Here is a 56491-nt window from a genome sequence, read left to right on the forward strand (position 1 = left end):
AACGACAAACCCGCTCCCCCTCCCCCTCCGCCCGGCGGCAATCACGGCAACGACTTTGCGCAGTTCGGCGATGGCTCCGGCGCAACGGGCAAGAACTCGATCGCGCTCGGACAGAACGCGAAGGCGTCCGGCGACGAAAGCGTCGCGCTCGGCACCAACTCGACGGCATCGGGCAAGAACTCGGTCGCACTCGGCAACAACTCCGTTGCCGACCGCGACGACACGGTCTCCGTCGGCGCGCCCGGTCAGGAGCGGCAGATCACCAACGTCAAGGCCGGCACCGCCCCGACCGATGCCGTAAACGTTCAGCAATTGCGCGACCAGATCGGCGGTGTGCGTAACGACATCGACCACTATCGCCGTGACGCCAGCGGCGGCATCGCGTCCGCCCTCGCAATCGCGAACCTGCCGCAAGCGTCGCTGGCGGGTGAAAGCATGGTCTCGATCGCCGGCGGCACGTATAGCGGGCAGTCGGCCGTCGCATTCGGCCTGTCCACCGCCACGCGCAACGGGCGCTGGGTGGTCAAGGCATCCGGCTCCACCAATACGCGCGGCACGGTCGCGATCGGCGCCGGCGCAGGTTATCGCTGGTAAGCCAGCGCGACACGGCCGTCGATATCACGCGATCAGGGGCCTGGCTTCGCTCGGTGCGAAGCCAGGCCCCTTTTCCGTTTGCTGCGCGGAGCGACTGACCTTCGCCACGCCCCGTTACGGCCCGCGACCTATCCTCGCCCCTTCCACGGCACAACCCGCCGCTCGACCCAGCGCATCGCGAGATCGAACAGCCACGCGATCGCGCCAATGATCAGGATCCCCATCACGACGATGTCGGTGCGCAGGAAGCTCGATGCATTGAGCACCATCTGCCCGAGCCCGGCCGTCGCGGCGACCATCTCGGCCGCGACGAGCGTCGTCCAGCCGAAGCCGATCGCGATCCGCAGCCCGGTGAGGATTTCCGGCAGCGCGGCCGGCAGCACGACGTGGCGCACGATCTGCGCGAAGCTGCCGCCGAGCGAATACGCGGCATTGATCTGCTCGACCGTCGCCGCGCGCACGCCGGCGCGCGCCGCCATCGCGATCGGCGCGAAGCACGCGAGGAAGATCACGACCAGCTTCGCCGTTTCGTCGATGCCGAACCAGATCACGACGAGCGGCAGGTACGCGAGCGGCGGCAGCGGGCGGTAGAACTCCAGCAGCGGATCGAGCACACCGCGCGCGATGCGGCTCACGCCCATCAAGATACCGGCCGGCACGCCGATCGCGGTCGCGAGCGCGAACGCGCCGAACACGCGCGCGGCGCTCCACAGCAGATGCTCCGACAACGGCAGGCCGCCCTGAATGCGGCCGTGCCACGCGTCGACGAACGCCGTCCACACCGCTTCCGGCGCGGGCAGGAACAGCGGCGGCAGCCACTGCCGATGCGTCGCGACCCACCACAGCACGGCCAGCGCCGCGACCGTCGCCGCGCTCAAGGCCGCCGTCTTCCCCTGCCCCGGCAACCGGTAGCGATGCGACGCACGCGCCGGGAGCGTTGCATCGCGCCGCTGCGTGCCGCGCTCGTTTTCTCCGAACCCGGTGGCCGCTCGATCGGCCGCCCAGGAATCCTGCGTGCTCATGTCGTCCTGCCTGTGCAAAGTACTGATCCGGCCGCGCCCGACGGACGTGCCCTGCCGCGCGAACTCGCGCATCACGCCGTCTCCCCGACCGGCTCGTCGCGATGCAGATACGCGATCAGCCGCTCGCGCCACGCGATGAAATCCGGCGACGACTTCACCGCGCGTGCATCGCGCGATTCGACGTAGCGCCGCGCGAACGGCAGCTCGAACGTCTCCGCGATACGCCCTGGCCCGGGCGTCATCACGACGAGACGCGTCGCGAGGAACAGCGCCTCCTCGACGTCGTGCGTGATGAAGAACACCGTCTTGCCGGTGCGCGCCCACACGTCGAGCACGAGCGCCTGCATCGTGCCGCGCGTCATCGCGTCGAGCGCGCCCATCGGCTCGTCCATCAGCAGCACGCGCGGATCGCTCGCGAGCGCCCGCGCGATGCCGACGCGCTGCTGCATCCCGCCGGACAGTTCGTACACGCGCGCATGCGCATGGCGCTCGAGCCCGACGAGCGCGAGCATCTCGCGCGCCCGTGCATCGCGTTCGGCCTTCGACACGCGCGCGAAGCGCAGCCCGAGCGCAACGTTCTCGAGCACGTCGAGCCACGGCAGCAGCGCGTATTTCTGGAACACGACACCGCGATCGGCACCGGGGCCCGTGACCGGCACGCCGTCGACGCGCACGTCGCCCGTCGTCGGCGCGACGAAACCGGCCATGCAGTTCAGCAGCGTCGTCTTCCCGCACCCGGACGCGCCGAGCGCGACGACGAATTCACCGGACTCGATGCGCAGGTCGACGCGCGCGAGCGCCTGCGTCGTCGGCCGGCCGCGCTCGCCCGGATAGGAGACCGATACCTGACGGACTTCCAGCGTGCTCATGATCGTGGGCTCCGCGATGAGTTTCCCGAGTTATCCGAATGGCCGTGCTTAGCGCGCGGCCTTCTGCACGAACTGCGGATCGACGCCGACCGAGTAATCGGCGAGCACCGTCTGGATCGTGCCCTGCGATTTCAGGAACGCCGCGGTGGCCGCGAGCGACTTCGCGGCGCCCGACTGCGCGCCGCCGCCGAGCCACGTCGGCGACGCCTGCTCGGCCAGCGTCGGGAATGCGTAAAGCGCGAGGCCCGCCGGCACGTCCTGCGCGTTCGCGCCAGACACCTTCGCGACCGCCGCGACCTGCGGCGAGCCGACCTTCCACGCAGCCGCGTGCGCACGGTAATCGGCGTCGGCCGATGCAAGCACCTTCACGAAGCGCGCGACGAACTCCGGGTTCTCGCGCGCGAACTTGCGGCTCACGACGAAGCCGTCGAAGGTCGCCTTGCCGCTTTCCTTCGCGACCTGGCCCGACGTCGTCAGCACCGTGCCCGACTGCTTGACCTTCGCGAGCACCGGATCCCAGATGTAGGTCGCGTCGATATCGCCGCGCGCCCATGCAGCCGCGACTTCGGGCGGACGCAGGTTGACGATCTTCACGTCGTTCGGATTGACGCCCGCGGCCTGCAGCGCGACGAGCGTATGGAAATGCGACGTCGACACGAACGGCACGCCGATCTTCTTGCCCTTCAGCGCGGCGACGCTGGTCACGCCCGAGCCGTTGCGCGCGACGAGCGCCTCGGCGTCGTTGATGTTGTCGAGCACCCAGAACAGCGAGATGTCGAGCCCCTGCGACAGGCCTGCCGCGATCGGGCTGGAGCCGGCTTCACCGAGCTGCACGGAGCCCGACGCGAGCGCGCGGATCACGTCGGCGCCGCTGTCGAGCTTGCGGAACGTGACCTTGTAGCCGGTCGCCTTTTCGACTTCACCGCTCGCCTGCGCGTAGCGCCACGGCACGACCATGTCCTGGTACGCGATCACGACCTCGCGCGATTCGGCGTGCGCCGCGCCGAGCGTGGCAAAGGTGGTCAGCGCGACGACGGCGCGGCGGATGAAGCTGAAACGGGACATGCGGCTCTCCTTCGAATGCTGGCATTGCTGCGGGAGAGCCGACTTTACGAGCTTTGCGCGCGACGGGAGCGAACTTATCCTGCGAAGCTATCGATGGCGTTACAGCTTTGCTTTTCATGCTTTATTGGATCGTGCGTTCGGTCGGATGGCGATTGTCGTGCGAAGACGCGGGCAGCGGCCGCGCCAACGAAAAAGCCCGCAAGCTGCGGGCTTTTTGACTGCGGGACATCTGCAGATGGAGGCGAATGCGGCGCTCAGACCACCCCGGCCCCATGCGCCTGCAGATCGGCGTGATAGCTCGAGCGCACCATCGCGCCCACGGCAGCGTGCGTGAAGCCCATCTTGTAAGCCTCTTCCTCGTACATCCTGAACGTATCCGGATGCACGTATGCACGCACCGGCAGGTGGTGCTCCGACGGCTGCAGGTACTGGCCGATCGTCAGCATGTCGACGTCGTGCGCGCGCAGGTCGCGCATCACCTGCAGGATTTCCTCTTCGGTCTCGCCGAGGCCGACCATCAGCCCCGACTTCGTCGCGACGTCCGGATGCTGCGCCTTGAAGTCCTTCAGCAGCTTCAGCGAGTGCGCGTAGTCCGAACCCGGGCGCGCTTCCTTGTACAGGCGCGGCACCGTTTCGAGGTTGTGGTTCATCACGTCGGGCGGCGCCGCGTTCAGGATCGAGATCGCGCGGTCGAGACGGCCGCGGAAGTCCGGCGTCAGGATTTCAATGCGCGTTTCCGGCGACTGCTCGCGCACTTCGCGGATGCACTCCACGAAGTGCGCCGCGCCACCGTCGCGCAGGTCGTCGCGATCGACGCTCGTGATCACCACATACTTCAGCTTCAGCGCCGCGATCGTGCGCGCGAGGTTCTTCGGTTCGTCGGCGTCGAGCGGATCGGGACGCCCGTGGCCCACGTCGCAGAACGGGCAGCGGCGCGTACACTTGTCGCCCATGATCATGAACGTCGCGGTGCCCTTGCCGAAGCATTCGCCGATGTTCGGGCAGCTCGCTTCCTCGCACACGGTATGCAGGTTGTGCTCGCGCAGGATCGTCTTGATCTCGTTGAAGCGCGAGCTGCCGGTGGCCGCCTTCACGCGGATCCACTCCGGCTTCTTCAGCTTCTCGATCGGAATCACCTTGATCGGGATGCGCGCCGTCTTCGCCTGCGCCTTCTGTTTGGCGGTCGGATCGTAGGCCGGGGTCGCGGCCGAGTCGGCCGGTGCGGGGGAAGCGGTAACGTCAGTCATTCGAATGTTCCAGTGCCTGCGGCTTGTCGGCGGCCGCGGATTCGCCATCGAGGTTGGCAATCAGACGACCCACCAGCGTGTGGGCGACGTCGTTCCAGTCGGCGGCAACCTCGAGGCTCGCCATGTCGACGGTTTCCAGTCCGGCATAGCCGCACGGGTTGATCGCGAGAAACGGGCGCAGGTCCATCTTCACGTTCAGGCTCAGCCCGTGATAGCTGCAACCGTTACGGATCTTCAGGCCCAGGGCCGCGATTTTCGCGCCTTCGTGCACGCCGGATGCCACGTAGATTCCCGGCGCGCCCGCCTTGCGGACCGAAGCGAGATTATACGCCGCAAGGGTTTCGATCACGGCCTCCTCGATCTTCGTCACGAGCGAGCGCACCATCAGCTTGCGCCGGCGCAGGTCCAGCAGCAGGTAGACGACGATCTGGCCGGGGCCGTGGTAGGTGATTTGTCCGCCGCGGTCGACCTTCACGAGCGGCACGCCGCTGTCGGCCACCAGCAGGTGGGCCGGGTCGCCGGCCTGGCCGAGCGTGTAGACGGGCGGATGCTCGACAACCCAGATCTCGTCGCCGGTATCGGCCGTGCGCGTGTCGGTGAACGCGCGCATCGCGTCGAAACTCGCCTCGTAGGCCTCGCTGCCCCGCCAGCGCACGGTGACCGGCGACCCGGGCTGAACCGGGGACCCGGCGGGCGATTCGGAAACGGCAACAGGCTTGGGCACAATGGAAACCGGCGAGACGGACATGGGCGGTAGTTTACCGAAAACCCATGGGTCTCGCCGGCCCTGGAAAGGGACGGATCGTGCGTATCCGTCGGACGAAAGGTCCGTCAGACGGTGCGCCAGCCGTCGTGAAGCAACGCGCGCACGCGATTGCGCAGTCGCGCGAGCCCGCCGAGCGCGACTTCCGCGGGCGGCCGCGACACCGAGAACGCGACGTGCGCGCCCTGCCCGCTTTCCGCGCTGAGCCACAAGCGCTCGCCGCGGCGCAGCTTGAGCGTCTCGCCGTCGACCAGGAAGTAGTCTTCGACGTCGTTGCTGCGCGTCGCCCAGACGGGTCCGCCTCGAACCGTCAGGCGCGTGCTGCGTTGCACCCGCATCGGTACGGTTTCGCCTGCCGGGATTTCGAACGTGATGCTTGAGGAAATTTCTTGCATGATCGACTCCGCCAATAAGTGCTTCGATGGCTACAATCGTAGTCATTTAAAGGCGCCCGACCAAACGACCAATTTTCACGTCGATGTGAGGAAAATTAGCAAATGGACCTCCGCCAGCTCCCTGCGCTGAATGCGATTCGCGCGTTTGAAGCCGCTGCCCGTCACGAGAATTTCTCCCGCGCCGCCGACGAACTGTTCGTCACGCACGGCGCGGTCAGCCACCAGGTGCGCGCGCTCGAGGAGGAGCTGGGCGTGCAGCTGTTCGCGCGCAACGGCAAGCGGCTATGCCTGACCGGCGCCGGCATGCGCTACGCGCAGCAGGTACGCACCGCGCTGATGATGCTGTCCGACGCAACACGCGAAGTGCGCGCGAGCGATCGCGACCGGCGGCTGGTGGTGTCGATGCTGTCGTCGTTCGCCGCGCGCTTCGTCACACCGCGCATCGGCACGTTCATCGAGCGGCATCCGGAAATCGACGTCGAACTGCAGTCGACCAACACGCTGACCGATTTCGCGCGCGACGACGTCGATCTCGCGATCCGCTTCGGCTTCGGTACCTATCCGGGGCTGCACGTCGAGCCGCTGTTCGACGAAGTGTTCTTTCCGGCATGCTCGCCGACGCTGAACGGCGGCAAGCTGCCGCAAACGCCGGCCGATCTCGTGCACTACAACCTGTTGCGCTCGGACGACGAGCTGTGGCGGCCGTGGTTCGACGCGGCGGGGCTCGACACGCTGACCGAGCCGAAACGCGGGATTCTGTACCAGGATTCGTCGAACCTGCTGCTGGCCGCGATCGACGGCCAGGGCATCGCGCTGGTGCGCCGCTCGCTCGCGGTGCACGACCTGCTCGACGGACGCCTCGTGCGCCTGTTCGACATCGACGGGCCGAGCCCGTGGCATTATTTTTTCGTGTGTCCGCCGCCGCTTCTGAACACGCCGCGCGTGCAGGCGTTCAGGACGTGGATTCTCGAGGAAGTCGCCAAGTTCAAGCTGCTGTGCGACGAGCTGGACGTGCGGCGCGCGGCGGGGAAGACCCCCGCCGAGTGCGCGCAGGAAGGAGGATGGAAGGGACTCAGAGCACGACTTTGACCATCGGATGGCCGGTCAGTGCGCGGTAGATGTTGTCGAGCTGTTCCTGGCTCGTCGCGCGCACGGTGATCGTGAGGCCGGTGTAGTTACCGCCGCTCGAGGCGCGCTCTTCGATCTTCTCGACGTCGATCTCGTTGTCGTGAACGGCCACGACCTTGAAGATCGTGTCCTTGAATTCCGGGTGCGCCTTGCCCATGATCTTGATCGGGAAATCGCACGGGAACTCCAGCAGCGACTCCTTCCGGGTATCGATCGCGCCGGTGACCTCGATGGTTTTGGTCGGTTCGCTCATCACTTTCTCCGGGTTAGGTCAAACTGTTCAAACTCGCGCGCTTTCGCGCGCTGGTACGCGTCGTACAACGCCGCGAATACGGGGCCCGGCTTGCCGCCCTTTACGGGCAGATCGTCGAGCGACGTAACGGGCAGAATTTCCTTCGTGGCCGACGTGATCATGATTTCGTCGGCCGAGCGCAGCTCGACCTCGCTGATCTCTCGCGCGACAAACGGAATCCCGCACTCGTCGGCCAACTGCTCGACCAGCGCATAGCGGATCCCTTCGAGGATCTTGTTGCTGCGCGGCGGTGCCATCAGCTCGCCGTTCTTCACGATCCACACGTTCGACGACGAACCTTCGGTCAGGTTGCCGTCGCGCAGTTGCAGCGTCTCGAACGCGTCGTGCTCTGCCGCATGCTGCGCCATCAGCACGTTGCCGAGCAACGAAATCGACTTGATGTCGCAATGCAGCCAGCGACGATCCTCGGCCGTCACGCAACGCACGCCCTGCGCGCGCTCTTCGTCCGGCGGCAGGCGCAGCGGGCTCGTCATCGCGAACACCGTCGGCACCGCATTCGGCGGGAACGCGTGGCCGCGCTTCGCGACACCGCGCGTCACCTGCAGGTAGACGAGCGCGTTGCTGTCGACGAGGCCTTCCGCGTTCGCGGCGAGCACGCGCTCGATCAACGCGCGCCAGCCGGCCGCGTCGTGCGGGTTGTCGATGCCGATTTTCTTCAGGCTGCGCGCGAGCCGGTCCAGATGCTGTTCGATCCGGAACGGCACGTGCGCGCCGTCATGCGCATAAACGGGCACGACTTCATACACGCCATCGCCGAAGATGAACCCGCGGTCGAGCACCGGGACACGGGCTTGCGACAGCGGCACCAGCTCCTCCTGCGACGACACGCTGAGGTAGACGATCGGTTCGAATTCGGCTTGGCTCATGGCTATACCAGATGGGGATGAAGTCGTAAAAACAAAGGCCCGTCGTGCTTACTTCTTCTTGCTGAACATCAGCAGGATCGAGTCCCAGATACGTCCGAAGATACCCGCTTCCGGCACGGCCTGCAGCGCGACGACCGGGAACTCCGACAGCGTCTTGCCGTCGGCGACGATCTTCACGGTGCCGACCTGCTGGCCTTGTGCGAGCGGCGCGATCAGCGGCGCGTTCACGTCGACTTCGGTCTTGACCTTGTCGCCGAGGCCGCGCGGCACGGTCGCCCACTGGTCGCTCTTCACGCCGACCTGCACGGTGTTTTCCTTGCCCTTGTAGATGCGCGGCGTCGACATCGCCTGGCCGCCCTTGAACAGGCGCACCGCATCGAACGCGCTATAGCCGTAGTTCAGCATCTTCATGCTGTCCTGCGTGCGCTCGCCTTCCTTCTGCTCGCCCATCATCACCGACACGAGGCGGCGCTGGCCGTCGACACCCGGGATCGCGCGCTTCGCCGACGCGATCAGGCAGTAGCCAGCCGCCTGCGTGTGGCCCGTCTTCAGACCGTCGACCGTCGGATCCAGCCACAGCAGCCGGTTGCGGTTGCCCTGGCGGATGTTGTTGTACTTGAACTCCTTCTCCGAGAAGATGCTGTAGTACTGCGGAAAATCACGGATCAGGTGCGCGGACAGCTTCGCGAGGTCGCCGGCCGTCGTGTAGTGGTTCGGGTCGGGCATGCCGTTCACGTCGGCGAAGTGCGTGCCCTTCATGCCGAGGCGCTGCGCCTCGTCGTTCATCATCGTGACGAACTGCCCTTCGCTGCCGCCGACCAGTTCGGCCAGCGCGATAGCGGCGTCGTTGCCCGACTGGATGATCATCCCGTACACCAGGTCGTGCACCGACACCGGCTTGTTCGCCTCGATGAACATGCGCGACTCGTCGCGGCCGACGCGGCGCACCGCATCGCTCGGCGTGACGATCTGCTCCATCGAGATCTTCTTCTTGTCGAGCGCCTCGAACACCAGGTAGGCCGTCATCAGCTTTGTCAGCGAAGCGGGTTCGACGCGTTCGTCGGCGTTGCCCGACGCGAGCACCGTGTTGCTCGTCGCATCGACGAGCACCCACGAGCGCGCGTTTACGCCCGGCGGCGGCACCGCGCCGGGCATGAAGGTCGCGGGCGCGCCGGTGAACTGCTCGGCGGCGGGCGCCGCATGCGCGGCCCGGGCCTTGGCGGCCGGCTTCGCCTCTGCGACGACGATCGTCGACGCGAGCGCGACGGGCAGCATCACGCCCAGCGCGACGTTACGCGCGGCGGTGCCGAAGGCGATGGAAGAAGCGAGGGACTTGAGGCCTTGGGGTGACAGACGCATGATCGATTCAGGCTGATGGCAGAAAGTGCGGCGCGAAACGCGCAGGGTTGAACGGCAAGGCGGCAGGCGTTTCGGCGATTCACCCGACTTCGTCGAGCGACACGAAACGCGCCGGTTGGACTCGTGCGGACGCGTTCGGTTCGCGGCCGTCGCGAGCGGGCGGACAGGCGGCGAAACGAGCGCCGCATGGGCCCAGCCGGGCCGCGGGCGACGCGAAATGCGGCCATTATACGTGGCCGCGAACAGCACTTTCGCGAACCGTGCGCCGGGTGGCCGCGCATCGGCTTCCAGAGGATAGCGCGGCTTCATGGCCGGCGATTGCGATCGAAGCCGCGCGAAAGGCGTGCGCAGGCAGTGCGCAAGTCGGGTTGCGCCGCGCGGCGGAGAACCGGTGCGACCGCCTAGAGCCCCGGTGCGCCCTGCTGCCTCGACGTGTTTCCGCCTGGCAACGCGCGGCACGACGGGCGGGCGACATCGGCACCGCACGCCCGGTCAGCGGATCAACGCCACGCGTCGACGATGATGCGCTTGAGCACGTGCAGCTTGCGATGGAAGAAATGCTCGGCGCCGGGAATCACGACGACCGGCAGCTCCTGCGGCCGCGCCCAGTCGTACACCGACGCGATCGGCACCGTGTCGTCGGTTTCGCCGTGGATCACGAGCGTGTTCTCGGGCACGTCGGCGACCTGCCAGCGGCTCGCGGCCGTGCCGACGAACACCATCCGCTCGATCGCCTCGCCCGCGTCGCGCACCCGCTTCGCGACGTGGGACAGCACGAAGGTGCCGAACGAGAAGCCCGCGAGCACGAGCGGCAGGTCCGCATAGGCCGGCTGCGCGCGCATGTGCGTGAGCACCGCGAGCAGGTCGTCCGCTTCGCCGATGCCGTTGTCGTGCACGCCTTCGGTCGCGCCGACGCCGCGGAAGTTCGACCGGTACACCACGTAGCCGAGCTGGACGAGCGTGCGCGCAAGCGTTTGTGCGACCTTGTTGTCCATCGTGCCGCCGAACAGCGGATGCGGATGCGCGACGAGCGCGATGCCGCGCGGCGCGGCGGTGCCTTCGCGCACGGCGTCCGGCACGTCGACCGCGATTTCGATCTGCCCGACCGGGCCGGCGATCAGCGACTTCTGCGTATGAACGTTCATTCGGCCGGCCCGCTCAGATCTTCAGGCGGTCGACGACCTTGCCGTCGCGCAGGTGCGATTCGACGATCTCGTCGATGTCGGCCTGATCGACATACGTGTACCACGTGCCTTCCGGATACACGACCATCACGGGCCCTTCCTCGCAACGGTCGAGGCAGCCGGCCTTGTTGATGCGGACCTTGCCGGGCCCCGCGAGGCCGAGTTCCTTCACGCGCTTTTTCGCGTATTCCTGCATGGTCTGCGCGTCGCATTGCGCGCAGCTCGGACGCTCGGCGCCCGGATCGCGCTGGTTCAGGCAGAAGAAAACGTGGTGCTGGTAGTAGGAATCCATGATGGTGACGTGCGGCCCGGCGCGGTGCCGGGCGAAGAGAGGGGCGATTGCCGCGGTGCCGTGCAATCGAGGATGCGGACGATTATAACGAGCGGCGCGCGCCGCTGCCCGCGATCGAGCCGCGGCCGCCCCGCCGGAATCGCCGCATCAGCGCCGCACCGCCGCGGGCATCCACGCGCGCTCGACGCGCAGGCCGAGCCAGATCAGCGCCGCATAGGGCCACATCCACGCGAGCCAGCGCGCGATGCTGTTGAAGTGCACGTAGCGGCCCTGCCGCCAGCCCGACAGCGTGAAATCGAAGAAAGGATTGACCGGCAGCAGGTTGACGAGCGTCACGCCGGCCAGCAGCGCGAGCGCCGCGAGCAGCGCGCGCCACGTGGCCGGCACGCGCAACGCGATCAGCGCCGCCGCGAAGCCGAGCTCGATGCCGAGTCGCGCGCCGGGCGTCGCCCACACGACGACGAGGCCGGTGGTCGACTGCATGAACGTCGCGGCCGCCTTCAGCACGAGCGTGGCGACGACGAACGCGATCAGCAGCCGCACGCGCGGCGCGGCGGCGCGCATCGCGAGCGACGCGATCGCCAGCACGGCGAACAACATCAGGCCGCCGAGCGCGGCCTCCCATGCGGAATCGGACAGCCAGCCGTCGACGCGCTCGGGCCACTGGCTCACCTGCCACGCGGCCGGCAGCCACGCGAGCAACGCGTCCTGCATCGACCCGTCGGCGCGCTCCCACAGCGCGGCCGGCCAGTCGCCGATGCCGAACAGGAACGGTGACGGAAAGAGGATCGCGAACGGCCACATCCCGGCAAGCAGCAGCGGCGTCGAGCCGTCGGTTTCGAACCACGCGAAACGCAGCCGGCGCAGTGCGCCACGATCGAGCAGCGCACCGGTGGCGGGTGCCGCGAGCGCCGCGCCGAGCAGCGCGCCGAGCGCGTTGGCCGCGAGATCGAGATTCGACGCGACGCGCGTCGGCAAGTAGGTCTGCAGCGCTTCCATCGATCCCGACAGCAGCACGCCCAGCACGCTGACGATCAGCGTCGCGGCCACCCCGCGCCAGCGCGGATGCAGCGCGAACACGCCGAGTGCGCCGAACGGCATGTAGCCGAGCACGTTGGTGACCACGTCGAACGCGGTCACGTAGCGTTGCATCGGTGCGAAAAGGTAGTCGAACGGCCCGATGCCGAGCGACACCCAGCCCTCGAACGGATACAGCGACGCATAGACGACGAGCGCCGCGTAGGCGGCGAACGCCTGGCGCGCCAGCGACGACGCGCGATGCGTGTCCGGCGCGTTCATCTCGAGCGCGCGTCACGGCGTGCCCGCGTACGCCTGCACGCCGACCCAGGCGGCGATCTGCGACACGAGCTCGTCGCTCGCAGCCGCGAGCGCACGCGCGCCGCCAGCCGCATCGGGCGTGCTCGACGGCGCGCGCGCGATGAACGTGCGCTGGCCGAGCACCTTGCCGTCCTGCATCAGCGTCGCGCGCGCGGTGACCGCGCCGTGACTCTGCGACTGCCCGTCGAACACCTGCTCGAATTCGTTCAGGTCGACCTTCAGCGTCGGCGCGCGTATGCCGTCGGAGCCTTCGAGCACCGCGCCGCGCGACGACAGCGCACCACGCAGCCGCTGCGTGAGCAACTGCGCGGGCGGCGCGGTCCAGCGGCTGTCGCGATAGACGGCCATGCGCTGCGCATCCGCATACGCGAGGCGGTAGACGAACTTGTCGGAGTCGAGCGCATCGGGCGCGGCGACGTCGAGCACCTTCAGCGCGGGGCCGGTGCCGGCCGTCACGACCGGCGCGGCCGGCCCGAGGTCGTAGCGAACGTTCGACAGCGCGACACTGTTGCCGGCACAGCCGGCGGCGAGCGCGAGCGTCAGCACCGCGAGCGCGGCTGCGGCCGGCCGCAGCGCGCGATCAAGAATTCGTGGCATGGCGTGATCCTGCATGATGTTTCCGGTTTCGATGGGCGTTACTGCCCGGCCGTCGCACTCGGCCAGACGAAGCCCGCTTCGCCGGGCCCGGGCGCGGAGCCGGGCGAACCGAACAACAGACTGCTCGGGTTGCGGCCAAGTTCACCGGCAACGTCCTTCAATTGCCGCGACGCGTCGCCGACGCTGCCCGCCAGCGCGTTGAAGCGCGGCAGCGTGTCGTACTGCACGCGCGCGTTCAGATCGTTCAGCGTGATGCCGACCTGCTCCGCGGCCGTGCCGGCCTTGTTCAGGTTAGACACGAGCGGCCCGTTCGGCTGCAGCAGCGTGTTGGCCGACGCCATCGTGCGATTCACTTCGTGCATCGTCTCCGGCAGCGCGGCCACCGCCGGCGCAAGCTGCTTCGACAGCGTCGCCGCGCCGTCCGCCGCATGCTGCAGGCTTTCGGCCGTCGCGCGCAGCTGTTCGCGCATCTCCGGCGACATCAGCGCATTCGCGCTTTTCGCGGCCTGCTCGAGCTGCCGCAGCAGCACGTCGCCGCGCTCCTGGATCTGGTCGAACAGGCTCGGCCGCATCGGGATCTGCGCGATCGCCTTCGGCGACGACGGCAACGGAGAAAGGTCGCGCCCCGTATCCTCGAGCTGCACGAACGCGATGCCCGTCACGCCCTGGAAGCCGAGACTGCCGTAGGTCGACTGCGTGATCGGTGCGTCGTGGTCGACCATGATCCGGATCCGGATCTGCCCCGGATGCGTGCGATCGAAGCCGATCGACTGCACCTTGCCGACGTCGAGGCCGCGAAAGCGCACGGCCGCATCGGGGAACAGGCCCGTCACATTGGTGCGCGCGAGCAGGTCGTACGGCACGCGCACGGTGCGGTCGACGTTGAACCAGAACACGGTGCCCGCGATCGCCAGCGTCAGCGCGATCGTGAACAGGCCGGCCCAGAACGCATGTGATTTGTTTTCCATCAGGGGGTTCCTTGTCCTTGCCTGTTACAGCTCGACGCTGGACAGCGCCGGTTCGAGGGCCGCCTTCGGCAGCTTCGCGCGCCGCTCGGGCGGCAGCGCCTGCAGTGCGCGGCGCCCGCGCAGCCCCAGGAAATATTCGTGGATGAACGGATGGTCGACGTTCGCGACCTCCTCGACCGGCGCGGCGACCAGCACCTTGCGGTCGGCCAGCACCGCCACGCGGGTCGACAGCGCGACCATCGTGTCGAGATCGTGGGTCACCATCACGACCGTCAGCCCGAGCGTGCGGTGCAGCGTCGCGATCAGCTCGACGAATTCGTCGGAGGCCTGCGGGTCGAGCCCGGCAGTCGGCTCGTCGAGGAACAGCAGCTCGGGCTCGAGCGCGATCGCGCGCGCGATGCCGACCCGCTTGATCATCCCGCCCGACAGCGCGGCCGGCATCTTCGACGCGTGCTTGCACGGCAGCCCGACCATCTCGAGCTTCAGCATCACGATGTCGTGCAGCAGGTCGGGCGGCACGCGGCCGAGCTCGCGCAACGGCTGTGCGACGTTGTCGAACACCGTCATCGACGAGAACAGCGCGCCCTGCTGGAACAGCATCCCGGAGCGCGTGCGCATCATCCGCGCGCTTGCGTCGTCGATCGTCGACGTGTCTTCGCCGAACACCTTGATCGTGCCCGACGTCGGCCGCTCGAGGCCGAGAATCTGCCGCACCAGCGTCGTCTTGCCCGAGCCGGAGCCGCCGACGACCGCCACGATCTCGCCGCGCCGCACATCGAAATCGAGCTTCTGGTGAACGATGTTGCGCCCGTAGCGCTTGGTCAGGTTGCGCACCTCGATCACGAGGTCCTCGCCGTGCACCGCGGCGGCCGGCGGCGTGCCGGCCGATCCGGCGCCGACGCCCACGGCATCGGTCGGAGCGGCATCGGCCGCCGTTTCTTTCGACGCGTTCATCCGAGCCCCACGTTCTGGAACAGGATCGCGAACACCGCGTCGGCAAGGATCACGACCGTGATCGACGTGACGACCGACGTCGTCGTCCCCTGGCCGAGGCTCTGCGAGTTCGCCTTGATCCGGAAACCGAAATGGCACGCAACCAGCGCGATCAGCATGCCGAACACGACGCCCTTGCCGACGCCGATGTACAGGTTCGCGATCGGCACGACGCCCGGCAGCGAGCGCACGAAGTAATTGACGTCGATGCCGAGCACCACCTTCGCGGCGAGCGCGCCGCCCGTCAGCGCGATGATGTTGGTCCACATCACGAGCAGTGGCATCGCGACACCTAGCGCGAGCACGCGCGGCAGGATCAGCCGCAGCCCGTGCGGGATGCCCATCACGCGCATCGCGTCGAGCTCCTCGGTCACGCGCATCACACCGATCTGCGCGGTGATCGCCGACCCGGAGCGGCCCGCCACGAGGATCGCCGACAGCACGGGCCCAAGCTCGCGGATCACCGACAGCCCGAGGATGTTCACGATGTAGCGGTTCGCGCCGAACATCTGCAACTGCTGCGCGGACAGGTAGCTGAGCACGATGCCGATCAGGAACGCGACCAGCGCGGTGATCGGCAGCGCCTGCGCGCCGGCGCTGTAGATGTTCGCCGACGTTTCCTTCCACGGCATCGTCTGCGGGCGGCGCAGCACCGACAGCGCGTCGAGGATCACGAGGCCGAACATCGCGATGCCGCCCTGCAGGTGTTCGCCGAACGAGAAGATCGTCTGGCCGAGGCGCGTGACGGGATCGACACGCACGATGCGCTCGGGCGCCTCGCGCTGGCTGTCGAGGCGTTCGATGCGCTCGAAGATCGTGCGCTGCGTCGCGCTCAGCGCGACACCGTCCGGCAGCTTGCGACCCCATACGCGCCAAAGCGCCTGACCGCCGACGTGGTCGAGCCGTTCGATACCGGACAGATCCCATTCGCTCACGCGCCCGGACGCGATGCCCGCGACGCGGCGCGCAACCGCGCCGCGATTGCGCGCGAGCGCGAGCGCAGTCCATTGGCCGTACAGGCGCACCGTCTGGCCCTGACCGCCGGCGTCGACCGACAGGCCGGGAGGAGTCTCGAAGTCCAAAGGCGGGTTGTTTGCAAAAGGATGACAGCGGCCATTGTAGCGAACCGCCCGGCGCCGCGACGTGAGGATTTCCGTCGACGCCCGCCGCGCCGGCCGCGCGTCCACCTTTCATTCTTCCGTCACGTTTCCTTTCGATACTCTCACGCGCCGCACATCAGGCCGTCGGCGCCCGCGCCGCCATCTCGCTGCGCGCCTCGCGAATCATCGCGATTCACAGAACAGAACACCGAACAGGACAATCGATGCGTCTCCCCCCGCTTTCCCGCCACCGAGCGACCGGCGCCGCCGCACTCGCCAGCCTCGCCTTCGCCCTCGCCGGTTGCGGCGGCGACGACGTCACCTCGCCGTCGTCGTCGCAGCCCCCGGCCCAGGCGCCCGCCGGCACCACCGCCACGCTCGCGCTGCTCGAAACGACCGACCTGCACACCAACGTGCTGTCGTACGACTATTTCAAGCTCGCCGCGGACAACTCGCTCGGTTTCGAACGCGTGTCGACGCTGATCGCACAGGCGCGCGCGCAGTACCCGAACACGCTGCTGCTCGACAACGGCGACACGATCCAGGGCACCGCGCTGTCCGACTACCAGGCGCTCGTGAAGCCGGTCGGCTGCGACCAGACGCTCGCGATCTACAAGGTGATGAACGCCGCGAAGTTCGACGGCGGCGGGATCGGCAACCACGAGTTCAACTACGGGCTGCCGTACCTGTCGCAGGTGACGGGCAACACGTTCGACGTCGACGGGCTGCCGGCCCCCGCGCAGCAGAAGAAGTGCGCGGGCCCGAACTTCCCGCAGGTGCTCGCGAACGTGATCAGCGCGAAGACCAACGCGCCGCTGTTCACGCCGTACACGATCCTGACGCGCACGGTGACGGCCGTCGCGCCGGACGGCACGACGGTCAGCGCGCCGGTGAAGATCGGCATCATCGGCTTCACGCCGCCGGCGATCATGAACTGGGACAAGCGCTGGCTCGACGGCAAGGTCTACACGACCGGCCTGAAGGAAGCAGCCGAGAAGTACATTCCGGAGATGCGCGCGAAGGGCGCCGATCTCGTCGTCGCGATCTCGCACGGCGGCCTCGACGACTCCGCGTATTCGCCGACGATGGAAAACGGCAGCTGGTGGCTGTCGAAGGTGCCCGGCATCGACGCGATGCTGATCGGCCATTCGCACCAGGTGTTCCCGGACGCGAGCAGCACGGTCGCGCAGTTCAACCTGCCGGGCGTCGACAAGGTAAAGGGCACCGTCAACGGCGTGCCGACCGTGATGGCAAACTACTGGGGCAAGCATCTCGGCGTGATCAAGCTCGGCCTGAAATTCGACGGCAAGGCATGGAGCGTCGACAGGTCGCAAACGACCGTCGAGGCGCGGCCGATCCAGAACGCCGACAAGAGCTACGTCGCCGCCGATCCGTCGGTGTCCGCCGCGATCGCCGCCGAACACCAGGCGACCATCGACTACGTGAAGACGCCGATCGGCTCGACCGACTACCGGATGAACTCGTATTTCGCGGACGTCGGCGATCCGGGCGCGATCCAGATCGTCAACGAGGCGCAGGCCGACTACGTGAAGACCTACGTGCAGGCGAACCTGCCCCAGTACGCGTCGCTGCCGGTGCTGTCGGTCAGCGCGCCGTTCAAGAGCGGCTTCGGCGGCGGCAGCGACTACACCGACGTCGCGCCCGGCGCGCTCGCGATCAACAACGCGGCCGACCTGTACCTGTATCCGAACACCGTGTACGCGGTGAAGGTGAACGGCGCCGACGTGAAGAACTGGCTCGAGACGGCCGCGAAGCGCTTCAACACGATCGACCCGACCAAGGCGACCGTGCAGCCGCTCGTCAGCAGCTTCCCCGGCTACAACTTCGACATGTTCACGTCCGCGGATCTCGCATACGAGATCGACGTCACGCAGCCCGTCGGCAGCCGGATCAGGAACCTGACGTACAAGGGCGCGCCGATCGACGCGAACGCGCAATTCATCGTCGCGACCAACAACTACCGCGCGAGCGGCGGCGGCAACTTCCCGGGCCTCGACGGCAGCAAGACGATCTTCGCGTCGCCCGACGCGAACCGCGACGTGCTGATCGCGTTCATCAAGAAGCGCGGCGCGATCACGCGCGCGGCGGACGGCGCGCAGCGCAGCTGGCGCTTCACGAAGCTCGCGAGCTCGGTTGCGCACGTGCGCTTCACGTCCGCGCCGAATCGGCTCGGCGACGCGACGGCAGCGGGCCTCACCGGCCTCACGCAGGTCGCGGCCGACGACGGCTCCGGCAAGAACCTCGCCGTCTACGAGCTCGACCTGACGCGATGACCATGAGACCCGTGATGCAACCGATCCGGACGATGCGGCCGGCCGAAGCCGGCTTCGCGGCTGCCGCGCGGCGCCTGCTGCGCGCGAAACTCCCGCCGGCCGCGCTGCTCGCGGCAACCGCCGTGACCGTCGCGGTCGCTGCCGTGGCGACCGGCTGGCGCGCGACCGGCCCCGCGCCGAGCACCGCGCAACTCGACGAGTGGCAGGCAATGGTCACGCAGGCCGTCGAGCCGCACGCGCTTGCGCAGTTGCGCACCCTCGCGCGCCGCGGGTCTGGCGACGCGCAGGCGGCGCTCGGCATCGCACTCGTCGATGCGCACGAGCCGGGGCTGCGCGACGAAGGGCGTGGCTGGCTCGAAACCGCCGCGCAGGACGACGGGAAGGCAGATACGCCTGCCGTGCGGCGGGCGCAGCTCGCGCTCGGCAAGGCGCTGCTGCTCGGCAGCGGCGACCTCCCGAAGGACTATGCACGCGCCCGCGCGCTGCTCGGCGAAGCGGCCGGGCATGGTGATGCGGCGGCCGCGTATTACCTCGGGCTGATCTATCGCAGCGGCTACGGCACCGCCGCCGATCCCGTGCAGGCCGCGCACTGGTTCGAGCTCGCATCGCGTGCGGACATCCCGGCCGCGGACTTCATGCTCGCGAACGCGTACCGCGACGGCAGCGGCGTGCCGCGCGACGAAGCACGCGCGCTCGCGCTGTATCGCCGGGCGGCCGAGCACGAGTTGCCGGAAGCCGTGCAGACGCTCGCGATGGCGTATCGCAACGGCGAACTGGGGCTCAAGCCCGATGCGGACGAATTCCACGCGCAGTGGATCGAGACCGCGCATGCGTTGAAGCATCCGGTGGTGGCGCCGTGACGGTGCTTCGGCAGCGCGGGGGGAATGCGCGGCGGCGGCACGAACCGCGCGCAGGCGTGCTAGCGAGTTTCGGACAGTTCGCATGGATTATCACAACCATCCGATGAACACGCCGGAATGAACTCAATCTCCACTTGGTTGCGCTCGCCCGGCGGGATAACGGAGTTACTTCGCCATATTTTAGATTCGACATGAATTCGATCTTTCGAAACACCGAGATCGAGCAGATACGCCTGAACAGCGATCGCCCGGTTACGGGCGATCGCAATTGCATCACGCTCATGCTCATCGGAATATCCGTAGATCACGACGGGACCGTTGTTCGCGGCACTGTTCCGAACAGTAATCAACAAGCTGGCTAGGGCCACCCTGTCGACATTCGAAATGGTCACGGCGCCGTGCTCGAGCTTACTCGAATATTGCAATGCAAAACTGCAAGCAAACGCAGCACTTGAAGCACACAGCGCCACAAGACTAATCAACGCACAGGATATACCACGCAATATTGTCTGCATTTCTAATTGCCATTGCTGGATTTTCCTTAGCGAGCCGCTTGCTGAGGAATTGTCCATAGGTGTTCTTGTAGTCAAGCGCTCCGAACGTATCAAGAAAATGAGCGCATTCGTGAACAATGGTAAGTTGCATCGAGGAAAATGTGCCTGCACTCGTGTCTGGCAGCTCACAGAACTTGGGGGTAGTCGATATCGTATGCGTTGCAGTATCGGGGCCGCAAACGTGCGCAACCTCTCCAGCTAGATTCTTGGTATTCGGCGTACATCCCAGCACCCTATCAAGTTCGGGATCGGAGCGAACGAAATTCCTTGCCGCCAATCCATTCATGACCGTAACCAGGGCGGCCAATCCATTCGTCAGCACACTTCGAATAGGCTCGTCGGCTATCCCAAACCACTCCCTGACTCTTGCCCGTGCGGGCCCTTTCCAGGCATCAAGCTCGTCAATTCGCTGCGTGATTATTTTCACGGCGTCGTCGCGCAAAGTCAGGACTCTCGTACGAAATTCCGCATCGGTCATGTTTTCACAGATTGGTGGTTCGTCGACGGCCAGTAAAAGCTCCACCTTCGAGCCATGCACGGTGTTTGCCACTGCTGAGTCGTGTACAGTCACGTACTCGTAGTCATCATGCGGCATCGTTCTTCTCGACTATCTCGATTCTCAGCTTCTCCGCGCAGCGCGTAGCAACGCGCTGTGTATGCCCCATACTATCGGTCGTGCCACTGAAGAGCTCGCCGGAACTGGTATGTATTCGGTATGACACACGGGCCAAAGGCCGCCCGGTCTTCGCGTTTTTCAATACATACTGCTCGTCGTATTCAGCATCAGCAATTGGCCGGTGCGAAATTCCATTTCCTGGTTCTTTCGACTCAACCGCAGACGTGTGGCCGACAAACATCCTCATACCTCGCTCGGCATGGAAGACAGGCGGCGGATTGCACCCGCATGCATTGACATCTCCGCTCAACGCCCATGGCTGGCCATTTGGCGCTCTGCCAGGCAACCTCGGGCCTTTCGGCGAGACAAACCCTTCCTGCTTACAGGCCGAGCAATAGGTTTTCATGTAGAGCGTGGCGATCTGCACGCGTGGCGGTGGATTGGAACACGTGACGGACTCCAACCCCTCCGTAATCGTGGCACTGCCACCCCGATCGCCTCTGGCGAGGAAATAGCGGATCATGCTGCGCCACCTCGACCCATCGCGCTCCGCCGGTTTTCGTCAACGACAGCGCCCCTCGCTGCAAATCCGGCGGCTGTCGACCTGCCGGTAATGCCTCCGTCTCCTCGCGGCATACGCCGACAGACGACCGCCAAAGCAATCCTTGGTAACGCGTGCCCGCTATGACTCATCTGAATTTCCTTTCATCATTGATTGGCGAAACACTCGCTGTTCCAAAATGCGCGATTGGAATAGGAGAATCAATCAGACGAATTCGAAATCCTAATCAGTCGACGTCGGTCGATTATGGTTTTCCAATAGGCATTCCAAAAACGCAAAAGGTACTGTTTTACGTGTGTCTATACACCTTCGTCAGGATGCATGCCCGCCCAGAGGAGCAACGGCACATTCGCGCTTGGTGCGTTACACCGATCTCCGCTCATGCTTCAAACAGTTCGACCACCGCCCGCTTACCGACCCGCCCCGGCCCCTGTCGCTACAATAGGCGCCATGAACGCCCCCACCTCCTCCGACACGCCCGATTCCGGCGACGCGCACATCGCGCGCAACCGGCTCGAGGCGCACCTGGACGCCGCGCCTCGCGCGTGGCCGCTCGACATCGTCGCCGCCACCGGCTCGACCAACGCCGACGTCGCAACCCGCTCAAGGCACTGCCGCGCACCGCGAACGGCGCTGCCCGCACCGCTCGCGCGTGGCGTTCGAGCAGACGGCCGGCCGCGGCCGGCAAGGCCGTCCGTAGGTTCGCGCAGCCTGCAACGCGCTGCTTGTGCTCGGTCGGTTGCATCGTGCCGCGCGCCGTCGACGCGCTCGGCGGCCTGAGCATCGCGATCGGCGTCGCGCTCGCGGAAGGGGTTTCGGCGCTGCCGCTCGACGCCCGCACGCGCGTCGCGCTCAAATGGCCGAACGACCTGCTGCTGACGGCGACCGACGACGGCACGCCGCGCATCGTCGGCAAGCTCGCCGGGATCCTGATCGAAACCGTCTGGACCACCGCCGACGCGACCGCCGTCGTGATCGGCTTCGGCATCAACGTGCGCGGCGCGGAAGCCGTCGCCGCGCAGGTCGACGCGCTGCGCGCGCGCGAAGCGACGCTCGCGAGCGGGCTGCCGCCGGCCGCGCTGTCGGCCGCGTGCGCATCGGCAAACCTCACCGACACGCTCGCCGCCGCACTGAACGCACTGACGCCGGCGCTCGCGCAGTTCGGGACCGACGGGCTCGCACCGTTCCTGCCGCGCTGGCACGCGCTGCACGCGTACGCGGGGCGTGAAGTCGTGCTGCTCGAACAGGGCGTCGAACGCGTGCGCGGCATCGCGACGGGCATCGACGCAACCGGCCAGTTGCTGCTCGACACGCCGGACGGCATGCAGGCGATCGCGGCCGGCGACGTGTCGCTGCGCGAAACACAATGAGCGAACCGCATCTGCTGATCGACGCCGGCAACAGCCGGATCAAGTGGGCGCTCGCCGACGCGCAGCGCACGCTCGTCGACACGGGCGCGTTCGGCCATACGCGTGACGGCGGCACCGATCCCGACTGGTCGAGCCTGCCGCGTCCGCGCGGCGCCTGGATCTCGAACGTCGCGGGCGCCGACGTGGCCGCGCGACTGGACGCGTTGCTCGACGCACGCTGGCCGGGCCTGCCGCGCACGACGGTACGCTCGCGTCCCGTGCAGTGCGGCGTGACGAACGGCTATACGACGCCCGAACAGCTCGGCAGCGACCGCTGGGCCGGCCTGATCGGCGCGCGCGCGGCGTTCCCGGACGAACACGTGCTGATTGCGACGTTCGGCACCGCGACGACGCTCGAGGCACTGCGTGCGGACGGCCGCTTCACCGGCGGGCTGATCGCGCCGGGCTGGGCGCTGATGATGCGCGCGCTCGGCACGCACACCGCGCAGTTGCCGACGCTGACCACCGACATCGCGAGCGGCCTGCTCGCGGGCGCGCAGGCCGAACCATTCCAGGTCGATACGCCGCGCTCGCTGTCGGCCGGCTGCCTGTATGCGCAGGCGGGGCTGATCGAGCGCGCGTGGCGCGATCTCGCCGATGCATGGCGGGCGCCGGTTCGGCTCGTGCTGGCCGGCGGCGCGGCCGACGACGTCGCGCGTGCGCTGCCGCTGCCGCATACGCGGCACGATGCGCTGATCCTGTCGGGACTCGCGCTGATTGCCGCGGAAGCGGCGGCGCAGGATTGACGGAAAGCGGCTGGCAATGGCGCCGGCGGCACGGCCGAAAGCCCGTGCCGCGGGTTTCGCGACAGTAACGGCGGGCCTGCACGCATCGTGACCTGCCCCCACATGCAGACGGATGCCGACGGCAGCACGCATACGCGGCCGGGCCGCCGCAAACGGATCCATCGGCCGCAATGAAAAAGCCGGCCAAACGGCCGGCCCGACTGGACTGAATGGTGGAACGACTGACCAACGACGAGGAGCGTCGACGATGCTGCGCTGGCTGATCGCTGTTCTCTTTCTCGCCAACCTGTTCGCGTTCGTGCTGGTGCGCGGCGTGTTCTGGCCGCTGCCGGCAGCGGGCCCACGCGAACCGGGCGTGCTGTCCCGGCAGGTACAGCCCGACGCGTTGCGCGCGACGCCACTCGCGCAGGCGAGCGATCAACCCGTGATCGGCGGCCCGATCGCCGCGCCGGCCGTCACGGCCGAGCCGCTCGCGGCCTCCGCGCCCTGACGGCGCGAAACCCGCGTCAGGACTGCTGCGCGCGCACCTTCTTCAGCAGCGCCGTGGTCGAGCGGTCGTGCTCGAACGGAATCGCAAGCGCCCGCCCGCCCCAGCCGCGCACCAGCGCCGATTCCGGCAGCGCGTCCATGTCGTAGTCGCCGCCCTTCACGAGAATGTCCGGACGAACGGCATCGATCAGCGACACGGGCGTCTTCTCCTCGAACTTCACGACCCAGTCGACGCTTTCCAGCGCTGCGAGCAGCGCCATCCGGTCTTCCTCGCGGTTGATCGGACGGTCATCGCCCTTGCCGAGCATGCGCACCGACGCATCGCTGTTCACGCCGACGATCAGGCACGCACCGAGCGCCCGGGCGTCAGCGAGATACGTGACGTGACCACGGTGCAGGATGTCGAACACGCCGTTCGTGAACACGACGGGCGAAGTCAGCGACGCGCGCAGGGCAACGAGGGCGTCGCGGGTGATCAGCTTGCGTTCGAAGGTAGCGGGCATGACGGAGGTCGGGTGGAGTAAGCGATGCGCGTCGTGACGAAACACGGCGGCGCCAGATAAAAAGCCCGCCGGATGACCGGGCGGGCTTCATGCATGGATGCGGCGCGGCGATCCCTCCCGGCGCGGCTTCACGCCGGGAGCGATGCCTGTCGGCCTCAGGCCGGTTGCGCGGCCGACGACGGGCCGCTTTCGGACTGCAGGCGGCTCGTGACTTCCTTGCGGTAGCGGTTCAGCTCCTGCGCGGTCGCGAACGTGCGCTCGAACAGGATCGACAGGTTGTGCAGGATCCGTTCTACGACCTTCTTTTCCCACTCGCCGTCGAAGCGGATCTGCTCGTCGAGCCAGCGCTCGAGCCATTCCGGATCCGGCAGGCGCGACTGCACGGTGTCGCGCGGAAACAGCGCCTGGTTCACGTGCAGGTTGGTCGGGTGCAGCGGCTTCTCGGTGCGACGCGCCGACGCCATCAGCACGCCGATCTTCGCGAACGCCGCGCGCGCGACGTCGCCGCAGTTGTTCAGCGCCTTCTTCATGTAGCGCAGGTACGCGCCGCCGTGACGTGCTTCGTCGCGCGAGATCGTTTCGTAGATCTGCTTGATGACCGGCTCGGTGTGCCAGTCGGCCGCGCAGCGATACCAGTGGTTCAGGCGGATTTCGCCGCAGAAGTGCAGCATCAGCGTCTCGAGCGGCGGCGCCGGATCGAACTCGAAGCGCACCGCGTGCAGTTCTTCCTCGGTCGGCACCATTTCCGGGCGGAAGCGGCGCAGGTATTCCATCAGCACGAGCGAGTGCTTCTGCTCTTCGAAGAACCAGACGCTCATGAACGCGGAAAAGTCGCTGTCATGCTGGTTGTCGCGCAGGAACATCTCCGTCGCGGGCAGCGCCGACCATTCGGTGATCGCGTTCATCTTGATCGTCTTCGCCTGCTCGTCGGTGAGCAGTGAAGCGTCGAACTTGTCCCACGGAATGTCCTTCTCCATGTCCCAGCGGACAGCTTCGAGCGACCTGTAAAGTTCCGGATAAAGCATGGTGTTCATGATGGTCCCACCCCTGTTCTGCGCAATGCGACTTCTCTAAACGTGACTGTTGCCGCGTGGGCGCGTGCGCGCTTTTTTGCAGCCAAGACTCTAATTTTACGCGTGAATTCGCCCTCCGGACGCGGATTCCGCGTTCGGCAGCCGGGCGGCCGCGCTGCCGCCTCGTGACACGCCGCAGCCCCGCTCCACTCGAACGGAACCGGTTGCGCGTGCCTGATGTGGGGGCCGGCGCAAGCCGGCTCATTGGCGAGCCCGTCCCCTGCGCCACGCGGTTCCCGGGCGGGTTCCCGTGCGGCAGCCGGACCGGCGGGCTGCTCGATATGGTATATACGGCGGCGGCCATAATAGCATGCGCACATGACCGTTCCGAGACTCCAGCCCGGCCGCACGCCGCCAACCGTGGTGCGGCGATCGGTCGCGGGCAACCGTCGCGAAAATGCAACCCATCTGTAAGCATCGCGTCCCATGGGTGCATTCGATGCGCGTCAGACCCGCATTTCGCCGGCCGCGCGACCGTCTTCCGACGGCATGCCGGCCGCCGTCGCGCTGCTGCCGTCGGCATGCGCAATCCAGCCGGCCAGCGTCTCGCGCTGCGCACGCCCGTCGCGGTAGCCGAGCTCGATCAGCTCGCGCGTGAAGGCCTCCTCGAACAGCAGGTAGCTCGCGAACGACGCGCCGGTCGGCTGGCTGCCGCCGACCGCGCCGAGCAGCCCACGCATCGTCGCCGGCATCTGCTTCAGGTGTTTCGCGGCGATCAGCTCGATGCGCTCGGACGGCGCGATCGCGAGTACATCGACATGCCGCCAGCCGCTGTCCACCTCGACCTGTTGCGGCAGGTGCTCGATCATCCGGTTGATGTGCTCGATCCGCTCGATGTCCGAGCCGATCGAGTCGAGAAACACGCTGGCGAGCACCTGCTGGCCGATCTGCGCAAGCGTCGGATAGCCGCGCACCCGCCCCGAGCCGTTCGCGGCGGGAATCTCGGGACGCGGATCAGCCGCGCCGATCACGAGGATCCGGTCCGCGCCGAAGTGGATCGCCGGCGACAGCGGCGCGATCTGGCGGATCGATCCGTCGCCGAAGTACTCGACCTGCCCGTCGAGCACGAGCGGCACGGCCGGGAATACGAATGGAATGGCCGACGACGCAAGCAGGTGCGACGCCGACAGGTCGACGAGCCGTGCGGTGCGCTGCGCGCGCCGCCACGCCTGGATCGGCTCCGCGGCCTGGTAGAACGTCAGGTGCCGCCCGCTCGAATAGCTGAGCGCGGTGACCGCGAGCGCATGGAGCAGGCGGCCCTCGAGCATCTGCTCGATCCGGTGAAAGCTCAGCTCGCGCTGCAGCAGGTGCGCGAGCGGCGCGTTGTCGAGCAGTCCGCGCGGCGAGCGGCGCGCCGCCCAGCCGAAGGACATCGCCGCCAGCCAGCGCGCGCCCGCCATCGCGATGCCGAGCCAGTCGGTGCGATACACGTATTCGGCACGCAGCGGCTCCCAGAATTCGAGCAGACGGCGCACGCCGTGCGAAAAATCGTCCGCGTGGCTCGCGATCGACGTCGCGTTGATCGCACCGGCCGACGAACCGCACACGACCGCGAACGGCAGCGTATGCCGGTGCGGATCGGCCTCGCGCGCGATCTCCGCCAGCGCCTTCAGCACGCCGACCTGGTAGGCGGCGCGTGCGCCGCCTCCCATCAGAACGAGCGCGAGCCGCATGATCGACCAGCTACCGGGTTCGCGTCACGTCGAGCGTTTCGGCGGACGGGTTGCCGGCGACGAAGCGGCCGCCGCGCGCGCCGCGGCCGAGCCGGCCGGCTTCGCGCGCTTCGCCGCGGGCTTGCGCGGCGCAGCCGCAGCCGCTGCCGCTGCCGGTGCAGGCTGCTCGGCCTGCGCCGAGGCCGGCGGCGCTTCGCCAGGCGCGGCGGGCTGCGCGCCCGGCTGCGTCATCGCGAGGCTCGCGAGCTGGTTGAACTGCGCTTGCAGCAGGTTCCACCAGCCGGACGGATCGAACGCCTGCTGCGCGGCATCGCCTGCGGGCGGCGCGTCCGCGGCGCCCGCAGCAGCATCCGGCGCGGACGGTGCGTCGGCGCGCGGCGCGGACGCCGCCTGCGCGGCCGCGACGGCGGCCTCTTCGGCCGCCGACATCGAACTTTGTGCGAATGCGCCGAACGCGCGCAGCGTCGCGAGCGTCGCACGCTGCACCTCGAGCGCCTGGATCGCCGACTGCAGCATCCCGAGATTGAGCTTGAGCCATTGCTCGACCGCGCGCAGATCGGTGATCCGCTTGTCGAGCTCCTCGACGCTCGTGAGCGGCGCCATCATGTCGGACATGCTCGACAGCGACGGCGGCAACCCCGATGCCGCGCCGGGAAACGACGCCATTCCGCCGCCGAACGGCGACATCCGCATCATGTCCCACATCCGGTCGAGCATGTCGGCAGGCTTGAAACCGGCAAAACCGGCGAAAGGATTGGAACCGGAAGCATCGGTGGTCATACGGGCATCCTGTTTGGCTGGGGGAGCAAGGCGGCCGGCGCGCGGCGCGCAACCGTCTCTGGTTCGATCATAGCGCGCACCAGAACGGCACGTCAGAACGGTGCGTCGCCTCGGAAGTCGGGTGGACGCCGTTCGCGCAGCGAGCGGATGCCCTCCTGCACGTCGGGCCCGGAGAAGCCCATGAATTCGAGCGCGAGCGACGTATCGAACGTCGGCCCGGCCGAGCGCAGCCAGTTGTTCAACGCGTACTTGGTCCAGCGGATCGCCGGCTGCGAACCGTGCGCGAGCCGCTCGGCGACTTCGTATGCCTTCGGCAGCAGGTCGGCCGGCTCGACCGCGAGCGACACGAGGCCGATGCGCTCGGCCTCCTCGCCGCTCACCGGCTCGCACAGCAGCAGGTAGTACTTCGCCTTAGCCATCCCGCACAACAGCGGCCACACGATCGCGGCATGATCGCCAGCCGCGACGCCGAGCCGCGTGTGGCCGTCGATGATGCGCGCATCCTTCGCGGCGATCGAGATGTCGGCGAGCAGACCCGCGACGAGGCCCGCGCCGACGGCCGGCCCGTGCATCGCCGACACGATCGGCTTGCTGCAGTTGATCACGTTGTAGACGAGGTCGCGCGCTTCGCGCCACACGCGGGCGCGCACGTCGAAGTCGTTCGCCATCGCCTCGACGAGCGCGAGATCACCGCCCGCCGAAAAGCCCTTGCCCTCGCCGCGGATCACCGCGACGCGCGTGTCGGGATCGCGATCGACGTCGCGCCAGATATCGGCGAGCTCGCGATGCATGCGCTCGTTCGCGGTCGCGAGGCCGCTGCGGTTCGCGCCCTCCCCGCTCATCACGATGTCGAGCACGCCATGATCGCGGCGCGTCACTTTCAGTGCTTCGTAACCGCCGTATGCGGCGAGATCGGCCATGCGCAGCTCCCGGGTTCCTGAAATGCGTCGAACGTTTGAAACGTCTGAATCGAGTGTAGCCAAGCCCGCGCGGGCAAACATCGGGCGAAACCCGGCGCGCGGGCCGAAGCCGGGCTTCGCATGGGCATCAGGCCGCGCCGTCGGGCGGCGCGACCGACTGCTCGATCGCGCCGAAGATCGACTTGCCGGCCGCATCGAACATCTCGATGCGCACGGTGTCGCCGTAGCGCATGAATTCGGTCTGCGGCGCGCCGTGCTCGATCGTCTCGAGGCAGCGCTTCTCGGCGATGCAGCAGTAGCCGCGCTTCGCATCCTTGTTCGACACCGTGCCCGAGCCGACGATCGAGCCGGCCCGCAGGTTGCGCGTCTTCGCCGCGTGCGCGATCAACTGGCCGAAGTGGAACACCATGTCGGTGCCCGCGTCGGGCTGGCCGACCTTCCTGCCGTTCCAGTGGACGATCATCGGCCGGTGCACGCGGCCTTCGCGCCATTCCTCTCCGAGCTCGTCGGGCGTGACCGCGACCGGCGCGAACGCGGTGGCGGGCTTGCTCTGGAAGAAGCCGAAGCCCTTCGCGAGTTCGGCCGGAATCAGGTTGCGCAACGACACGTCGTTCACGAGCGTGACGAGCCGCACGGCCTTCAGTGCTTCGTCGGGCGACGCGCTCATCCGCACGTCGCCGGTAATCACCGCGACCTCGGCCTCGAAATCGATGCCCCACTCCTCGGACGGGCACACGATGTCGTCGCGCGCGCCGAGGAAGTCGTCGCTGCCGCCCTGGTACATCAGCGGATCGGTCCAGAACTCCGGCGGCATGTCGGCGCCGCGCGCGCGGCGCACGAGTTCGACGTGGTTCACGTACGCGGAGCCGTCGGCCCACTGGAACGCGCGCGGCAACGGCGCCATGCAGTTCGCCGCGTCGAACGCAAACGCGTTGCGCGCGCGGCCGTGATTCAGCGCGTCGTACAGATCGCGCAGTTGCGGCGCGTAGAACGCCCAGTCGTCGAGGACGCGCTGCAGCGTCGGCGCGATCGCATCGGCGATCGCCGCGGTGTGCAGGTCGCGCGACACGACGATCAGTTGGCCGTCGCGCGTGCCGTCCTTCAGCGATGCAAGTTTCATGGGGTATCTGCCGTTGTAGTGACGATGGAGGGAATCTATTTTACGATGGTGAATCCCTGCGGCGCGCCACGATCGTGCATGCCGTTTCCGTCCCGACCCTTGCCGCATTTTCGCGCCCCGTTGCCCATGCCCGCCAGCCCGCTTCCCGACGACGATCTCGCCGATTCCGATACCGACGACGCCGGCTCCGGCGACGGCGGCGAAGGCGGCGAAAAGGTCCGCTCCGGCATCCAGTCGATCGAGGTCGGCTTTCGCCTGCTCGACGTGCTGACGAGCGAGCCGCGCGCGATGATGCTGCGCGACCTCGCGCAGCGAGCGGGCATGAGCCCCGCGAAGGCGCACCGCTATCTGGTGAGCTTCTCGCGGCTCGGTGTCGTGTCGCAGGATCCCGTCTCGGGCCGCTACGAGCTCGGCGGCTTCGCGCTGCAGATGGGGCTTGCACGGCTCGCGCGCGTCGACGGCGTGAAGCTCGCGCGAATCGCGCTGACCGAGTTGCGCGACCGCCTCGACCAGACGGTCGGCATCGCGGTGTGGGGCAACCAGGGGCCGACGATCGTGCACTGGATGGAATCGAGCCACCCCGCGAAGGCATCGCTCAAGCTCGGCGACGTGATGCCGCTGCTCGGCTCCGCGACCGGCCTGCTGTTCGCCGCGTACCTGCCGCGCAGCAAGACCGCCGCGATGCTCGAGCGCGAGCTCGCCGATACCCGCCGCTCGCCGCATCACGGCGGCCCGCGCACGCTCGCCGAAGTCGATGCGGTGCTCGCCGACGTACGCGCGCATCAGGCCGCGCGCGTCGAAGGGATGCTGCTGCCCACCATCCACGCGTTCTGCATGCCCGTGTTCGACGCGGTCGGCGAACTCGCGCTCGCCGTCGTCGCGCTCGGCCAGGAAGGCTCGTTCGACATCGCATGGGGCGGCGAGATGGATACGGCGCTACGCGCATGCGCGCAGAAACTGTCGTACGAACTCGGCTATAGTCCGGACGCGCGCGACGCCTGACCCGCGACGCGCGCGACACCCGACACCCGCGTGAAATCCGCGCGATGCGCCGCGAACGCGCGGGGCATCCGGCGGTCCGATTCGTGTACCGCGCAGCGCGCGGTGCGCCACGACCGCCCCAACCCTGTTCCGATGCGCCGATGCCGCCAGCCGCCACCCGTCCTCGTCACGCCCTGCCCCGCCACTGGCTGCGCGCGGGCGTCGCGCTCGTCGTCGTGCTGGTGCTGCACGCGCTCGCAGCATTGTGGCTGACGCGCAATCGCGCATCGTTCTCGCCGCCCGCGCCCGCCGACGTGCCGGTACAGATCGAACTGCTGAAGCCGCAGCCGATCGAGCGCCAGCCGGCGCCGAAGCCGGCAGCGCATCCAGCCGAAGCTGCGCCGGCTAAGCGCCCGTCCGCCGCACCGAAACCCGCACCGGCGCGGGAACCCGTCCTCACGTCGACCCAAACGGCCGCGCACGGCGAACCGCCGCCGGCCGCCGCCTCCGCCACCTCCGCCGCGAGCGACACGGCAGGCGCGTCGGGCGCGCAGGCGGCGTCGGCTGGCGCTGCGAGCGGCGCCGCGACGCCGGGGCCCGCCACGAGCGGCGTGAAGTTCTCCGTGCCGCCATCGGGCGACCTGCAGTACGACACGTTCTACAACGGGATGCAAAACATGATCGGCACGATCCACTGGCGCACCGACGGACGAGCCTACGATCTGGCGGTGTCGATGCCGGTGCCGTTCGTCGGCCCGTTCACGTATCGCAGCGAAGGCCGGATCGACGCATTCGGCATCGCGCCCGACCGTTACGTAGAAAAGCGCGGCCGGCGTCCCGAGGACATCGCGATCTTCAACCGGGAAATCCATCAGGTCGTCTTCACGCGCACGCCAAACAACGCACCGCTGCCCGACGGCGTGCAGGATCGCTTCAGCATGCTGATGCAGTTGTCGGGGCTCGTGCGCGGCAATCCCTCCGCATACAAGCCGGGCGTCACGCAGCAGTTCTTCGTGATCGACAACAACAGCGGCGAAACCTGGCCGATCGCCGTGATCGGCGACGAGGACGTGCAGACCCAGACCGGTATCGTCAGGGCCCGACACTTCATGCGCCTGCCGCGCCGCGACGGCGACACGCGCCGCATCGACATGTGGCTCGCGCCGTCGCTCGGCTGGCTGCCCGCGCGGCTCGTGCAAACGGAGCCGAACGGCGCGCAAATCGAGCTGCTGTGGCACGGCACGCTGGCGCCGCCGGGTGTACCCTCTGGAGGTGGAGTCGACAGCGACGCAACGAGCGGATCTGCGAGTGCGCCGGCGTCGGCCGCGCAACCGGCGCAACCCGAGGCTCAACCCGCGCCGTCGGCCGCCGAGCAACCGCCCGCGCCACCGGCTGCAACGCCTGCGTCGTCGACGGCCGGGCCGTGAATGCGACAAATCGGCAATTTCGACCGATTAAAGTGCTGACGGAAATGGCCGATGACACTCTTTAACAACTATTTCAGTACACCGGACGACAATAAGAAACGTTTGATAGACATCGGCTTCTAACCGATACACCCCACGCAAACGGGAGACCGGGGTGTGCAGCGCAAGCCCCTTGAAACCGGCAAGGCCTGCCCCATCTACGGGACAACAAGGCCAGATGCCACTGCGAAGAGGAGTGCCGCCATGCAAATGATCTACAACAGCCCCAACTACTGCGTCGTCGAATTTGCGCCGCAGGCCGGTCACCATCTGATGAATGCCGGCGGATACGAAATCGTCGACAAGAACGCGCAGCGCGAGATCTTCATCGACGGCGAACTTGCCGAGCGATTCCGCGCACACGTGAAACAGCTGATCGAAGAGGAACCGTCGCTCGACGAAGTGGACGAATTCCTCGGACAGTTCGACAGCCTGATGATGATGCCGGTCGTCCTGCACTGAACCCTGAGCGGCCCGGCACGGCGCCGGGCCATTCACCGCGCCGCTGGCGCGGTGCCGCGAGCACTCCGATCCAAGCCCCCGTCCGGTTCGCCGGCGGGGGTTTTCGTTTGGTGCGGCGGCACGCGGCGACGCCGCGGCCTCGTCGCAAGGACAACGCTCGTGCGCATGTGCCGTGCCGCCGCATCCGCGTCGACCGCATGCGCAACCCGCGTGCCACGCCGCGCGAGGCCGGACGGCGGCCCGGCGCACCGGCTACAATGACGGTTTTCCCGTCTTCGCCGGTCTCCCCCATGTCTGCGACCCCTCTCGCCGCTTCCGCCCCGCTCGACGCGCACTACACGCGCGGCGCCGAACTGCCTGCGCTGCTGAAATCGCGCATCCTGATCCTCGACGGCGCGATGGGCACGATGATCCAGCGCTACAAGCTCGACGAGGCCGCGTATCGCGGCGAGCGCTTCAAGGACTTCCCGCGCGACATCAAGGGCAACAACGAACTGCTGTCGCTCACGCAGCCGCAGATCATCCGCGAGATCCACGACCAGTACTTCGCGGCCGGCGCGGACATCGTCGAAACCAACACGTTCGGCGCGACGACGGTCGCGCAGGCCGACTACGAGATGGAAGACCTCGTCGTCGAGATGAACATCGAATCGGCGAAGCTCGCGCGCGAATCGGCCGCGAAATACACGACCCCGGACAAGCCGCGCTTCGTCGCGGGCGCGATCGGGCCAACACCGAAGACGGCGAGCATCTCGCCGGACGTCAACGACCCGGGCGCGCGCAACGTCACGTTCGACGAGTTGCGCACGTCGTACTACCAGCAAGCGAAGGCGCTGCTCGACGGCGGTGTCGACCTGTTCCTGGTCGAGACGATCTTCGACACGCTGAACGCGAAGGCCGCGCTGTTCGCGCTCGACGAACTGTTCGAGGACACCGGCGAACGCCTGCCGATCATGATCTCGGGCACCGTCACCGATGCGTCGGGCCGCATCCTGTCGGGCCAGACGGTCGAGGCGTTCTGGAATTCGCTGCGTCACGCGAAGCCGCTCACGTTCGGCCTGAACTGCGCGCTCGGCGCGGCGCTGATGCGCCCGTACATCGCCGAGCTTGCGAAGCTGTGCGACACCTACGTGTCGTGCTATCCGAACGCGGGCCTGCCGAACCCGATGGCCGAAACCGGCTTCGACGAGACGCCGGACGTCACGTCGGGCCTGCTGAAGGAATTCGCGCAAGCCGGGCTCGTGAACCTCGCCGGCGGCTGCTGCGGCACGACGCCCGAGCACATCGCCGAGATCGCAAAGGCGCTCGCCGACGTGAAACCGCGCCGCTGGCCGAGCCAGTATAGCGACGCCGCCTGACCGACCGCCTCAACGCCCGCCCTACCTCATACGAATTCGCACCGCCATGACCGATCACACGATGCGCCTTGCCGGCCTCGAGCCGTTCAACGTCACATCCGGGACGCTTTTCATCAACGTCGGCGAACGCACCAACGTCACCGGCTCGAAGGCGTTCGCGCGGATGATCCTCAACGGCCAGTTCGATGAGGCGCTCGCCGTCGCACGCCAGCAGGTCGAGAACGGCGCGCAGGTAATCGACATCAACATGGACGAGGCGATGCTCGATTCGAAGGCGGCGATGGTGCGCTTCCTGAATCTGATCGCGTCGGAGCCGGACATCGCGCGCGTGCCGATCATGATCGACTCGTCGAAGTGGGACGTGATCGAGGCCGGCCTCAAATGCGTGCAGGGCAAGGCGATCGTGAACTCGATCTCGCTGAAGGAAGGCGAGGAAGCGTTCCGCCACCACGCGAACCTGATCCGCCGCTACGGCGCGGCAGCGGTCGTGATGGCGTTCGACGAAACGGGCCAGGCCGATACCTACGAACGCAAGACCGAGATCTGCAAGCGCTCGTACGACTTCCTCGTGAACGAAGTCGGCTTCCCGCCGGAAGACATCATCTTCGACCCGAACATCTTCGCGGTCGCAACCGGCATCGAGGAACACAACAACTACGCGGTCGACTTCATCGAGGCGACCCGCTGGATCAAGCAGAACCTGCCGTACGCGAAGGTGAGCGGCGGCGTGTCGAACGTGTCGTTCTCGTTCCGCGGCAACGACCCGGTGCGCGAGGCGATCCACACCGTGTTCCTGTACCACGCGATCCAGGCGGGGATGGACATGGGCATCGTCAACGCGGGCCAGCTCGGCGTGTACGCCGATCTCGACGCGGAGCTGCGCGAGCGCGTCGAGGACGTGATCCTGAACCGCCGCGACGACTCCACCGACCGGCTCCTCGAAATCGCCGACAAGTTCAAGGCGGGCGGCGCGAAGAAGGAAGAGAACCTCGAGTGGCGCAACCAGCCGGTCGAGAAGCGGCTCTCGCACGCGCTCGTGCACGGCATCACGAACTTCATCGTCGAGGATACGGAAGAGGTGCGCGCGAAGATCGCCGCGGCCGGCGGCCGCCCGATCAACGTGATCGAAGGCCCGCTGATGGACGGGATGAACATCGTCGGCGATCTGTTCGGCCAGGGCAAGATGTTCCTGCCGCAGGTCGTGAAGTCGGCGCGCGTGATGAAGCAGGCCGTCGCGCACCTGATCCCGTTCATCGAGGAAGAAAAGCGGCTGCTCGCGGAAGCGGGCGGCGACGTACGCGCGAAGGGCAAGATCGTCATCGCGACCGTGAAGGGCGACGTGCACGACATCGGCAAGAACATCGTGTCGGTCGTGCTCCAGTGCAACAACTTCGAAGTGGTCAACATGGGCGTGATGGTCCCGTGCAACGAGATCCTCGCGAAGGCGAAGGTCGAAGGCGCGGATATCATCGGCCTGTCGGGCCTCATCACGCCGAGCCTCGAGGAAATGGCGTACGTCGCTTCCGAAATGCAGCGCGACGACTACTTCCGCGTGAAGAAGATCCCGCTGCTGATCGGCGGCGCGACGACCTCGCGCGTGCACACGGCCGTGAAGATCGCGCCGCACTACGAAGGCCCGGTCGTCTACGTGCCCGACGCATCGCGCTCGGTATCGGTTGCGTCGAACCTGCTGTCGGACGAAGGTGCGGCGAAGTATCTCGACGAACTGAAGTCCGACTACGAACGCATCCGCGACCAGCACGCGAACCGCAAGCAGCAGCCGATGGTCACGCTCGCCGACGCGCGCGCGAACAAGACCAAGGTGGACTGGGCCGGCTACACGCCGGTCAAGCCGAAGTTCATCGGCCGCCGCGTGTTCAGGAACTACGACCTGAACGAGCTCGCGAACTACATCGACTGGGGTCCGTTCTTCCAGACCTGGGATCTCGCCGGCCCGTACCCGGCGATACTGAACGACGAGATCGTCGGCGAATCGGCGCGGCGCGTGTTCTCCGACGCGAAGTCGATGCTCGCGCGCCTGATCCAGGGCCGCTGGCTGACCGCGAACGGCGTGATCTCGCTGCTGCCGGCCAACACGGTCAACGACGACGACATCGAGATCTATACCGACGAGTCGCGCTCGGAAGTGCTGCTCACGTGGCGCAACCTGCGCCAGCAGAGCGTGCGCCCGGTGGTCGACGGCGTAATGCGCCCGAACCGCTCGCTCGCCGACTTCATCGCTCCGAAGGAGTCGGGTGTGGCCGACTACATCGGGATGTTCGCGGTGACGGCCGGCCTCGGCGTCGACGTGAAGGAGAAGCAGTTCGAAGCCGACCACGACGACTACAGCGCGATCATGCTGAAAGCGCTCGCGGACCGCTTCGCGGAAGCGTTCGCCGAAGCGATGCATGCGCGCGTGCGCCGCGAGCTGTGGGGCTACGCGAGCGGCGAGACGCTCGACAACGATGCGCTGATCGCGGAAAAGTACGTGGGCATCCGCCCGGCGCCGGGCTACCCGGCCTGCCCCGACCACCTCGTGAAACGCGACATGTTCGCCGCGCTGCATGCCGAGGAGATCGGGATGAGCGTGACCGATTCGCTGGCGATGCTGCCGGCCGCGAGCGTGTCGGGCTTCTATCTGGCACACCCGGACAGCCGGTATTTCTCGGTCGGAAAAATCGGGCATGATCAGCTCGACGACTACGCGCAGCGCATGGCGCTGTCGCAGGACGACGCGCGCCGCGCACTCGCGCCGCAGCTCTGATCGATCCCCGGGCAGCCGCCGGTTTGATCGGACAAAAAGCAAAAAGCCCGCTCGATAGCGGGCTTTTTGCTGCGGTGCGAACCTGCGTCCCGCGCGCAGCGGGGCTCAGAAGCCCCAGTGCACGTCCGCCTGGCCGGCCTTCGCTTCGCGCAGCATCATCAGGAACGGCGCGACGCGCTGCGCCAGGTTCGGCGGCACTTCGTGGTGCGCGTGGTCGGCATCGTCCTCGTGGAAATGGCCGGCGTGCTCGGCACGCTCCTGCCTGGCCTGGGCGACCGCCCCTTCCAGCTTCGCGATCGCGCCGTCCAGTTCGTCGTGCGTAATGACGCCGCGTTCGCCCAGCTGCTTGCCGACGAGGCTCAGCACGTACACGGCAAAATCCTTCAGCACATCGAGATCCTGTGCCGCCTTGCTCTTGAACGTAATCATGACAATTCCCTTTTCATCTTGTTGTGCCCGCGCGGCGCGGTTGGGGAACGCCGGCAGGCCGGCGTCCGGCCTCCGCGGACGCGGGGCGCCTGATCGGCATATTAGCACCTGTTAAAATTCTGCGATCCCTGAAACGCGCGCCCGAAAAGCGCGCCGGCAGGCCGGCGTTTCCGGCCGCCACCAACGAAGCCTTCTACCAGCATGCTGCCAGCACACAAACAGACCCTCGAAGCCCTGCTCGCGGATAGCGTCACGCAGGTCGCTCACGCGCTGAAAGGCGCCGACACGGCGTTCGTCGCCCCGACCATCACGCTGGAGCGCCCGAAGGCCGCCGCGCACGGCGACGTCGCGTGCAACGTCGCGATGCAGCTCGCCAAGCCGCTCGGCACGAACCCGCGCCAGCTCGCCGAACGGATCGTCGCCGCGCTCACGGCCCAGCCGGCCGCGCAAGGGCTCGTCGAGGCCGCCGAAATCGCCGGCCCCGGCTTCATCAACCTGCGCCTGACGGCTGCCTCGAAGCAGGCGGTGATCGCCGCCGTGTTCGACCAGGGCCGCGCGTTCGGCACGTCGGACCGCGAAAAAGGCAAACAAGTGTTGCTCGAATTCGTGTCGGCCAACCCGACCGGCCCGCTGCACGTCGGCCACGGCCGCCAGGCGGCGCTCGGCGACGTGCTCGCGAACGTGATCGCGAGCCAGGGCTACGCGGTGCACCGCGAGTTCTACTATAACGACGCGGGCGTGCAGATCGGCAACCTCGCGATCTCGACGCAGGCGCGCGCGCGCGGCCTGAAGCCCGGCGACGCGGGCTGGCCGGAAGCCGCGTACAACGGCGAATACATCGCCGACATCGCGCGCGACTACCTGAACCGCGAGACGGTCGCCGCGAAGGATGGCGAGCCGGTCACCGGCGCGGGCGACATCGAGGATCTCGACGCGATCCGCAAGTTCGCGGTCGCGTACCTGCGTCACGAGCAGGACATGGATCTGCAGGCGTTCGGCGTGAAGTTCGACCAGTACTATCTCGAGTCGTCGCTGTACAGCGAAGGCCGCGTCGAGAAGACGGTCGACGCGCTGGTCAAGGCCGGCATGACCTACGAGCAGGACGGCGCGCTGTGGCTGCGCACGACCGACGAAGGCGACGACAAGGATCGCGTGATGCGCAAGTCCGACGGCACGTACACGTACTTCGTGCCGGACGTCGCGTACCACGTGACGAAATGGGAACGCGGCTTTACGAAGGTGATCAACATCCAGGGTTCGGACCACCACGGCACGATCGCGCGCGTGCGCGCCGGCCTGCAGGGGCTGCACGTCGGCATCCCGAAGGGCTATCCCGACTACGTGCTGCACAAGATGGTCACCGTGATGCGCGACGGCCAGGAAGTGAAACTGTCGAAGCGGGCAGGCAGCTACGTGACGGTGCGCGACCTGATCGAATGGTCGGGCGGCGCGGTGCCGGGCCAGGAAGCGGCGCCGGACCTGATCGACGAGGCGACCATCACGCGCGGCCGCGACGCGGTGCGCTTCTTCCTGATTTCGCGCAAGGCCGATACCGAGTTCGTCTTCGACATCGACCTCGCGCTGAAACAGAACGACGAAAACCCGGTCTACTACGTCCAGTACGCGCATGCGCGGATCTGCTCGGTGCTCAACGAACTGAAGTCGCGCTACAACGTCGAAGCCTCGCAGCTGCCGGGCGCCGACCTGTCGCAGCTCACGAGCCCGCAGGCCGTGTCGCTGATGCAGAAGCTCGCTGAATATCCGGACATGCTTACGCACGCGGCAAACGAACTGGCACCGCACGCCGTCGCGTTCTATCTGCGCGATCTCGCTGGCGAATTCCACTCGTTCTACAATGCGGAGCGCGTGCTCGTCGACGACGAAGCGCCGCGCAATGCGCGCGCAGCGCTCCTCGCCGCGACGCGGCAAGTGCTCGAGAATGGTCTGGCGGTGCTCGGCGTGTCCGCGCCCGCCAAGATGTAAGCGGCCCGAACCGGGCAGCGAATGGCCGCAGCAGCGCCCGCCGCCGGCGCGCCTGCCGCGGCCTTTTCACGATTCTTTTTGCAGGTGACTCAAGCAATGGCACAACCACGCCGAACTTCGAAGCAATCGAAACAAGCCGGAGGGACATTTCTTGGAATCGTGCTGGGCCTGATCGTCGGCCTCGCAATCGCAGTGGTCGTGGCGCTCTATATCACGCGTTCGCCGTCGCCGTTCGTGTCGAAGGTCGCGCCGCCGCCGGCCGACAACGGCGCGAGCCAGCCGCAGCAGTTCGACCCGAACCGCGCACTGCAGGGCAAGACGCCCGGCCAGCCGGTGCCGCAGGCCGCGCAGCCCGCGCCGCCGAACACCGCGCCCGGCCAGGCCGCGAACCAGACCCAGGGCGGCCTGCTGCCCGAACCGCAGATCGTCGAAGTGCCGCCGTCGGGCAACTCGAACGGCTCCAGCGGCTCGAACAGCACGAGCGCGTCGAACAATGCGTCGTCGGGTAACGGCGTCGCCGTCGCGCCGAAGCCGGCCGACAACACGCCGCCGCCGAAGAAGACGCAGCAGGCGCAGCAACAACAGCAGCAGCAAGGCGGCGAGGACGATCTCGCACGCTTCGCGGCGCAGAAGCAGGCGCAACAGGCCGCTGCGCAGAAACAGCAACAAGCCGCCAACACGGCGAAGCCGACGTCGTCCACGACGGCCGCCGCCGCAGCGAAGCCGCCGACCGCGGCCGACGCGAACACAGGCTACTTCCTGCAGGTCGGCGCGTATAAAACGGAAGGCGACGCCGAGCAGCAGCGTGCGCGCCTGGGCTTCCAGGGTTTCGAGTCGAAGGTGTCGAAGCGCGATGTCAGCGGCGTGACCTATTTCCGCGTGCGCGTCGGCCCGTTCTCGAAATTCGAGGATATGAACTCGGCCCGTCAGCGCCTGTCCGACGCAGGTGTCGACACGGCGGTGATCCGCTTCACGAAGCAGTAAGCAGCCGGCCGCGCCCGCGCAGAACCCGTTACGTTCCGTAACCCGAGCAACTGATTCGACGTTCACAACATGAAAAAACTGCTTAGCACGCTTCTTCTGTCCCTGGGCCTGGCCGCTGCCGGCTTCGCCCAGGCTTCGCCCGCCGCCCCCGTTTCCGGCAAGGACTTCGAGGTGATGAAGTCGCCGCAGCCGGTGTCCGCGCCGGCTGGCAAGGTCGAGGTGATCGAGTTCTTCTGGTACGGCTGCCCGCACTGCTACGAATTCGAGCCGACGATCGAGGCCTGGGTGAAGAAGCAGGGCAACAACATCGACTTCAAGCGTGTGCCGGTGGCATTCCGCGACGATTTCATCCCGCACTCGAAGCTGTACTACGCGGTGTCCGCGCTCGGCATCTCGGAGAAGGTCACGCCGGCGATCTTCAACGCGATCCACAAGCAGAAGAACTACCTGCTGACGCCGCAGGCGCAGGCCGACTTCCTCGCAACGCAAGGCGTCGACAAGAAGCAGTTCATGGACGCCTACAACTCGTTCAGCGTGCAGGGCGAGGTGAAGCAATCGGCCGAACTGCTGAAGAACTACGCGATCGACGGCGTGCCGACGGTCGTCGTCCAGGGCAAGTACAAGACGGGCCCGGCTTACACGAACAGCATCCCGGGCACCGCACAAGTGCTCGACTATCTCGTGAAGCAGGTTCAGGACAAGAAGCTCTGATCCCCGCCCGCGCGCCGGCATGACTACTCCGCTGAAGGTCTTCATCACCGGCGCGTCGAGCGGCCTCGGCCTCGCGATGGCCGAGGAATACGCCCGCCAGGGCGCCACACTCGCCCTCGTCGCGCGCCGCACCGATGCACTCGATGCATTCGCGCGGCGCTTCCCGACGCTGTCCATCTCCGTCTATTCCGCCGACGTGCGCGACGCCGATGCGCTCGCCACGGCTGCCGCGTCGTTCAGCGCCGCGCACGGCTGCCCCGACGTCGTGATCGCGAACGCGGGCATCAGCCAGGGCGCCGTCACGGGCCAGGGCGATCTCGCCGCGTTCCGCGACGTGATGGACATCAACTACTACGGAATGGTCGCGACGTTCGAGCCGTTCGTCGGCCCGATGACGGCCGCGCGGCACGGCACGCTGGTCGGCGTCGCAAGTGTCGCCGGCGTGCGCGGCCTGCCCGGCTCCGGCGCGTACAGCGCGTCGAAATCGGCCGCGATCAAGTATCTCGAGGCGCTGCGCGTCGAGCTGCGCCCGGCCGGCGTCGGCGTCGTGACGATCGCGCCCGGCTACATCCGCACGCCGATGACCGCGCACAACCCGTACCGGATGCCGTTCCTGATGGACGCCGACCGCTTCGCCGCCCGCGCCGCGCGTGCGATCGCACGGCAGCATGCGTTTCGCGTGATTCCGTGGCAGATGGGCGTCGTCGCGAAGGTGCTGCACGTGCTGCCGCGCTGGCTCTACGACCGCCTGTTCGAGAAGGCACCGCGCAAGCCGAAGGCCGGCGCACACTGAACGCGCCAAGCGCACCGGGCATCCGGTGCGCCGTTGTCGGCACCGGGCCGGACTCGGCCGCGCCGTCGTGCCATGCCTACGCAGCGCGCTGCCGCCTTCCGGCCGTACGCAATCGTCGCGCGATGATGCGGCGATCGCGGCGATTTTCGCCGGCCCCGCGTCGATCCCGCCTGTCTCCACTGATGTCTACCGCGTTGGCCCATCGGCCGGCGCTCACCGCCCCGCCGCGCCCGCATCCACCGCCATCCCGCCGCCCCAGCACGCATTCCGCCGCGAACGCAGCCGTTTCTCGGTCAATTCACCGCGTTCCGACGCCTTTTTCCACGCGTCGCGCGCTTTGACGGTATGCTATTCGCCAGCCGCGCCGGCCCCGCTCGCTTCCGGCCGCGCCCGCATCCCGTCACCCAGCAAAAAACACAAGCCACGTGGGAGATCCTATGCACGTCAAGTTGTTCGCCGCGGCCGCGGTCGCCGCCGCTCTCGCCACTCCCGGCCTCGCCGCCGCGAAGCCGCTCACCGTCTGCACGGAATCGAGCCCGGACGGCTTCGACGTCGTGCAGTACAACTCGCTCGTCACGACCAACGCATCGGCCGACGTGATCTTCAACACGCTCGTGTCGTACGACGAAGCCGCGAAGAAGGTCGTGCCCGCGCTCGCCGACAAATGGGACGCCAGCGCCGACGGCCTGACGTACACGTTCCACCTGCGCCCGAACGTTGCCTTCCAGACCACCGACTACTTCAAGCCGAGCCGCCCGCTGAACGCGGACGACGTGGTGTTCACGTTCTCGCGGATGCTCGACGATTCGAACCCGTGGCACAAGGTCGCCGGCGCGAGCGGCTTCCCGCACGCGCAGTCGATGGGCCTCGTGAAGCTGGTGAAGTCGGTCACGAAGGTCGACGACAACACGGTGAAGTTCGTGCTGAACGAGCCGAACGCGACGTTCGTGCCGATCCTGACGATGGGCTTCGCATCGATCTACTCGTCCGAATACGCCGACCAGCTGCTGAAGGCCGGCAAGCAGGCCGACTTGAACGCGAAACCGATCGGCACGGGCCCGTTCGTGCTCAAGAGCTACACGAAGGACGCGCTGATCCGTTACGACGTGAACCCGACCTACTGGGGCGCCAAGCCGAAGGTCGACCGGCTGATCTACGCGATCACGCCCGACGCGTCGGTGCGCATGCAGAAGGTGAAGGCCGGCGAATGCCAGATCGCGCTGTCGCCGAAACCGCAGGACGTGCTCGCCGCGAAGGGCGAAAGCGCGCTGAAGGTCGTGCAGACGCCCGCGTTCATGACCGCGTTCGTCGCGCTGAACACGCAGAAGAAGCCGCTCGACAACGAGAAAGTGCGCGAAGCGCTGAACCTCGCATTCGATCGCACGACCTACCTGAAGGTCGTGTTCGACAACACGGCGACGCCCGCGAACAACCCGTATCCGCCGAACACGTGGAGCTACGCGAAGGACATCGCGCCGTATTCGTACGATCCCGCGAAGGCAAGGCAGCTGCTCGCGCAGGCAGGCTTCCCGAACGGCTTCTCGACGACGATCTGGACGCGTCCGACCGGCAGCGTGCTGAACCCGAACCCGAAGGCCGGCGCGGAACTGCTGCAGGCCGACCTCGCGAAGATCGGCGTGAAGGCCGAAGTGAAGGTGATCGAGTGGGGCGAACTGATCAAGCAGGCGAAGCTCGGCCAGCATGACATGCTGTTCATGGGCTGGGCCGGCGACAATGGCGATCCGGACAACTACCTGTCGCCGCTGTTCAGCTGCAATGCGGTGAAATCGGGCATCAACTTCGCGCGCTTCTGCGATGCGCAGCTCGACAAGCTGATCGCCGACGGCAAGTCGACGGCCGATCAGGCGAAGCGCGCGAAGCTGTACGAAACGGCGCAAAAGATCATCCACGACCAGGCCCTGTGGATTCCGCTCGGCTACCCGACGGCGGCGGCGCTCACGCGCTCGAACGTGAGCGGCTATCACGTCAGCCCGTTCGGCCGCCAGAACTTCACGACGGTCTCCGTGCAGTAACCACGCGTGGCGCGCAAGCGACGGCGGCATCGCCGTTCGCTTGCGGCTCGCGCGCCGCGCTTGCTACACTGCGCGCTCATTCCTCATACCGGACGCCAGTCAAAGTGAACAACTAAGCCTTCCCAAAAATGTTTTCGCCGCCGTGCCAAGCACGCCGCGCGAAGGGTTTCATGCATTTTCGGAGGTGCTTATGGCTGCTGCCACGCCGGCTGGCGCGCTCGTCGCGTTTCATCACGTTTCCTTCCGCTTCGACGACGGCTTCACGCTGTTCGATTCGCTCGACCTCGCCATCGACCGCACGCCGACGGGCATCGTCGGGCGCAACGGCGTCGGCAAGAGCCTGCTCGCGCAATTGATCGCGGGCCGGCGCACACCGCACGCGGGCACGATCGAACGGCACACGCTGGTCGCCTGCGTCGCGCAGCAGCACGACGACGCGCCGAACGACACGCGAACCGTCGCCGAAATCGCCGCGCTCGATGCACCGCTCGCCGCCCTCGCCCGCGTCGCGGACGGCCACGCGGACGCGCCCGACTTCGACCTGATCGGCGCGCGCTGGGATCTGGCCGAGCGGCTGCGCGCGGCGCTCGACGCAGCCGGCCTGCCGGACGTGCGTGCCGATACGCGCGCTCGGACGCTGAGCGGCGGCCAGCGCGCGCGCGTCGCGCTGATCGGTGCGCTGCTGTCGGACGCCGGGCTGCTGGTGCTCGACGAACCGACCAACCATCTCGACGCACCGGGCCGTGCGTGGCTGCGCGCAGCGCTCGACGGCTGGCGCGGCGGCGTCGTCATCGTCAGCCATGACCGCGCGCTGCTCGCGCACGTGCGGCGCATCGTCGAGCTGACGCCGCACGGCGCGCGCGCGTATGGCGGCAACTACGCGCTGTATCGTGCGCAGCGCGACGCGGAACAGGGTGCCGCGCAGGCCGCGCTCGAGCATGCCCGTACGGAGCGCGGACGCGTGAGGCGCCGGCTAGAACGGGAGCACGACACGATCCAGCGCCACGCGGCCGGTTCGCTGCGCGATGCGAAGACGGCCAACCTGTCATCGGGCGCACGTCAGAGCCGCAAGGGTGCGGCGCGCAACATCATGGGTCAGGTCCGGCGTCATCAGAACGACTTCAAGGCGACGCTCGACGAACGCGTACAGGAGGCCGCCGCGCGCGTCGAAGCCGATGCGCCGGTGCTCGTGTCGTTGCCTGGCACCGAGGTCAGCGCACGCCGTCGGCTGTTCACGCTCGATCGAGCGCAATTGCCGTGGTGCGCAGACGCGATCACGTGGTCGGCCAGCGGCCCGGTTCGCATCGCGCTGACGGGCCCGAACGGCTGCGGAAAATCGACGCTGCTGCGGATGCTCGCCGGCGAACTCGCGCCGCGTTCGGGCACCTGCACGACGCACGTGAGCGCCGCGTATCTCGACCAGCGACTCGCGCTGCTCGATCCCGAGCGCTCGATCGTCGAGCAGTTGGGACGCCTCGATACGTCGCTCGCCGAAGGCGACCTGCGCAGCCGGCTCGCGCTGCTGCAGCTCGACGGCGCCCGCGCGACTCAGCCGGCGCAGCGCCTGAGCGGCGGCGAACGGCTGAAGGCCGCGCTCGCGTGTGCGTTGTGGCGCGGTACGCCGGCGCAGATGCTGCTGCTAGACGAGCCGACCAATCACCTCGATCTCGAATCGGTGCGCGCGATCGAAGCCGCACTGGCAGGCTTTCCCGGCGCAATCGTGGCCGCGTCGCACGACGCCGCGTTTCTCGCGGCGCTCGAGCCGACGCACACGATGCAATGGCAGCGCGACGGGTGGCGTTACGAACCCGTCGCGTGACGTGACGCCGCGCGCTCAGCGCGCGGTGCGAAAACGCAGCACGCCGTCGTCGCCCTGCTCGCGCACGAGTTCGCCCGTAAGCCACAGCAGGTTCAGGTGGGCGAGCGCTTCGCCGAGCGCGAACGTCATCTGGTGGATGTCGAGCTCGCGGCGGCGGAACATGATCGGCACGATGTCGGCCGCGCTCGCCGGCTTCTCCGCGCACGCGGCCCGCACTTCGTCGAGCCGCGCGTCGTGGTGGGCGCGCAGTTGCGCGATGCGCGTGCGCACGCCGCGGAACGGCTTGCCGTGCGACGGCAGCACGAGCGTGTCGGGCGCCATCGTCTCGTAGCGGCCGAGCGACTCCAGATACAGCGCGAGCGGGTTCGCCTCCGGTTCGAGATCGAACACGGACACGTTCGTCGAGATGCGCGGCAGCACCATGTCGCCGGAGATCAGCACGCCGTCCGCTTCGCTGTGGAGTGCGCAATGCTCGGGCGAATGGCCGTAGCCGGTGACGACGCACCACGTGCGTGCGCCGATCTTCACCGTATCGCCTTCGCGCAGGCGCCGGTAGCGCGGCGGCACGGCCGGCACGAGATCCGAGTAGTAGCTGCGGCGGCTGCGCAGCTTGTCGAGCGCGGCGGAATCGGTCAGCCCGTGACGCGCGAAGTGATCGGCCGCGGCCGCGCCGCCCGCGTTCGAGCCGTTGCCGGCCGCCATCAGGCAGCCGAACATGTATTCGCCGAGCGTCATCCACAGCCGCACATTCCAGCGGCCCTTGTCGCCGCCCTCGCACAGCCAGTTCGCGAGACCGAAGTGATCGGGGTGGCAGTGCGTGACCAGCACGCGCAGCACCGGCAGCCCGTCGAGATGCCGGTCGAAGATCTGTTCCCAGTGCGTGCGGATCGCGTCCGACGAGATCCCGCAGTCGACGACGGTCCAGCCGGCCTGCCCGTCGATCTCGTCGCGCAGCAGCCAGAGATTGATGTGGTCGAGCGAGAACGGCAGCGGCATGCGCAGCCAGCGCACGCCGGGCGCGACCTCGAACGTGTCGCCCGCGGCAGGCAGCGTGTCGGCGAAGGGATAGTCGAGTTGGTGTTCCAGGGCATTCATCGGTGGGGCGTCTCGTCGTTATCGTTGCAGTACGGTTGCCGATGCGGATGCGAAAGCGCCGCCGCGGGCATCGCGTCGATTCTATCGCCGTCGCGCGAAACGCGTGCCCGGCACGCGCTCGCCGGGCAAAAAAAGTTCGTGCCAGAATCGGTTCCGTACCCGTATCTTTACGCGAAGATGCACCGAACGGCACTCAACGGCGAATAACCTGCACATTGACGACGCTCGATACCGCACCGCGAAAGTCATTGAATCGCCGACTTGGGCGCTAAAATGGCGACTGCTTACAGCCCCTCTTGAACGAGCCTGCACGCAATGAATCACTTCCCCAAGCTGCTGTCGTCGCAGATCGGTTTCGACGTCGCCCAGACGATGCTCGAATACTTCGACCGCCACTACCGGATCTTCCGGGAGGCTGCCGTCGAAGCGAAGACCCTATACGAGCGCACCGACTGGCACGGACTGCAGCGGCTAGCGCGCGAGCGGATCACGTCGTACGACGATCGCGTGAAGGAATGCGTCGAGGTGCTGCAGGACGAATACGACGCGGAAGACATCGACGACGAGGTGTGGCAGCAGATCAAGCTGCACTACATCGGCCTGCTCACGTCGCACCGGCAGCCCGAATGCGCGGAAACGTTCTTCAATTCGGTGTGCTGCAAGATCCTGCATCGCTCGTATTTCAGCAACGATTTCATCTTCGTGCGGCCCGCGATCTCGACCGAATATCTCGAGAACGACGAGCCGGCCGCGAAGCCGACCTATCGCGCGTACTACCCGGCCACCGACGGGCTCGCGGCCACGCTCGAGCGCATCGTCACGAACTTCCAGCTGGAGCCGCCGTTCGAGGATCTCGCGCGCGACATCGGCTGCGTGATGCAGGCGATCACCGACGAATTCGGCCAGTTCGAAGAAGCGCCGAATTTCCAGATCCACGTGCTGTCGTCGCTGTTCTTCCGCAACAAGAGCGCGTACATCGTCGGCCGCATCATCAATGCCGATCGCGTGCTGCCGTTCGCGGTGCCGATCCGTCACGTGCGGCCGGGCGTGCTCGCGCTCGACACCGTGCTGCTGCGCCGCGACCAGCTGCAGATCATCTTCAGCTTCTCGCACTCGTATTTCCTCGTCGACATGGGCGTGCCGTCCGCGTATGTGGATTTCCTCTGCACGATCATGCCGGGCAAGCCGAAGGCCGAGATCTACACGTCGGTCGGGCTGCAGAAGCAGGGCAAGAACCTGTTCTACCGCGACCTGCTGCACCATCTGTCGCACTCGAGCGACCGCTTCATCATCGCGCCCGGGATCAAGGGCCTCGTGATGCTCGTGTTCACGCTGCCGTCGTTCCCGTACGTGTTCAAGATCATCAAGGATCACTTCCCGCCCCCGAAGGAAACGACGCGCGCGCAGATCATGGAGAAGTACCAGCTCGTGAAGCGCCACGACCGCCTCGGGCGGATGGCCGACACGCTCGAATATTCGAGCGTCGCCCTGCCGATCGCGCGGCTCGACCATGCGCTCGTGCGCGAACTGGAGAAGGAAGTGCCGTCGCTGCTCGAATACGAGGACGGCAACCTCGTGATCAGGCACCTGTATATCGAACGCCGGATGACGCCGCTGAACCTGTTCCTGCAGAACGGCACCGATGCGGACATCGAGCACGGCGTGAAGGAGTACGGCAACGCGGTGAAGGAATTGATGAAGGCCAACATCTTCCCCGGCGACATGCTGTACAAGAATTTCGGCGTCACGCGCCACGGCCGCGTCGTGTTCTACGACTACGACGAAATCGAATACCTGACCGACTGCAACGTGCGGCGCGTGCCGCCGCCGCGCAATGAAGAAGACGAGCTGTCCGGCGAACCGTGGTATACCGTCGGCCCGCACGACATCTTTCCGGAAACCTACGGACCGTTCCTGCTGGGCGACCCGCGCGTGCGCTCGGTGTTCATGAAGCATCACGCGGACTTTTTCGAACCCGCGCTGTGGCAGGCAAGCAAGGACAAGCTGCTGCAGGGCGAGCTGCCCGACTTTTACCCGTACGACGTGTCGATGCGCTTTCGCGTGCGCTATCCCGCACGCTTCGACGCGACGGATGCCCATGACGGGGAAGGCGACGCGCAGCGCGCCGCCTGACGCCCGAGCACCTCGAACCCGTTATCGACCCGATTTCCGCCAACGGAATCCACTCCGATGAATACCCAAGACAATCCGCTTTCACACCTGTTCGACAACAACGACGCCTGGGTCAAGCGCCAGCTCGCCGAGGATCCGGATTTCTTCGCGCGCCTGGCCGACCAGCAAGCGCCGGAATATCTGTGGATCGGCTGCTCGGATTCGCGCGTGCCCGCGAACCAGATCATCGGCCTGCCGCCGGGCGAAGTGTTCGTTCACCGTAACATTGCGAACGTCGTCGTGCACAGCGACCTGAACTGCCTGTCGGTGATCCAGTTCGCGGTCGACATCCTGCGCGTGAAGCACATCATGGTCGTCGGCCACTACGGCTGCTCGGGCGTGAACGCGGCGCTGCACAACCGGCGCGTCGGCCTCGCCGACAACTGGCTGCACCACGTGCAGGACGTGCGCGAGCGTCACGCGGCGCTGCTCGACGAATGGCCGGTCGGCGAAGCGCGCTATCGCCGCCTGATCGAGCTGAACTCGATCGAACAGGTCGTCAACGTGTGCCGCACGACGATCGTCAACGACGCGTGGGCGCGCGGCCAGTCGCTCACCGTGCACGGGCTCGTGTACGGCGTGCACGACGGGCGCATGCGCAACCTCGGGATGGCCGTATCGAGCTTCGAAGCGCTCGATACGACCTACCGGCGCTGCGTCGCGGCGCTCACCGCGCGCGGCCAGCATGCACCCGACAACGACATGGTTGCCGCGGACGCGGCACGGCTCGACGGCGTCGCACCGGCGGTCGCCGATACGCTGAAGCCGTGTGGCGACGCGAAGTAAGCGGCGCGGACGCCGCTTCCGGCAGTCAAGGCCGCATGCCCGGGCGCGGCGATCCCCGCGGGCACGAACTGATCTGACACCGGCACCGCCGCCTCGGCGGTGCAACGAAAAGGAGCGGCGAACATGAAAACCGTACTGATCGTCGGCGCATCGCGCGGCTTGGGGCGCGAATTCGTCCGGCAATACCGGCGCGACGGCTGGAACGTGATCGCCACCGCGCGCGACGACGCGTCGCTCGCCGCGCTGCGCGAGCTCGGCGCGCACGCGCATGCGCTCGACATCGCTCAGCCCGAGCAGATCGCAGCGCTCGGCTGGAAGCTCGACGGCGAACGGCTCGACGCGGCGGTGGTCGTGTCCGGCGTCTACGGGCCGCGCACCGAAGGCGTCGAAACGATCGCCTCCGAGGATTTCGACGCGGTCATGCATACGAACGTGCGCGGGCCGATGCAGTTGCTGCCGATCCTGCTGCCGCTCGTCGAGGACGCGCGCGGCGTGCTGGCGGTCATGTCGAGCCGGATGGGCAGCATCGCCGAGGCGACCGGCACGACCGGCTGGCTGTATCGCGCGAGCAAGGCCGCGCTGAACGACGTGCTGCGCATCGCGTCGCTGCAGACGCGCCACGCCGCGTGCATCTCGCTGCATCCCGGCTGGGTGCGCACCGACATGGGCGGCTCGCAGGCCGCGATCGATCCGGAAACGAGCGTCACCGGCATGCGCCGCGTGATCGCCGAAGCCGGCGCGGACATCTCGCAGGCCAACGGCCGATTCTTCCAGTACGACGGCGTCGAGCTGAGCTGGTAAGCCGGACTCACAACCCTGCGTCGTTAATTCACGATTCGCATGACTTCGAACCGACCTGACGAGTGCCCGTGCGGCGGCGCGTCCCCCGCTGCCGCCGGCAAAGCGCCGGCCCCGCGTTATGCGGCCTGCTGCGGCCGCTTCATCGACGGCGGCGAAGCCGCACCCACCGCGCTCGAATTGATGCGTTCGCGGTACAGCGCGTACGTGCTCGGCGCAACCGACTACCTGCGCGCGACCTGGGCCGCGCGCACCTGCCCGGCCGATCTCGATGCCGACCCCGATGCGCCCGACGTCCCGCGCTGGCTCGGTCTCGCCGTCAAGCGTCATGCGCCGCTCGACGAACGGCACGCGGAGGTCGAATTCGTGGCCCGCTACAAGATCGGCGGGCGTGCATACCGGCTTCACGAAACCAGCCGTTTCGAGCGCGACGAGCACGGTTTCTGGCGCTATGTCGACGGTGAAGTAAGTGAACGCTGACAAATAGTTGCCATGTCAGACGCCGGGTAATTCCCGCATTGCACAACCCGAATTTGTCGGGCTACGATGACCTTCGAATTGGTCATGTTGCATGGCAGGGCTTACGAATGGCGTTCAGCAAGGTATTGGTGGGATGGATGGCGGCCTGCGCGCTGTCGGCCGCTCAGGCCGCTACGCTGCCGAACGCAAATGGCGACACATCCGCGGCAAACGGATCGCTCGCCCATGCCGAGCGTTTCGACTACGGCGATTCGGGTCTCCCGCAGGTCGCCGCGAACCTCAACGAGCAGATCATCAGCATTCCGGCCGATGCGTCGGGCTCCGTGATGCTCGAGGCCACGCTGTTCAAGCCGAACGGCCCCGGCCCGTTCCCGCTCGTCGTCTTCAACCACGGCAAGAACACCGGCGATCTGCATCTGCAGCCGCGCAGCCGTCCGGTCGCGTTCGCGCGCGAATTCGTGCGCCGCGGCTATGCGGTCATCGCGCCGAACCGCCAGGGCTTCGCCGGTTCGGGCGGCACGTACCAGCAGGAAGGCTGCAACGTCGAGAAGAACGGCCTCGCACAGGCCGCCGACGTCGCCGCGACGATCCGCTACATGTCTCGCCAGTCGTACATCGACCCGTCGCGCATCGTCGTCGCGGGCACGTCGCACGGCGGCCTCGTGTCGGTCGCGTACGGCACCGAAGCGGCGCCCGGCGTGCGCGGCATCATCAACTTCTCCGGCGGGCTGCGCCAGGATCTCTGCGACGGCTGGCAGCGCAATCTCGTCGACGCGTTCGACCAGTACGGCGCGCATACGGCCGTGCGTTCGCTGTGGCTGTACGGCGACAACGATTCGGTGTGGACGCCGGCGCTCGTCGCGCAGATGCACGACGCGTACGTGTCGCACGGCACGCAGGCGCAATTCATCGATTACGGCCGCTACAAGGACGATGCGCACCGGCTGATCGTCGATCGCGACGGCGTGCCCGTGTGGTGGCCGGCCGTGCATGCGTTCCTCGCCGAGCTGAACCTGCCGACGTCGGTGCGCTACGCGGTCGCCAACCCGCACGAGCCGAATGCGACCGGCTACGCGTCGATCGATGCCGTCGACGCGGTGCCGTTCCTCGACGAGGCCGGCCGCGAAGGCTATCGTCACTTCCTGAGCCAGCATCCGAGCCGCGCGTTCGCGGTGTCGGCCGAAGGCGCCTGGTCGTGGGCCGAAGGCGGCGACGACCCGATGGCGCTCGCGCTCGACAACTGCACGAAGCAGGGTGCGGGCGCATGCCGGCTGTATGCGGTCAACGAGCGCGTCGTGTGGAACGCGACGCAGACGGCCGACAACGGCGACGGCAACCCACAGCACGACGCCGATACGCGCGCGCTGGCTTCGCGCTGATACGGGACGCGCGACGCGCCGCCAGTGCGCGTCTTTTCAGCGTCCGCCGCCCCTTCCCCGTTTCGCGAACGCTCGCGTCCAACCCGCGACGACGTTCGCGCGCGCCCGGTGTCACGTGAGCCGCCCACGCCCCTCCTGCGGCGACTTGCGCGGGCCGGCCTCATCGCCTTTCCCGAACGGCTGAGGCGCCCGATTCAGCACACCATGCGTCCATCGCAGCACGCATGCCGCCCGGCTTCGCGCCCTTTTTCACTTCCCGCCCTTTTTTTTCACGACCGGGCGCCCGCCTGCCCCACGATTTTTTTCTGTCGGGGGGTGTCACTCGAACGTCGTCATCTGCGGTCATTTCGGGGCATCTGGCGCGTACCGTTCCGAGCGGCCCCGATCTGCGCCGAACTCCCGTCCGGCAAGGCTTTGCGGCGTTTGTAACCAGTAGTGCAACGGGCGGCGGAACACGCTAATCTCAGCGCGTTTTCGTCTGTCGCCGCGCGGTATCGCGTTCGATACCCGCCGCCGTTTTACCCCCGGAGTTGCCTTGAGTACGCCAGCCACCGACGACTGGGTCGCGCGCAGCCTGCGCGCGGTCTGGCATCCCTGCACCCAGATGAAGCACCACGAGCGCCTGCCGCTCATCCCCGTCGCGCGCGGCGCGGGCGTATGGCTATACGACCGCGACGGGCGCCGCTACTTCGACGCGATCAGTTCGTGGTGGGTGAACCTGTTCGGCCATGCGAACCCGGACATCAACGCAGCGCTGAAGGACCAGCTCGACACGCTCGAGCACGCGATGCTCGCGGGCTGCACGCACGAGCCGGCGATCGAGCTCGCCGAGCGCCTGCACGCGCTCACCGCGCGCACGCTCGGGCATGCGTTCTTCGCGTCGGACGGCGCGTCGGCCGTCGAGATCGCGCTGAAGATGAGCTTCCACGCGTGGCGCAACCGCGGCCGCGCGGACAAGCGCGAATTCGTGTGCGTCGCGAACAGCTATCACGGCGAGACCATTGGCGCGCTCGGCGTGACCGACGTCGCGCTGTTCAAGGATGCGTACGATCCGCTGATCCGCAATGCGCACGTGGTCGCGTCGCCCGACGCGCGCGGCGCGCTGCCGGGCGAGACGGCCGCCGACGTCGCGGGCCGCGCGCTCGACGACGTGCGGCGCCTGTTCGCGGAACGCGCCGACCGGATCGCCGCGCTGATCGTCGAGCCGCTCGTACAGTGCGCGGCCGGCATGGCGATGCACGATCCGTCGTACGTGCGCGGACTGCGCGCGCTGTGCGACGAATTCGGCGTGCACCTGATCGCCGACGAGATCGCGGTCGGCTGCGGCCGCTCCGGCACCTTCTTCGCATGCGAGCAGGCCGGCGTCTGGCCCGATTTCCTGTGCCTGTCGAAAGGCATCAGCGGCGGTTACCTGCCGCTGTCGCTCGTGCTCACGCGCGACGACGTGTTCGCGGCGTTCTACGACGACGACACGACGCGCGGCTTCCTGCACTCGCATTCGTACACCGGCAACCCGCTCGCGTGCCGCGCGGCGGTCGCGACGCTCGACCTGTTCGCGCGCGACGACGTGCTCGCGGCCAACACGCGCAAGTCGGCGGCGATGCGCGCGGCACTCGCGCCGCTCGACGCGCACCCGCAGGTGCGCCACCTGCGCGAACGCGGCACGCTGTTCGCATTCGACGTCGCGCTCGACGGCGATGCGGCACGCGGCTTCTCGCGGCGCTTCTTCGAACGGGCGCTCGAACGCGAACTGCTGCTGCGCCCGATCGGCACGACCGTGTACCTGATGCCGCCGTATGTGATGAGCGACGACGACATCGCGTGGCTTGCGCAACGCACGCGCGACACGCTCGACGCGACGCTCGCGGAGGGGGTGCGATGAATCGATCGGTGCCTGAAACGACCACGCCGCTGCTCGACACGCTGCAGCGCGGCCTCGCCGAACTCGACGCGCAAGGGCTGCGCCGCGTGCGCCGCACCGCCGACACCGCATGCGACGCGCACATGCGCGTCGACGGCCGCGACATCGTCGGCTTCGCGAGCAACGACTACCTCGGCCTCGCCGCGCACCCGGCGCTCGTCGCCGCGTTCGCCGAAGGCGCGCAGCGCTACGGCTCCGGCAGCGGCGGCTCGCATCTGCTCGGCGGGCACTCGCGCGCGCACGCGACGCTCGAGGACGAACTCGCCGGCTTCGCGGGCGGCTTCTCCGATGCGCCGCGCGCGCTGTACTTCAGCACCGGCTACATGGCGAACCTCGCCGCGATGACCGCGCTGACGGCGAAGCACGCGACGATCTTCTCCGACGCGCTGAATCACGCATCGCTGATCGACGGGATCCGGCTGTCGCGTGCGAACGTGCAGGTCTACCCGCATGCGGACACGGCCGCGCTCGCCGCGCTGCTCGAAGCGTCCGATGCGGAAACGAAACTGATCGTCAGCGATACCGTGTTCAGCATGGACGGCGACATCGCGCCGCTCGCCGAACTCGTCGCGCTGGCGGAGCGCCATGGCGCATGGCTCGTCGTCGACGACGCGCACGGCTTCGGCGTGCTCGGCCCGCAGGGGCGCGGCGCGCTCGCGGCCGCCGCACTGCGCTCGCCGAACCTCGTGTACGTTGGCACGCTCGGCAAGGCCGCCGGCGTCGCGGGGGCGTTCGTCGTCGCGCACGAGACGGTGATCGAATGGATGATCCAGCGCGCGCGCAGCTACATCTTCACGACGGCCGCGCCGCCGGCCGTCGCGCATGCCGTATCGGCAAGCCTGAAGGTGATCGGCAGCGACGAAGGCGACGCACGGCGCACGCACCTGGCCGCGCTGATCGAGCGCACGCGCGCGCTGCTGCACAAGACGCGCTGGCAGCCGGTCGATTCGCACACCGCCGTGCAGCCGCTCGTGATCGGCAGCAACGACGCGACGCTCGCCGCGATGCGCTCGCTCGACGCGCACGGCCTGTGGGTGCCCGCGATCCGGCCGCCGACGGTGCCGGCCGGCACGTCGCGGCTACGCATCTCGCTGTCGGCCGCGCATTCGTTCGACGATCTCGCGCGGCTCGAAGCCGCGCTCACCGAAGCCAGCGAGCAGGCAGCATGAACGCGCCCCTGTCCCTTTTCGTCACCGGCACCGACACCGAGATCGGCAAGACCTTCGTATCGGCCGCGATGTTGCACGGCTTCGCGCGCCACGGGCTGCGCGCGGCCGCGCTGAAACCCGTCGCGGCCGGCGCGTATGAGCGCGACGGCGTGTGGCGCAACGAAGACGCGGACCAGCTCGATGCGGCCGCGAACGTCGTGCTGCCGCCCGAGCTGCGCACGCCGTTCCTGCTGAAGGCACCCGCGGCCCCGCACATCGTCGCCGCGCAGGAAGGCGTGACGCTCGACATCGACACGATCGTCGCGAGCCACCGCGAAGCGCTGACGCGTGCGGACGTCGTCGTCGTCGAAGGCGTCGGCGGCTTCCGCGTGCCGCTCAACGACACGCAGGACACGGCCGATCTCGCGGTCGCGCTCGGCCTGCCCGTCGTGCTCGTCGTCGGCATGCGGCTAGGCTGCATCAGCCACGCACTGCTGACCGCCGACGCGATTCGCCAGCGCGGCCTCACGCTTGCGGGCTGGGTCGCGAACCACGTCGATCCGGCCATGACGTATGCCGACGAGAACGTCGCGACGATCCGCGACTGGCTCGCGCGCGAGCATCGCGCGCCGCTGCTGGGCCGCATCGCGCACATGCGCCCGGCCGCCCCCGAATCCGCCGCGGCGATGCTCGACATCGCCGCGCTCGTCGATACGCTGCGCACCGCGCAACATTGACGCCCCCATCCCCGAATCCACGACAGGAAAACCACCATGACCCAAGCCCAGACCGCCGCCGTGCAACCCGACGCGATCCCCGTGGCCGCACCGACGCCGCAGCGCTGGCGCGTCGCCGACGTCGTCGCGCTGTTCGAGCTGCCGTTCAACGACCTGATGTTCCGCGCGCAGCAGGTGCACCGCGAGCACTTCGACGCGAACGCGGTGCAGCTGTCGACCCTGCTGTCGATCAAGACGGGCGGCTGCGAGGAAGACTGCGGCTACTGCTCGCAGTCTTCGCATCACGACACGGGCCTGAAGGCCGAGAAGCTGATGGACGTCGATACGGTGCTCGACGCCGCGCGTGCGGCCAAGGCGAACGGCGCAAGCCGCTTCTGCATGGGTGCGGCGTGGCGTAACCCGAAGGAGCGTCACATGCCGGCGCTGACCGAGATGGTGCGCGGCGTGAAGGAGCTCGGGCTCGAGACCTGCATGACGCTCGGCATGCTCGAGGACGAGCA

54 protein-coding genes (1 of these 54 cut by a window edge) are annotated in these 56491 nt (G+C 67.5%); 27 read left to right on the forward strand and 27 right to left on the reverse strand.

The window, feature by feature from the left end; translation table 11 throughout:
- The coding region (locus J7024_RS09920) for a YadA family autotransporter adhesin (protein WP_234745014.1) at window positions 1-594 on the forward strand (594 nt) is incomplete at its 5' end.
- Between the two features lie 128 nt (window positions 595-722).
- On the opposite strand, the gene J7024_RS09925 is transcribed toward J7024_RS09920, so the two are convergent.
- The 6 genes from J7024_RS09925 to J7024_RS09950 all read right to left on the reverse strand — a co-directional run bounded on the left by J7024_RS09925 (window position 723) and on the right by J7024_RS09950 (window position 5955).
- The gene (locus J7024_RS09925) at window positions 723-1688 is read right to left on the reverse strand and encodes an ABC transporter permease (RefSeq protein ID WP_124827826.1); all 966 of its coding nucleotides are present in this window, start codon (window positions 1686-1688) and stop codon (window positions 723-725) included.
- Window positions 1688-2485 carry a taurine ABC transporter ATP-binding protein gene (locus tag J7024_RS09930; RefSeq protein ID WP_124827825.1) on the reverse strand — a complete coding sequence of 266 codons (798 nt, stop codon included), beginning with the start codon at window positions 2483-2485 and terminating at the stop codon, window positions 1688-1690. The genes J7024_RS09925 and J7024_RS09930 overlap by 1 nt, the downstream gene beginning before the upstream one ends.
- 48 nt (window positions 2486-2533) lie before the next feature.
- Window positions 2534-3550 carry a taurine ABC transporter substrate-binding protein gene (gene tauA / locus J7024_RS09935; RefSeq protein WP_124827824.1) on the reverse strand — a complete coding sequence of 339 codons (1017 nt, stop codon included), beginning with the start codon at window positions 3548-3550 and terminating at the stop codon, window positions 2534-2536.
- A gap of 254 nt (window positions 3551-3804) precedes the next feature.
- Window positions 3805-4797 carry a lipoyl synthase gene (gene lipA, locus J7024_RS09940; protein WP_124827823.1) on the reverse strand — a complete coding sequence of 331 codons (993 nt, stop codon included), beginning with the start codon at window positions 4795-4797 and terminating at the stop codon, window positions 3805-3807.
- The gene (lipB, locus tag J7024_RS09945; protein WP_234745015.1) at window positions 4790-5545 is read right to left on the reverse strand and encodes a lipoyl(octanoyl) transferase LipB; all 756 of its coding nucleotides are present in this window, start codon (window positions 5543-5545) and stop codon (window positions 4790-4792) included. The genes lipA and lipB overlap by 8 nt, the downstream gene beginning before the upstream one ends.
- 83 nt (window positions 5546-5628) lie before the next feature.
- Entirely contained in the window at window positions 5629-5955 is a 327-nt protein-coding gene (locus J7024_RS09950; RefSeq protein ID WP_124827821.1) for a DUF2917 domain-containing protein, read from the reverse strand.
- 102 nt (window positions 5956-6057) lie between these two features.
- Here J7024_RS09950 and J7024_RS09955 point away from each other — a divergent pair, with 102 nt between their 5' ends.
- A complete protein-coding gene (locus J7024_RS09955; protein ID WP_124827820.1) occupies window positions 6058-7044 on the forward strand; it encodes a transcriptional regulator GcvA in 987 nt (328 codons plus the stop codon).
- Here J7024_RS09955 and J7024_RS09960 read toward each other — a convergent pair.
- The 10 genes from J7024_RS09960 to J7024_RS10005 all read right to left on the reverse strand — a co-directional run bounded on the left by J7024_RS09960 (window position 7028) and on the right by J7024_RS10005 (window position 16075).
- Window positions 7028-7336: an HP0495 family protein gene (locus tag J7024_RS09960; protein ID WP_011353335.1), complete on the reverse strand. Its 309-nt coding sequence runs from the start codon at window positions 7334-7336 to the stop codon at window positions 7028-7030. The genes J7024_RS09955 and J7024_RS09960 overlap by 17 nt on opposite strands.
- On the reverse strand, window positions 7336-8262 hold the full coding sequence (locus tag J7024_RS09965) for a D-amino acid aminotransferase (RefSeq protein ID WP_124827819.1): 927 nt from the start codon (window positions 8260-8262) through the stop codon (window positions 7336-7338). The genes J7024_RS09960 and J7024_RS09965 overlap by 1 nt, the downstream gene beginning before the upstream one ends.
- Window positions 8263-8310: 48 nt before the next feature.
- The gene (locus J7024_RS09970) at window positions 8311-9621 is read right to left on the reverse strand and encodes a D-alanyl-D-alanine carboxypeptidase family protein (protein WP_124827818.1); all 1311 of its coding nucleotides are present in this window, start codon (window positions 9619-9621) and stop codon (window positions 8311-8313) included.
- A 500-nt stretch (window positions 9622-10121) separates the two neighbouring features.
- Entirely contained in the window at window positions 10122-10766 is a 645-nt protein-coding gene (locus J7024_RS09975; protein WP_124827817.1) for an alpha/beta hydrolase, read from the reverse strand.
- Between the two features lie 13 nt (window positions 10767-10779).
- On the reverse strand, window positions 10780-11097 hold the full coding sequence (locus J7024_RS09980) for a (2Fe-2S) ferredoxin domain-containing protein (RefSeq protein WP_006485233.1): 318 nt from the start codon (window positions 11095-11097) through the stop codon (window positions 10780-10782).
- A gap of 147 nt (window positions 11098-11244) precedes the next feature.
- Window positions 11245-12396, reverse strand: coding sequence for a VanZ family protein (locus tag J7024_RS09985; protein WP_124827816.1), 1152 nt, complete (start codon window positions 12394-12396; stop codon window positions 11245-11247).
- A 12-nt stretch (window positions 12397-12408) separates the two neighbouring features.
- The gene (locus J7024_RS09990) at window positions 12409-13032 is read right to left on the reverse strand and encodes an ABC-type transport auxiliary lipoprotein family protein (protein WP_124827815.1); all 624 of its coding nucleotides are present in this window, start codon (window positions 13030-13032) and stop codon (window positions 12409-12411) included.
- Window positions 13033-13070: 38 nt separating this feature from the next.
- Window positions 13071-14000 (reverse strand): MlaD family protein, encoded by a 930-nt coding sequence (locus J7024_RS09995; protein WP_124827814.1) that lies wholly within the window; start codon window positions 13998-14000, stop codon window positions 13071-13073.
- 24 nt (window positions 14001-14024) lie between these two features.
- Window positions 14025-14954, reverse strand: a complete 930-nt coding sequence (locus J7024_RS10000; RefSeq protein WP_124827813.1) for an ABC transporter ATP-binding protein — start codon at window positions 14952-14954, stop codon at window positions 14025-14027.
- The gene (locus J7024_RS10005; RefSeq protein ID WP_124827812.1) at window positions 14951-16075 is read right to left on the reverse strand and encodes an MlaE family ABC transporter permease; all 1125 of its coding nucleotides are present in this window, start codon (window positions 16073-16075) and stop codon (window positions 14951-14953) included. Before J7024_RS10005 ends, J7024_RS10000 begins: the two co-directional genes overlap by 4 nt.
- Window positions 16076-16317: 242 nt before the next feature.
- Here J7024_RS10005 and J7024_RS10010 point away from each other — a divergent pair, with 242 nt between their 5' ends.
- Window positions 16318-18387, forward strand: a complete 2070-nt coding sequence (locus J7024_RS10010) for a bifunctional 2',3'-cyclic-nucleotide 2'-phosphodiesterase/3'-nucleotidase (RefSeq protein ID WP_124827811.1) — start codon at window positions 16318-16320, stop codon at window positions 18385-18387.
- A gap of 14 nt (window positions 18388-18401) precedes the next feature.
- On the forward strand, window positions 18402-19247 hold the full coding sequence (locus tag J7024_RS10015) for a tetratricopeptide repeat protein (protein WP_124827810.1): 846 nt from the start codon (window positions 18402-18404) through the stop codon (window positions 19245-19247).
- 59 nt (window positions 19248-19306) lie between these two features.
- On the opposite strand, the gene J7024_RS10020 is transcribed toward J7024_RS10015, so the two are convergent.
- Genes J7024_RS10020 through J7024_RS10030 form a run of 3 tightly spaced genes read right to left on the reverse strand, consistent with a single transcriptional unit; the run spans window position 19307 to window position 20940 of the window.
- Window positions 19307-19819 (reverse strand): OmpA family protein, encoded by a 513-nt coding sequence (locus J7024_RS10020; RefSeq protein WP_233409930.1) that lies wholly within the window; start codon window positions 19817-19819, stop codon window positions 19307-19309.
- Complete coding sequence (locus J7024_RS10025) at window positions 19722-20396, reverse strand: M35 family metallo-endopeptidase (RefSeq protein ID WP_175750975.1); 675 nt, start codon at window positions 20394-20396, stop codon at window positions 19722-19724. Before J7024_RS10025 ends, J7024_RS10020 begins: the two co-directional genes overlap by 98 nt.
- The gene (locus J7024_RS10030; RefSeq protein ID WP_124827807.1) at window positions 20386-20940 is read right to left on the reverse strand and encodes a hypothetical protein; all 555 of its coding nucleotides are present in this window, start codon (window positions 20938-20940) and stop codon (window positions 20386-20388) included. The genes J7024_RS10025 and J7024_RS10030 overlap by 11 nt, the downstream gene beginning before the upstream one ends.
- 356 nt (window positions 20941-21296) lie before the next feature.
- On the opposite strand from J7024_RS10030, the gene J7024_RS10035 reads away from it, so the two are divergent.
- From J7024_RS10035 to J7024_RS10045, 3 genes are all read left to right on the forward strand, one after another.
- Window positions 21297-22349 carry a biotin--[acetyl-CoA-carboxylase] ligase gene (locus tag J7024_RS10035; protein ID WP_234745017.1) on the forward strand — a complete coding sequence of 351 codons (1053 nt, stop codon included), beginning with the start codon at window positions 21297-21299 and terminating at the stop codon, window positions 22347-22349.
- On the forward strand, window positions 22346-23134 hold the full coding sequence (locus J7024_RS10040; RefSeq protein WP_124827805.1) for a type III pantothenate kinase: 789 nt from the start codon (window positions 22346-22348) through the stop codon (window positions 23132-23134). Before J7024_RS10035 ends, J7024_RS10040 begins: the two co-directional genes overlap by 4 nt.
- 247 nt (window positions 23135-23381) lie before the next feature.
- Window positions 23382-23624 (forward strand): hypothetical protein, encoded by a 243-nt coding sequence (locus J7024_RS10045; protein ID WP_124827804.1) that lies wholly within the window; start codon window positions 23382-23384, stop codon window positions 23622-23624.
- Window positions 23625-23640: 16 nt separating this feature from the next.
- On the opposite strand, the gene rfaE2 is transcribed toward J7024_RS10045, so the two are convergent.
- The 6 genes from rfaE2 to J7024_RS10075 form a co-directional block, all read right to left on the reverse strand.
- Window positions 23641-24126: a D-glycero-beta-D-manno-heptose 1-phosphate adenylyltransferase gene (gene rfaE2, locus J7024_RS10050; protein ID WP_096507457.1), complete on the reverse strand. Its 486-nt coding sequence runs from the start codon at window positions 24124-24126 to the stop codon at window positions 23641-23643.
- A gap of 155 nt (window positions 24127-24281) precedes the next feature.
- Window positions 24282-25160 carry a diiron oxygenase gene (locus J7024_RS10055; RefSeq protein ID WP_124827803.1) on the reverse strand — a complete coding sequence of 293 codons (879 nt, stop codon included), beginning with the start codon at window positions 25158-25160 and terminating at the stop codon, window positions 24282-24284.
- A 485-nt stretch (window positions 25161-25645) separates the two neighbouring features.
- Entirely contained in the window at window positions 25646-26872 is a 1227-nt protein-coding gene (locus tag J7024_RS10060; protein ID WP_124827802.1) for a patatin-like phospholipase family protein, read from the reverse strand.
- A 24-nt stretch (window positions 26873-26896) separates the two neighbouring features.
- The gene (locus J7024_RS10065) at window positions 26897-27652 is read right to left on the reverse strand and encodes a PhaM family polyhydroxyalkanoate granule multifunctional regulatory protein (RefSeq protein WP_124827801.1); all 756 of its coding nucleotides are present in this window, start codon (window positions 27650-27652) and stop codon (window positions 26897-26899) included.
- 92 nt (window positions 27653-27744) lie between these two features.
- Window positions 27745-28572 (reverse strand): enoyl-CoA hydratase/isomerase family protein, encoded by an 828-nt coding sequence (locus tag J7024_RS10070; protein ID WP_124827800.1) that lies wholly within the window; start codon window positions 28570-28572, stop codon window positions 27745-27747.
- Window positions 28573-28699: 127 nt separating this feature from the next.
- Window positions 28700-29692: a fumarylacetoacetate hydrolase family protein gene (locus tag J7024_RS10075; RefSeq protein ID WP_124827799.1), complete on the reverse strand. Its 993-nt coding sequence runs from the start codon at window positions 29690-29692 to the stop codon at window positions 28700-28702.
- 126 nt (window positions 29693-29818) lie between these two features.
- Between J7024_RS10075 and J7024_RS10080 the strand changes: the two genes are divergently transcribed.
- From J7024_RS10080 to metH, 5 genes are all read left to right on the forward strand, one after another.
- The gene (locus J7024_RS10080; protein ID WP_175750974.1) at window positions 29819-30694 is read left to right on the forward strand and encodes an IclR family transcriptional regulator; all 876 of its coding nucleotides are present in this window, start codon (window positions 29819-29821) and stop codon (window positions 30692-30694) included.
- 140 nt (window positions 30695-30834) lie between these two features.
- Window positions 30835-32100: a DUF3108 domain-containing protein gene (locus J7024_RS10085; RefSeq protein ID WP_175750973.1), complete on the forward strand. Its 1266-nt coding sequence runs from the start codon at window positions 30835-30837 to the stop codon at window positions 32098-32100.
- 243 nt (window positions 32101-32343) lie between these two features.
- Window positions 32344-32601 (forward strand): BTH_I0359 family protein, encoded by a 258-nt coding sequence (locus J7024_RS10090; RefSeq protein WP_009693455.1) that lies wholly within the window; start codon window positions 32344-32346, stop codon window positions 32599-32601.
- A gap of 290 nt (window positions 32602-32891) precedes the next feature.
- Window positions 32892-33959, forward strand: a complete 1068-nt coding sequence (locus J7024_RS10095) for a homocysteine S-methyltransferase family protein (RefSeq protein WP_124827795.1) — start codon at window positions 32892-32894, stop codon at window positions 33957-33959.
- 46 nt (window positions 33960-34005) lie between these two features.
- The gene (gene metH, locus J7024_RS10100) at window positions 34006-36723 is read left to right on the forward strand and encodes a methionine synthase (RefSeq protein WP_234745016.1); all 2718 of its coding nucleotides are present in this window, start codon (window positions 34006-34008) and stop codon (window positions 36721-36723) included.
- Between the two features lie 105 nt (window positions 36724-36828).
- On the opposite strand, the gene J7024_RS10105 is transcribed toward metH, so the two are convergent.
- Complete coding sequence (locus tag J7024_RS10105) at window positions 36829-37152, reverse strand: DUF1840 domain-containing protein (RefSeq protein WP_124827794.1); 324 nt, start codon at window positions 37150-37152, stop codon at window positions 36829-36831.
- Between the two features lie 201 nt (window positions 37153-37353).
- Between J7024_RS10105 and argS the strand changes: the two genes are divergently transcribed.
- The 6 genes from argS (at window position 37354) to J7024_RS10135 (ending at window position 45475) form a co-directional block, all read left to right on the forward strand.
- Window positions 37354-39135, forward strand: a complete 1782-nt coding sequence (argS, locus tag J7024_RS10110) for an arginine--tRNA ligase (RefSeq protein ID WP_124827793.1) — start codon at window positions 37354-37356, stop codon at window positions 39133-39135.
- A 96-nt stretch (window positions 39136-39231) separates the two neighbouring features.
- Window positions 39232-40119 carry an SPOR domain-containing protein gene (locus J7024_RS10115; protein ID WP_124827792.1) on the forward strand — a complete coding sequence of 296 codons (888 nt, stop codon included), beginning with the start codon at window positions 39232-39234 and terminating at the stop codon, window positions 40117-40119.
- Between the two features lie 69 nt (window positions 40120-40188).
- Complete coding sequence (locus J7024_RS10120; protein WP_098550452.1) at window positions 40189-40830, forward strand: thiol:disulfide interchange protein DsbA/DsbL; 642 nt, start codon at window positions 40189-40191, stop codon at window positions 40828-40830.
- A 19-nt stretch (window positions 40831-40849) separates the two neighbouring features.
- A complete protein-coding gene (locus tag J7024_RS10125) occupies window positions 40850-41623 on the forward strand; it encodes an SDR family oxidoreductase (RefSeq protein WP_124827791.1) in 774 nt (257 codons plus the stop codon).
- A gap of 437 nt (window positions 41624-42060) precedes the next feature.
- On the forward strand, window positions 42061-43656 hold the full coding sequence (locus J7024_RS10130; RefSeq protein ID WP_124827790.1) for an ABC transporter substrate-binding protein: 1596 nt from the start codon (window positions 42061-42063) through the stop codon (window positions 43654-43656).
- A 190-nt stretch (window positions 43657-43846) separates the two neighbouring features.
- Complete coding sequence (locus J7024_RS10135) at window positions 43847-45475, forward strand: ABC-F family ATP-binding cassette domain-containing protein (protein WP_124827789.1); 1629 nt, start codon at window positions 43847-43849, stop codon at window positions 45473-45475.
- A gap of 15 nt (window positions 45476-45490) precedes the next feature.
- Here the strand turns inward: J7024_RS10135 and J7024_RS10140 are convergent, their stop codons facing one another.
- Window positions 45491-46570: an MBL fold metallo-hydrolase gene (locus tag J7024_RS10140; protein ID WP_124827788.1), complete on the reverse strand. Its 1080-nt coding sequence runs from the start codon at window positions 46568-46570 to the stop codon at window positions 45491-45493.
- 315 nt (window positions 46571-46885) lie between these two features.
- Between J7024_RS10140 and aceK the strand changes: the two genes are divergently transcribed.
- The 9 genes from aceK to bioB all read left to right on the forward strand — a co-directional run.
- Window positions 46886-48703 (forward strand): bifunctional isocitrate dehydrogenase kinase/phosphatase, encoded by a 1818-nt coding sequence (gene aceK / locus J7024_RS10145; protein ID WP_124827787.1) that lies wholly within the window; start codon window positions 46886-46888, stop codon window positions 48701-48703.
- Between the two features lie 57 nt (window positions 48704-48760).
- Window positions 48761-49528, forward strand: a complete 768-nt coding sequence (gene can / locus J7024_RS10150) for a carbonate dehydratase (protein ID WP_175761206.1) — start codon at window positions 48761-48763, stop codon at window positions 49526-49528.
- Between the two features lie 123 nt (window positions 49529-49651).
- Window positions 49652-50329 carry an SDR family oxidoreductase gene (locus J7024_RS10155; protein ID WP_124827785.1) on the forward strand — a complete coding sequence of 226 codons (678 nt, stop codon included), beginning with the start codon at window positions 49652-49654 and terminating at the stop codon, window positions 50327-50329.
- A 39-nt stretch (window positions 50330-50368) separates the two neighbouring features.
- Window positions 50369-50806, forward strand: coding sequence for a YchJ family protein (locus tag J7024_RS10160; RefSeq protein WP_199568535.1), 438 nt, complete (start codon window positions 50369-50371; stop codon window positions 50804-50806).
- 107 nt (window positions 50807-50913) lie between these two features.
- On the forward strand, window positions 50914-52185 hold the full coding sequence (locus J7024_RS10165) for a dienelactone hydrolase family protein (protein ID WP_175750970.1): 1272 nt from the start codon (window positions 50914-50916) through the stop codon (window positions 52183-52185).
- Window positions 52186-52720: 535 nt separating this feature from the next.
- Entirely contained in the window at window positions 52721-54067 is a 1347-nt protein-coding gene (bioA, locus tag J7024_RS10170; RefSeq protein WP_175750969.1) for an adenosylmethionine--8-amino-7-oxononanoate transaminase, read from the forward strand.
- Complete coding sequence (gene bioF, locus J7024_RS10175) at window positions 54064-55275, forward strand: 8-amino-7-oxononanoate synthase (protein ID WP_124827780.1); 1212 nt, start codon at window positions 54064-54066, stop codon at window positions 55273-55275. Before bioA ends, bioF begins: the two co-directional genes overlap by 4 nt.
- Window positions 55272-55991 carry a dethiobiotin synthase gene (gene bioD / locus J7024_RS10180; protein ID WP_124827779.1) on the forward strand — a complete coding sequence of 240 codons (720 nt, stop codon included), beginning with the start codon at window positions 55272-55274 and terminating at the stop codon, window positions 55989-55991. Before bioF ends, bioD begins: the two co-directional genes overlap by 4 nt.
- A gap of 36 nt (window positions 55992-56027) precedes the next feature.
- Window positions 56028-56491, forward strand: the start of a protein-coding gene (gene bioB / locus J7024_RS10185) for a biotin synthase BioB (protein ID WP_124827778.1). It continues 556 nt past the right edge of the window; 464 of the gene's 1020 nt are visible here — the first part of the coding sequence; its start codon is at window positions 56028-56030; the stop codon falls past the right edge of the window.

The organism is Burkholderia sp. WTPI3 (assembly GCF_021483755.1).
GTDB lineage: Bacteria > Pseudomonadota > Gammaproteobacteria > Burkholderiales > Burkholderiaceae > Burkholderia.

What these genes read in the sequence shown, in the direction of transcription:
- J7024_RS09925 (WP_124827826.1), bottom strand. Translation starts at nt 1,688, where the DNA reads ATGCGCGAGTTCGCGCGGCAGGGCACGTCCGTCGGGCGCGGCCGGATC.
- J7024_RS09930 (WP_124827825.1), bottom strand. Translation starts at nt 2,485, where the DNA reads ATGAGCACGCTGGAAGTCCGTCAGGTATCGGTCTCCTATCCGGGCGAG.
- tauA (WP_124827824.1), bottom strand. Translation starts at nt 3,550, where the DNA reads ATGTCCCGTTTCAGCTTCATCCGCCGCGCCGTCGTCGCGCTGACCACC.
- lipA (WP_124827823.1), bottom strand. Translation starts at nt 4,797, where the DNA reads ATGACTGACGTTACCGCTTCCCCCGCACCGGCCGACTCGGCCGCGACC.
- lipB (WP_234745015.1), bottom strand. Translation starts at nt 5,545, where the DNA reads ATGTCCGTCTCGCCGGTTTCCATTGTGCCCAAGCCTGTTGCCGTTTCC.
- J7024_RS09950 (WP_124827821.1), bottom strand. Translation starts at nt 5,955, where the DNA reads ATGCAAGAAATTTCCTCAAGCATCACGTTCGAAATCCCGGCAGGCGAA.
- J7024_RS09955 (WP_124827820.1), top strand. Translation starts at nt 6,058, where the DNA reads ATGGACCTCCGCCAGCTCCCTGCGCTGAATGCGATTCGCGCGTTTGAA.
- J7024_RS09960 (WP_011353335.1), bottom strand. Translation starts at nt 7,336, where the DNA reads ATGAGCGAACCGACCAAAACCATCGAGGTCACCGGCGCGATCGATACC.
- J7024_RS09965 (WP_124827819.1), bottom strand. Translation starts at nt 8,262, where the DNA reads ATGAGCCAAGCCGAATTCGAACCGATCGTCTACCTCAGCGTGTCGTCG.
- J7024_RS09970 (WP_124827818.1), bottom strand. Translation starts at nt 9,621, where the DNA reads ATGCGTCTGTCACCCCAAGGCCTCAAGTCCCTCGCTTCTTCCATCGCC.
- J7024_RS09975 (WP_124827817.1), bottom strand. Translation starts at nt 10,766, where the DNA reads ATGAACGTTCATACGCAGAAGTCGCTGATCGCCGGCCCGGTCGGGCAG.
- J7024_RS09980 (WP_006485233.1), bottom strand. Translation starts at nt 11,097, where the DNA reads ATGGATTCCTACTACCAGCACCACGTTTTCTTCTGCCTGAACCAGCGC.
- J7024_RS09985 (WP_124827816.1), bottom strand. Translation starts at nt 12,396, where the DNA reads ATGAACGCGCCGGACACGCATCGCGCGTCGTCGCTGGCGCGCCAGGCG.
- J7024_RS09990 (WP_124827815.1), bottom strand. Translation starts at nt 13,032, where the DNA reads ATGCCACGAATTCTTGATCGCGCGCTGCGGCCGGCCGCAGCCGCGCTC.
- J7024_RS09995 (WP_124827814.1), bottom strand. Translation starts at nt 14,000, where the DNA reads ATGGAAAACAAATCACATGCGTTCTGGGCCGGCCTGTTCACGATCGCG.
- J7024_RS10000 (WP_124827813.1), bottom strand. Translation starts at nt 14,954, where the DNA reads ATGAACGCGTCGAAAGAAACGGCGGCCGATGCCGCTCCGACCGATGCC.
- J7024_RS10010 (WP_124827811.1), top strand. Translation starts at nt 16,318, where the DNA reads ATGCGTCTCCCCCCGCTTTCCCGCCACCGAGCGACCGGCGCCGCCGCA.
- J7024_RS10015 (WP_124827810.1), top strand. Translation starts at nt 18,402, where the DNA reads ATGCAACCGATCCGGACGATGCGGCCGGCCGAAGCCGGCTTCGCGGCT.
- J7024_RS10020 (WP_233409930.1), bottom strand. Translation starts at nt 19,819, where the DNA reads ATGGACAATTCCTCAGCAAGCGGCTCGCTAAGGAAAATCCAGCAATGG.
- J7024_RS10025 (WP_175750975.1), bottom strand. Translation starts at nt 20,396, where the DNA reads ATGCCGCATGATGACTACGAGTACGTGACTGTACACGACTCAGCAGTG.
- J7024_RS10030 (WP_124827807.1), bottom strand. Translation starts at nt 20,940, where the DNA reads ATGATCCGCTATTTCCTCGCCAGAGGCGATCGGGGTGGCAGTGCCACG.
- J7024_RS10035 (WP_234745017.1), top strand. Translation starts at nt 21,297, where the DNA reads ATGCATGCCCGCCCAGAGGAGCAACGGCACATTCGCGCTTGGTGCGTT.
- J7024_RS10040 (WP_124827805.1), top strand. Translation starts at nt 22,346, where the DNA reads ATGAGCGAACCGCATCTGCTGATCGACGCCGGCAACAGCCGGATCAAG.
- J7024_RS10045 (WP_124827804.1), top strand. Translation starts at nt 23,382, where the DNA reads ATGCTGCGCTGGCTGATCGCTGTTCTCTTTCTCGCCAACCTGTTCGCG.
- rfaE2 (WP_096507457.1), bottom strand. Translation starts at nt 24,126, where the DNA reads ATGCCCGCTACCTTCGAACGCAAGCTGATCACCCGCGACGCCCTCGTT.
- J7024_RS10055 (WP_124827803.1), bottom strand. Translation starts at nt 25,160, where the DNA reads ATGAACACCATGCTTTATCCGGAACTTTACAGGTCGCTCGAAGCTGTC.
- J7024_RS10060 (WP_124827802.1), bottom strand. Translation starts at nt 26,872, where the DNA reads ATGCGGCTCGCGCTCGTTCTGATGGGAGGCGGCGCACGCGCCGCCTAC.
- J7024_RS10065 (WP_124827801.1), bottom strand. Translation starts at nt 27,652, where the DNA reads ATGACCACCGATGCTTCCGGTTCCAATCCTTTCGCCGGTTTTGCCGGT.
- J7024_RS10070 (WP_124827800.1), bottom strand. Translation starts at nt 28,572, where the DNA reads ATGGCCGATCTCGCCGCATACGGCGGTTACGAAGCACTGAAAGTGACG.
- J7024_RS10075 (WP_124827799.1), bottom strand. Translation starts at nt 29,692, where the DNA reads ATGAAACTTGCATCGCTGAAGGACGGCACGCGCGACGGCCAACTGATC.
- J7024_RS10080 (WP_175750974.1), top strand. Translation starts at nt 29,819, where the DNA reads ATGCCCGCCAGCCCGCTTCCCGACGACGATCTCGCCGATTCCGATACC.
- J7024_RS10085 (WP_175750973.1), top strand. Translation starts at nt 30,835, where the DNA reads ATGCCGCCAGCCGCCACCCGTCCTCGTCACGCCCTGCCCCGCCACTGG.
- J7024_RS10090 (WP_009693455.1), top strand. Translation starts at nt 32,344, where the DNA reads ATGCAAATGATCTACAACAGCCCCAACTACTGCGTCGTCGAATTTGCG.
- J7024_RS10095 (WP_124827795.1), top strand. Translation starts at nt 32,892, where the DNA reads ATGTCTGCGACCCCTCTCGCCGCTTCCGCCCCGCTCGACGCGCACTAC.
- metH (WP_234745016.1), top strand. Translation starts at nt 34,006, where the DNA reads ATGACCGATCACACGATGCGCCTTGCCGGCCTCGAGCCGTTCAACGTC.
- J7024_RS10105 (WP_124827794.1), bottom strand. Translation starts at nt 37,152, where the DNA reads ATGATTACGTTCAAGAGCAAGGCGGCACAGGATCTCGATGTGCTGAAG.
- argS (WP_124827793.1), top strand. Translation starts at nt 37,354, where the DNA reads ATGCTGCCAGCACACAAACAGACCCTCGAAGCCCTGCTCGCGGATAGC.
- J7024_RS10115 (WP_124827792.1), top strand. Translation starts at nt 39,232, where the DNA reads ATGGCACAACCACGCCGAACTTCGAAGCAATCGAAACAAGCCGGAGGG.
- J7024_RS10120 (WP_098550452.1), top strand. Translation starts at nt 40,189, where the DNA reads ATGAAAAAACTGCTTAGCACGCTTCTTCTGTCCCTGGGCCTGGCCGCT.
- J7024_RS10125 (WP_124827791.1), top strand. Translation starts at nt 40,850, where the DNA reads ATGACTACTCCGCTGAAGGTCTTCATCACCGGCGCGTCGAGCGGCCTC.
- J7024_RS10130 (WP_124827790.1), top strand. Translation starts at nt 42,061, where the DNA reads ATGCACGTCAAGTTGTTCGCCGCGGCCGCGGTCGCCGCCGCTCTCGCC.
- J7024_RS10135 (WP_124827789.1), top strand. Translation starts at nt 43,847, where the DNA reads ATGGCTGCTGCCACGCCGGCTGGCGCGCTCGTCGCGTTTCATCACGTT.
- J7024_RS10140 (WP_124827788.1), bottom strand. Translation starts at nt 46,570, where the DNA reads ATGAATGCCCTGGAACACCAACTCGACTATCCCTTCGCCGACACGCTG.
- aceK (WP_124827787.1), top strand. Translation starts at nt 46,886, where the DNA reads ATGAATCACTTCCCCAAGCTGCTGTCGTCGCAGATCGGTTTCGACGTC.
- can (WP_175761206.1), top strand. Translation starts at nt 48,761, where the DNA reads ATGAATACCCAAGACAATCCGCTTTCACACCTGTTCGACAACAACGAC.
- J7024_RS10155 (WP_124827785.1), top strand. Translation starts at nt 49,652, where the DNA reads ATGAAAACCGTACTGATCGTCGGCGCATCGCGCGGCTTGGGGCGCGAA.
- J7024_RS10160 (WP_199568535.1), top strand. Translation starts at nt 50,369, where the DNA reads ATGACTTCGAACCGACCTGACGAGTGCCCGTGCGGCGGCGCGTCCCCC.
- J7024_RS10165 (WP_175750970.1), top strand. Translation starts at nt 50,914, where the DNA reads ATGGCGTTCAGCAAGGTATTGGTGGGATGGATGGCGGCCTGCGCGCTG.
- bioF (WP_124827780.1), top strand. Translation starts at nt 54,064, where the DNA reads ATGAATCGATCGGTGCCTGAAACGACCACGCCGCTGCTCGACACGCTG.
- bioD (WP_124827779.1), top strand. Translation starts at nt 55,272, where the DNA reads ATGAACGCGCCCCTGTCCCTTTTCGTCACCGGCACCGACACCGAGATC.